Raw genomic sequence first — 50,795 nt, forward strand, 5'->3', positions numbered from 1 at the left:
CCCGCGCCATCCATGCCCATATCCATCGCCGGTCCTTCCTCAACGGCAACAAGACCGTCATCTTCCCCGCATCACCCGGAAGCTATGCCAGCGAAAGAATGGGGTAAGTACCGAAACGCCCACGGGCCAGTCGGCAATTGTCCGCCATTCAGATAAATTGTAAGTTTCCTGGCAGGAAATACAGGAACGCAGAATGGCCAAGAATGTCGAGAAATTGACCCAGAATCCGCATGCTTTGCGCGACACCCCCGAACGCAATCTGGAGGTTGCGATCGGTCGCGTCGTGCGCGATTTGCGCAAACGCCAGCGGATGACCGTCGCGGATCTCTCGGTGCAGACGGGGATTTCGACCGGCATGCTGTCCAAGATCGAAAACGGGGTGATCTCTCCCTCGCTGACCACCCTGCAATCCTTGGCGAACGCGTTGCGCGTCCCGCTGATGCAGCTGTTTTCGGGCTATGCCGAGCCCCGTGGCGCCATGCATGTGAAGGCCGATCAGGGGGTCGAGATCGAGCGGGCCGGAACCCGCGCCGGTCATCAATACCATTTGCTTGGCCATATCGGCTCAAACAACTCCGGCGTCGTGGTTGAACCCTACATGATCACCCTAACCACCGAGAGCGACCGTTTCCCCATGTTCCAGCATGAGGGGATCGAGTTGCTCTATATGCTCGAAGGGGTGGTCGGCTATCGCCATGGCGAGCAGGTCTACCAACTCGAGCCCGGTGACACGCTGCTTTTCGACGCCGATGCACCGCATGGTCCGGTGGATCTGATCGCGCTGCCGGCGCGCTATCTGTCGATCATCACCTATCCGCAAAGCAAATGAAAACTCCGGGCGCGTGACGCCCGGAGCAAAACCCTATCGCCTGTGTCAATGCTGCTTACTGACCGACATGGCGGGTTGCAGCACCGGCTGCGCCTCATGCAGCGGCACCGGTGCGCCGCCATAGACGCCATCGCCCAGACGGTATCCGACCTCGCCATGCTCGCCGGTATCGAGACCTTCGAACTCGGTTTCCTGATCGACGCGCAAGCCGACCAGCAGATCCGCCGCCTTCAGCGCAATGAAGGTCGTGACTGCCGAAACCAGAATACTGAAGCCCATGATCGAGACCTGCGGCACCATTTGCGACAGCATGCTGCGCCCTTCGGCATAGCCAAGACCGCCCAGACCGGGTGACGCGAAGATCACCGTCAGGATGCCGCCGACAAAGGCCGCGACGCCATGCACGCCAAAGACATCGAAGGAATCGTCGTAGCCAAAGCGCCGCTTCACGGATTCAACAAAGAGAACGCAGAAGGGCGTCACCAGGAAGCCAATGGCAATGGCACCGCCCGGTCCGACGAAACCACAGGCCGGGGTAATGGCGACCAGACCAGCGATCGTGCCCGAGAGCAGGCCAAAGGTGCTGGGGCGCTTGCGATGAAACCATTCGACGGCCATCCAGCCAAGCGCACCGCCTGCACCGCCCAGCATGGTGTTCAGCATGACGAGGGTGGCAAATCCGCTCGCCGCCAGCGCACAACCACCGCAGAAGGCCAGCCAGCCGACCCACAGCATCGCACCCCCGGTATAGGTCATGGTCAGGTTGTGGGGGGCCATCATCTGTGTGCCGTAACCCTTGCGCGGCCCCAGAACCAGCGCGCAGACCAGTGCCGCGATGCCTGCGTTCAGGTGGACGACATTCCCACCCGCGAAATCCTGCACGCCGACATTGAAGACCCAACCACCTCCCCAGGCCATATGGGCCATCGGGATATAGTTGATGGTCAGCCAGATCCCCATGAAGATCAGTACCGCCGCGAACTTCATCCGCTCGGCAAAGGCGCCCACGATGATCGGGGGCGTGATGGCCGCAAACATCATCATGAACAGCATGTAGAGGTATTCAGGGATCGTCCCGACCAGACTGTCCGTGGTGATACCGGCCAGGAACAGCTTCGAAGTGCCGCCGATCACGGCATTCAGCGGGCTCTCTCCGTCGAAAGTCAGCGAGTAACCATAGGCCGTCCACAACACGCAGATCAGCGCGATCGAGGCCAATATCTGGGTCAGCACCGACAGCACGTTCTTGCTGCGCGCCATGCCCGCATAGAACAGGCCCAGTCCCGGCAGCATCATCAGCATGACGATCAGCGCGCATGTCGCGACAAAAGCGGTATCCCCGGCGCTAAGCGTGGGGGCAACCTCCTGCGCATTGCCGATCACGGGAAATGCGGCCACAAGCAAGGCCGGAGAGGCTGTCTTCAGGTTCATGGCTTACCCTCATTGTGAGCATCACAGAAACGATGAGGGACAGGTTTCCATCCTCTGGGCAGTTTCCCTTGGGTGAATTGTTTTCTTTATGAAGAAAAATTTTGTCGTGCCGAATTCGACATCAGAATGATGGCTTACCGCGCCAGATCGCAGACAAATGCGCAGAAACTGCGCAGTTTCAGCAGCGATTTGTTACGAGTCGGCAGCCTCTTCTCCATGATGCAAGTCAACTGCATTCCGAGCCCGATGCCCGCCACGCCATTGGTCCGAAAGATCGCACGAACCGGACATGCCGGCCACGTTTGTCTGGCCCCGAGTCTGGCCACCCTCAAGAAGCGATCGCGATCAGTAAAGCGCCGCATCAAGTCCAGGAGCACAACTTCGCAGCCGAAAACCTACATGATGCCCATCCGGAACCCGGTGCTTTCCAGATGACTTGCTGGCACGCACGGCATTCTGAACGGGTCAAGCACTTGTTAGGTCGGATCGACAAGCGAGTAATGCCCGCTCAATAATCATCTTTTTGGTAACTCAATAATACTGTTAATCTTTTCAATTCACCAATTATCAACCAAAATAAGTGTCACTAGGTCGAAAAAATCGCGCGTCGCGCAAGTAATTAATAAGGACGATAACTTCCACAACCTTATGAAAACGGACGGAATTGAAACGATATAGTTGTATAGGTAGATCACATAAACGGATGACCAAGGTCATTTAAAATTAATGCCTCTGTACGTAGCCAAAAATAGGGCTGAGACTATAAAGACAGCGCTTGTTCATTTCAATCATTCATCGAATAACGACCTACCCGGACATGCGGACGCCGAAGTGGAAGCCGAACGATGGCGACATGCTGGTATGAGCGGCAATATTGCGTGCGGTCTCCTTCGGCGACATCGTTCGCGTCAGTTTCGGCAGACCCCTGCCGAAGCCGGTTGATCGCGTGTTGATCTGCGGTTCGACCTATCTGCACAACAACATTGATTACGAAGCGGCCAACAAGACCCTCTTTCTGCCCCGGCCACGCCCAGCCCCGCGCCGAGCAGAAAGAAGCCATCGCGCTGCGTTCGGGCCACTCCTTCAGGAAGTCAGCCTTGTCGTGTCGCACCCACCAAATACGATAAATGCGCGACACGAAACATGGCCTGAGAAGGGCTTCGGTCCGGCCACAAGGCGAAGACACCGCGCTATCGTCAGTACGCACCCGACTGTCCGACAGATCGCCGCAGCAGATAGGTGTCCATGATCCAGCCATGACGCTCACGCGCCTCGGCGCGGCGTGCGATGATGCGAGGGCCTGCCTCGTGCAGCGCGCCAGCCTCAAGGATCTGCTCGGACATGCCAAGGAAGGTGCCCCACCAGATGGTCAGCCCCTCGGGATCAAGCATTTGGAAACTGCATTCGCCGTCCAGCATGACAACGATGGTCTCGGCCCCCTTGGGCCAGCCGTGATCGCGCAATTGGCGGCCCGTCGTCACCGTCACCGCACCATTGACAGTATTGAAGGGAATGGCATGCGCAGCCGTCAGCGCCTGAAGGGCGGTAATGCCCGGAACGACCCGCAGCCGCGGTTTTGGGTCCAGGCGTCCGGCAATCCGCAGCGTGCTGTCATATAGCCCCGGATCGCCCCAGACCAGCAGCGCGACCGGCCCGCTGCGCCCTGCATCCTTGACCGTTTGCGCCCAGATCGTCGCAATCTGGTCGTGCCACCGCTCAACCCGCTGACCATAGGGCAGTGCCGCATCCCGCTGCGGCATGTCGAATTCGACGACCTTGCCCGCCGCGCCGCAATCCCGCAGGATCTGGTGACGCAGATGCGCCAGATCCTCCTTGCCCGCGCCTTTGCGGGGGATCAGGATCAGATCGGCCTCGCGCAGGGCCTGAACCCCCTCCAGCGTTACATGGCTGGGATTGCCCGTGCCAATACCGACAAGCCACAGTTCCTGCATCCGTCACTCCTTGGGAATGGGGCGGACCCGACACGGCCCGCCCCCTGGTTGAAGCCGCGTTCAGGCCGCGTAAAGCCTGCGTGTCACCAGCGCCGTCTGGCCCGAGGGGCGCAGCGCCTTGGCGAGCGCCAGCGCGACAAGATCGGCGACGGGTTCAATCAGCACCACCAGCATGTAGGCGGCACCGAAACTGACGATCGAGGCCATGTTCTCGGCCCCGAACCCGTGGCCGTAGATCGCCCAGAAGGCCACCCAGACCACCACGCCGCCCTGATAGGCCAGCGACAGCTTGAGCACATCGGCATATTTCAGATCGACATAGGCGGTGTCGGCGGGAATGACCCGACGCGCCAGAGTATCGATCACGAAAAGCGGCATCAGCAGCGTCGTCACGTTCACGAAATACATCGGCAGATCGGTCGGGGCAAAGAACATCCCCTGCACCAGCAGGCCCAAGGCCAGACCCAGTGCCGCAGGCGCCGCTCCAAAGATCAGGAACAGCGTCGTGCCAAGGATAAAGTGCACCTCGGAGATGCCGACGGGGAAATGCGGCAGGATCTCGAAAAAGACAAAGGTGGTGGCGGCCCCGATCACGCTGCGCAGCGCGAAGGAGCCGGCGTGGTGATGCTTCAGATCATCCAGCGCCAGTTTGACGGTATAGGCGGCGGCAGCGGCGGCCGTGCCATAGGCCAGGACCATCTTGGCCCCGTCTACGATTCCGGGTTCGATATGCATGTCAGTCATCCTGTATCTGTGCCGCCCCTCCGGCGGCGATTGCGCCGCATCGCGCGGCAAGGATTTTTCATCGTCGGCAGGTCTCCTGACTTGCGGGTCAAGGCGGGGGTCGGTCCTTCCCGGCGTTGGGGCCAGTGGTTGTTCCGCTCCGCTCTCCGCTTACAGTTGCGGGGGCAGTCCGGGTCTTGCACCCGGTTCCCTTTTCAGCCGCCCGAGGGCGGCACCGAAGATGATCGGTGGTCATGTGTTGCCGGTCAGCCTCCTTCCGTTGCGATAAGATGAAAGAATGTGCCGGTGACGTTGCCGCGTCGCGATCCGGTCTCGGCCACGGGCGATCCGTCGGCATCAAAGACCGCCGCAAGGGCGCTGTCAGGCTGTTCAAGGATGGTCGAGTAATGGAATTCGTGCCCGCGCAGAACCGCGCCCGCCAGATGGCCGGGCATGGCCGTGGAAAGGACCGCGCGGCGATAGCCCAGATGCAGCCTGCGCTGCTGATAGGAAGTGACCAGACCCAGCAGCCCCGCCATGGGATGCGTCACCCCTTGGCTGTCCACCAAAGCCTGTCCCAGCACCATGTAGCCCCCGCATTCGCCATGCACCGGCCTTGTCAGGGCATGTTGCCGCAGCCCGTCAAGGAAACGCGTGGCCGCAGCCAGCCGCCCGGCATGCAGTTCCGGATAGCCGCCCGGAAGCCAGACCAGATCGGCCCCGGCATCCGGGGCTTCATCCGCCAAGGGGGAAAACGGCAGGATCTCGGCCCCGGCCTCATGCCAGCCTTCCAGCAGATGCGGATAGGTGAAGGAAAAGGCCGCATCACGGGCAAGGGCGATGCGCTGTGCCGGGGGGCGTGGTCCCCGGCCAGCTTGCGGCGGTTGGCTGCCCCGCGCGGCGGCAATGATCGCGCTTAGGTCGACATGCTGGCGCAGGAAGGCCGCGTATCCGGCGATGGCGGTTTCCAGATCGGGATGCTCGACCGCTTGGATCAGGCCCAGATGACGCTCGGGCAGGGTCAGGTCGCCGCGCCGGGGCAGCGCGCCAAGCACCGGCAGGCCCGCCTGCTCCATTCCCAGCCGGACCAGCCTTTCATGCCGGGGGCTGGCCACCCGGTTCAGGATTACCCCGGCAATGGTCAGGTCGGCGGCATAACGGGCAAAACCCAATGCCGTCGCCGCCGCCGATTGTGCCTGCCCGCTCACGTCAATCACCAGCACCACCGGCCAGCCCATCGCCCGCGCAGTCTCCGCGCTGGAGCCGAAACCGCCAAGCCCTCGGCTGGCCACGCCGTCGAACAGCCCCATCGAGCCTTCGGCCACGCAGATATCGGCCCCTGCCGCCCGCGCGGCAATTGCACCGAACAACCCTTCACCCATCGCCCAATTGTCCAGATTGAACGAGGCGCGGCCACTGGCAGCGCGGTGAAAGGCCGGGTCGATGTAATCCGGCCCCGACTTGAAGGGCTGCACCACCAGACCATCATCAGTCAGCGCCCGCAGCAGCCCCAGCATCACCGTCGTCTTGCCCGTCCCCGAAGCCGGGGCCGAGATCATCAGCCCCGGTGGCCAGCCGCGATCAGTCATCGCCTTCGCTCCAACCGGCCCACGGGCTGGCGACGGATTGCGGGCGATAGCGGCGGTCGTAATCCGGCGCATAAAGGCGGCTTTCCTGAAAATCGCCGGACCCCAGCGCGTGCCCGACAAGGATCAGCGCCGTCCGCTCGATCCCCTGCCCGATCTCGGCCTCGATCGTCGCCAGTGTCGCACGAACAATGCGCTCATCGGGCCAGCTTGCGCGCCAGACCACGGCGACCGGGCAATCCGCGCCGTAATGTGGGATCAACTCGGCTGTCACCCGCGACAGGTTCTGGATCGACAGATGCAGCGCCAGCGTCGCCCCGGTCGCGCCAAAGGCGGCCAGCGTCTCGGAAGGCGGCATGGACGAGGCCCGCCCCGAGGTCCGCGTCAACACCACCGATTGCGCCACCCCCGGCAGGGTCAGTTCTGCGCCAAGCGCTGCCGCCGCCGCTGCAAAGGACGGCACGCCCGGCGTCACCGTATAGGGGATGCACAACGCGTTCAGGCGGCGGATCTGTTCGCCCATCGCCGACCAGACCGACAGATCGCCCGAATGCAGCCGCGCCACATCATGCCCCTTGTCATGGGCGGCGCTGATCTCGGCCATGATCGCATCCAGATCCAGCGGCGCGGTGTTCACGATCCGCGCACCGGGCGGGCAATGGGACAGCACCGCCTCGGGGACCAGCGATCCAGCATATAGGCAGACCGGCGAGGCCGCGATGATATCGCGCCCGCGCAACGTCAACAGGTCGGGAGAGCCGGGACCGGCTCCGATGAAATGCACGGTCATGGGCCTTCTCCTATGGCTATGGCGCAGGTGGCGAGGCGGTCGCCCGAAATGACGCGCGGCCCGATCAGCCGCGCGTTTCGACCGGCAGCGGCCAATGCCGCCGCCTCGGCCAGACTGCCCGTCCCCCGCGCCTGCAGTGAGGCGGGCGAGCGGGTCGGCGCAAGTTGCACGGCGATCAGGTCAGGCGTTATCCCGATTGCCGGAATGCCTGATGCGGCGGCGAAGTTCTGAAAACACCGGGCCGTCGATTTGTCGTCGGCGGTCGCCAGCCGGTCGACCGTACCCCCGCCCAAGGCGCGCGTCAGCGCATCGGACAGGCTGGCCATTGAGGCCGAAGCGCGAAATCCAAATCCCGCGACGATCACAGGGTGACGCTCCACTGAACGACCGGATAGGCCGCGTCCCATGCCCGCTTGCTGCCAAGCGGCACGGCCCTTGCCAGTGCGATCTTCATCAGATCACCGCCCAACCGGGCCTGCCAATCGACCAGCAGCGCCTCGGATTCCAAGGTCACCGCATGGGCAACCAACCGCGTGCCACGGGGCAGATGCGCGAGATGTTCCAGAAGCGCAGCGGACAGACCGCCGCCGACAAAGACCGCCTGCGGCAGGGGCAGCGCCTGCAATGCCTCGGGGGCGGCACCGTGAATGACGCTAAGCCGGTCGACCCCCAGCCGGTCCGCATTGCCCAGCATACGCGCGACCCGGTCGGCGCGCGGCTCGATGCTGATCGCCGAGGTCGCGGGATCGGCCAGCAGCCATTCGATCCCGATCGACCCCGAGCCGCCGCCGATATCCCACAGCAATTCTCCCGGCTTCGGCGCCAGCGCCGACAACGCCAGCGCCCGGACCGGGCGCTTGGTGATCTGGCCGTCGCTTTCGAAAAACTCATCCGCGATCCCCGAGCATCTGGGCAGCGCCTGCCCCGCCCCCGCACATTCCAGCGCCACCGCCACGGGATGCTGGAAATCCTGTCTATCGACCTGATGCGCTGCCAGCCGGGTGACCCTTTCCCGCGGCCCGCCAAGCGCCTCGAGCACCGCTATCTGACTGTCTCCGAAACCCAGATCCGCCAGATAGTGACCCAGTTCCCGGACCGCCGCGCCGTCGCGCAGCAGCACGATAGCCTTGGTCCCAGCCGCCAGATGCGGGCGCATCCGAGTCAGCGGCGCGGCGTGCAGGCCAAGGCAGACCACCTGTTCAAGCGGCCAACCCAGCCGCGACGCCGCCAGCGAAACGGTCGAGGGGCCGGGGATCGCCTGCCATTCGTCGCGCTCCAGTTCGCGCGCAATCACGCTGCCCGCCCCAAACCAGAACGGATCACCCGAGGCCAGAACCACCACACGACGTCCCCGGACCCGCATCAGCACCGGCAAGCCGTCCGCGAAAGGCACGGGCCAGACGATCCTTTCGGCCGCCAGATCGGGAAGCAGGCCCAGATGCCGGGGCGGGCCCATGACGATCTCGGCCGAAGCCAGCGCCGCATGGCTTGCAGGGGACAGGCCTTCCGGTCCATTTTCGCCGACGCCAAGAATGGTCAGCCACGGAGTTCTAGCCATGCGTTTCAATGTCCTGATCCTGGGCGGGACGACCGAGGCGCGCGAACTGGCGCGGCGCATGGCCGATGCGGGCATGATCGGCACCATCTCGCTGGCCGGACGGGTCGAGAGCCCCCGTCCCCAGCCCCTGCCGCATCGCGTGGGCGGCTTTGGCGGAGCCGAGGGGCTGGCCCACCACATTGCCGACGGCGGATACAGCCATGTCGTCGACGCCACCCATCCCTTTGCGGCGCGGATCAGCGCCAATGCGGTCGCGGCCTGCGCCGAAACCGACGTGCCGCTGATCCGGCTGACCCGTCCGCCATGGCAACCGGTTGATGGTGATCGCTGGACCCACGTTCCCGACATTTCGGCGGCCTCTACCGCGCTGGAGGGACCGGCAAGGCGGGTGATGCTGGCGGTGGGGCGGCAGCACCTGTCCGATTTCGCCGGAAATCCCCAGCATTTCTATCTGCTGCGACTGGTCGATCCTCCCGTGGACCCTTTGCCGCTGCCCAATGCGCAGGTCATCGTCGATCGCGGACCTTACCGGGCCGAGGGTGACCGCGCCCTCATGCGGACGCATGGAATCGACATCGTCGTATCCAAGAATTCCGGCGGCGGCGGAGCCTATGCCAAGATCGAGGCCGCGCGGTCGCTGAACCTGCCAGTGTTGATGATCGAGCGTCCGACGCTGCCCCCGGTGACGGAAGTGCATGAGGTCGATGCGGTGCTGCGCTGGTATCATGCTGGCACCGAACGCGGCGTATAGACGATGGGCGCGCCGCCACGCCGGATCACGCGAGTGGCGGAGGACCCGACCAGAACCACGGTGCGCATATCGGCCATCTCGGGGCGTGCGTCAGACAGGCTGACCACCGTCAGTTCCTCATCCGGCGTCGAGACTGCGCGGGCGAAAATCAGCACCCTTCCCGGTTCACAGCATTCGCGCAGGATGCCCAATGTGCGGGCAAAGCCCTCGGGGCGGGCTTTCGAGCGGGGGTTGTAAAGCGCGATGGCGAAATCCGCCTCGACCGCCAGCCGCAATCGGCGCGCGATCAGGTCCCAAGGCTTCAGGTTGTCGCTCAGGTTTATCGCGCAGAAATCATGACCAAGGGGGGCGCCAGCCCGTGCCGCCGCCGCCAGCATTGCAGTCACACCGGGCAGGACGCGGATATCCAGATCGCGCCATGCCTGCGGCCCGGCCTCCAGCGCCTCGAACACGGCCGAGGCCATGGCGAAAACGCCGGGATCGCCCGAACTGACGACGACGACGCGACGGCCACTGTCCGCCATGGCCAGCGCATGCCGGGCGCGGTCAAGTTCGACCCGGTTGTCGCTTTCGTGCAGCACCAGCCCGGCGCGCGGGGCAATGCGTCGCACATAAGGGATGTAGCCGACGATCTCGGTGGCCTCATTCAGTGCCGCCGTGACTTCCGGCGTGATCATGCGCGGATCGCCCGGCCCCAGACCGGCGATGACCAGCCAACCGCTCATGGCCGCCGCCCCTGTCCATGGACAATCACGATCGAGAAATAGGGCACGGTTCGTTCACCCGCCTCGGCCAGGGGGATGGCGCGCTCGGCCTCCATGCTGGCGCATTCGACCAGCCAGGCGCGGTCAAGCTTGCCTGCCAGTTCAAGCGCGCGGCGCACCTTGGGCAGGTTGCGCCCGACCTTCATCACCACGATGGCATCGGCGTCGGACATGCGCCGGGCCAGATCCAATTCAGACATGGTGCCCAGAAGGACGGTCAGCACATCATCGCCCCATGTCACCGGAATGCCGGTGACGGTCCATGCCGCCGACATGCCGGTGATCGCGGGCACGACATGAACCGGAACCCGGCCTTGCAACCGGGCGTGCAAATGCATGAACGAGCCGTAGAAGAAGGGATCGCCTTCGCACAGCACGACCACATCCTCACCCGTCTGGGCCAAGGCGACCAGATGCGCGGTGACTTCCGTATAGAAGCCGGAAAGGGCCTGATTATAGGCGGGATCGTCCAGCGCGATCTCGGTCGTGACCGGATATTCCATCGCGAATTCGATGGCATCGGGGCGCAGCATGCCGTTGACGATGCCGCGCGCCCGACCCGGTCGCCCGGCCTTGCGGAAATAGGCGACGTGGCGCGCGCCTCGCAGCAGCCGGTCGGCGCGCACGCTCATCAACTCGGGGTCGCCGGGGCCAAGGCCGACGCCGTGGATGGTGCCGCAGGTCATTCCGCGCGGCTCGCAATGGCGTTGATGGCGGCGACGGTGATGGCGCTGCCGCCCAAGCGGCCCTTGACGATGACGCAGGGCGCGGGCTGCGCGTCCCACAGCGCCTGTTTGGATTCCGCGGCACCGACAAAGCCGACCGGGCAGCCGATGATCGCCGCGGGGCGCGGGCAGGAGGGGTCCTCGAGCATCTCCAGCAGATGGAACAGCGCCGTCGGCGCATTGCCGATGGCGACCAGCGCGCCGTCCAGATGCGGCCGCCACAGTTCCAGCGCGGCGGCGGAACGGGTCGTGCCAAGCTGAGTGGCCAGACCGGCAACCTCGGGGGCGTGCAAGGTGCAGATCACCTCGTTTCCGGCGGGCAGGCGCGGGCGGGTCACGCCTTCGCTGACCATGCGCGCATCGCAAAGGATCGGCGCGCCGCCCTGCAAAGCCTGCCGCGCGCGGGCCACCATGCCGGGGGAAAAGCGGATCTGCTCCTCCAGCCCGACCAGCCCGGCAGCGTGGATCATGCGAACCGCCACCCTTTCCTCATCGACATCGAAGCGGTCAAGGCGGGCCTCGGCCCGGATCGTCGCGAAGCTTTCGGCATAGATCGCCGCGCCATCGGTTTCATAGCTATATGGCATGTTTCATCCGCCCAGAATTTCGTGGATTTGCGCCAGAGACAGCGCGCGATGCGTGGGTGGGTCCCAAGCCGCACCGTTCCTGATCAGGTCAAACCCGCCCGATCCGCCCAGCAGCGTGAAATCGGCAGGCCCCGGCTGGGCACAACCCTTGGCGCAGCCCGAGACATGCAACCGCGCCCAAGACGGCAGCGATGCGGCAAGCTCCCGCGCCAGATCACGCGTCGCGATATTGGCCTGCGGGCAACCCGGCGCCCCCGTGCAGGCCTGAACCCGCAGGATCGGGTCGGCGGGATCTTGGATCATGCCTTCGGGGACGCTGGTGGCCGCCACCCCCGGCAGAAAGATCATCCGCCACGGGGTAATGCGCAGAACCGGAGCCCCGCTTGCCGCAAGCTGACGCAGGGCTTGGGCCGGAAGCAGCCCGAAAGCCACCCCAAGGCATAGCCCCCCGGCCTGCCGACCCGGCACTGGCGTCGCTGCCGTGGCATGGGGCGAATGCGTGCCGTCCAGATCCGCAGGCAGGATTGCGCCCTGCCCCAGATGCCGGGCCATGCGCCCCCTGCCATCCGAACCCACGCCACCCGAGGCGGTGAACCACCGCGCCAGATCCAGCGCCAGCCGCACCGCCGTTTCCGCATCGGGCACAAGCCGTCCCATCGGGCTGCCATCCGCGCGCAGGATCAACCCGTCGCGACGGGACTCAATGCGGATATCGCCGCTGATCCGGGCCAACTGGCGCTGCGGGCCAGCATCCACGACAAAGCCGAATTTCGACGGAAGGGCCGCGAATTCCGGCAGGGCCAGCCCCTGCATCAGCCCCGCCGCGATGCGGTTCTGCACACCCGGCCCGACAGGCCGAAACGGGTCGAGCACGATATTGCGCCGGGCCTCGACCTGAACATCGGCATCCAGCAAGTCCAACCCGGCCAGCGCCTCGATCAGCAGGGCATGGGCGTCGTCGGACAACCCGCGCAATTGCAGGTTCGCGCGGCTGGTCATCTCGATCAGGCCATTGCCATGCAACTGCGCCAGATCGGCCAAACCCGTCGCCTGAGCCGGGGTCAGTTCGCCCAGCGGTGGCCGGACCCGCAGCACCAGCCCGTCGCCCGCCATCATCGGTCGCCGCGCGCCGGGGCACCAGCCGCGAATAAGGGGCGCGGTCATGGCCGTCCCTCCATCGTGGCAAGGATCGAATTGCGGCGGGTCAGCCACAGCCCTGCCGCGTGCAATTCGGCGAAGCGTTGCTGCATGGCGTCGAAGGCCTGCGGGTTCGCGTCCCGCAGAAAACCCGCGACCGCGCCATCCCCCAGCGTCGCGTCCCAATACAGGTCGAACAGCGCCGAGGGGACCACGCCCGCCAGATGCGCAAAGGCGGCCATGTTTTCCAAGGTCGCCGCGATTTCGGCCGCGCCGCGAAAACCGTGCCGCCGCATGCCCGCGATCCAGCCCGGATGCGCGGCGCGGGCATGGGTGACGCGGGCGATTTCCTCGGGCAGGCTGCGGGCGCGGGGGCGCGTCGGATCGGTCGCGTCCAGATGCAGCAGCGCCGCCTTGCCCCCGGTGACCGACATCGCTGCGGCGACGCCCGCCTCATGCGCGGCATAATCCTCGGCCAGCAGCAGGTCGGTTTCGGGCAGGTCCTGCACATGGACAAAGGCATCCGCGCTGCGGACACGCATTGCGATGCCCTTCGGGTCATGCGTGACCCGGTCGCCATCCACTGCCCAGCTTGAGGCGGCAAGCCATGCCTCGCCCGCCTTGCGGCGACCGGTTTCAGAGTAATCGCCCAGAAATTCACCCATCCCCAGACCGAAACTGCCCGGAGCAGGAGCAAAAACCCGGGCCAGGTCTTGACCGCTATAGGGGTTCCAATCCGGGCTTTCGTCGCGTGCGGCCAGCGCCCGCACCGCCTGCTGGAACAGCGCGGTCAGCGTCGGGAACAGGTCGCGGAACAGCCCCGAGATGCGCAGGGTCACGTCAAGCCGGGGCCGGTCGAGTTCCGCGATCGGCAGGATCTCGATGCCCGAGACCCGCTCGCTGCCCGCGTCCCAGATCGGGCGAACGCCCAGCAGGACCAGCGCCATGGCAAATTCCTCGCCCGCCGTGCGCATCGTGGCCGAGCCCCACAGGTCAAGGATGATGCCGCGCGGCCAGTCGCCATGATCCTGCAGATGCCGCCGCACCAGCTCATCGGCCAGCAGCCCACCTTGCGCATAGGCCGCGCGGCTGGGCAGGCTGCGCGGATCGGTCGTGTACAGATTGCGCCCGGTCGGCAGCACGTCCCGGCGTCCGCGCCAAGGCGAGCCTGCCGGCCCCGGCTCGATCCGCCGTCCGGCCAGCGCGTCAAGCAGGGATTGGCGTTCAGCCTTGGCACAGGTGCGGGTCAGGTCGTCTGACCGGTCGGGCGCGCGCCCCCAGACATGCAACCCGTCGCCGAACTGGCTGTCCTTCACATCGCAGACAAAGCGGTCGATGTCGGGGATCGAGCTGGCGTCGCCCGCGATATCAAGTCCCGCGCGTGCCGCCTCATCAAGGATATCCCCGGTCAGGCGGTCGCGGCGTTTCGGATCAAGGCCGTCGGCATTCGAGAACTCGTCAAGCAGCGCCTCCAGCCGCGCCAGTCGATGCGGCGTGCCCGAAACCTGCTGCGGCGGCGGGACATGACCCAGCGTGACCGCACCGATGCGCCGCTTGGCCTGCGCCGCCTCTCCGGGGTCGTTGACGATGAAGGGATAGATCACCGGCAGGTCGCGGATCAGCGCCTCGGGCCAGCAATCCGGTCCCAAGGCAACGGATTTGCCCGGCAGCCATTCCAGCGTGCCATGCGCGCCGACATGGACCAGCGCATCGGCCTGCTGCCGCAGCCACAGGTAAAAGGCGACATAGCCATGGCGCGGGACGCGGGACAGGTCGTGATATTCGGCGGCACGTTGGCCGGGCTGTCCCCGTTCAGGCTGCAAGGCGATGATGGCCTTGCCGCGCCGGAGCGCTGCAAAGGCAAAGCCTGCGGGCGTGGCATCCGGGTCGTCCTTGGCATCGCCCCAACTGGCGGCAAGGGCGTCGCGCAGCGTTTCGGGCAGGCGTGACAGGGCGGTAAGGTAATCCGCCATCGGCCAGTGAATGCGCGCCTTGGCCAGCGAGGTCAGCTCGCTGTCGGGCGGGATGTCATGGCCCGCCTGCGCAAGGTCCTGCAGGATCGCCTCGGCCGAGGCCAAGGCGTCCAGCCCCACCGCATGGGCCATGTTCCATTCCCGTCCCGGATAGCTGGACAGGACGACGGCCACCCGGCGCTGCGGGGCGCTGGTCGCAGCCAGACGATGCCAGCCCGCCACCCGGTCCGCGATGGCCGCGATGCGCTCGGGATCGGACAGATGCATCACCCGCGCAAACTCCAGATCGGCATCGCGGGCCGCCGCCGATTTGAAGGAGGCGACACCGGCAAAGATGCGCCCGTCCACTTCGGGCATGACCACATGCATGGCCAGATCGGCGGGGGACAGCCCGCGATCCGAAGCGCACCATGCCTGCCGGTCCGAGGTCGCAAGCGCCACCTGAAACGCCGGCACCCCTGCGGAATCCAGCGGCGATGCCCCCATCTCGCCCCGCGCGGAAAAGGCCGTCGCATTGACGATTGCAGCGGGGCGCAGGTACGCCACCTGCCCCGCCACCCATGCCGCCGCCGCATGTTTCAGCGACGGCACGAACATCGTCACGGCGCGAAACCCGCGCGTATGAAAGCTGCGGATCAGGGCCGCGATCGGGTCCAGATCGCCCGCCAGCAGATAGGAGCGGTAGAACAGGATCAGGATCAACGGCTGGCTGTCGTCCGGCTGCGCGTCAGACATGACACCCGCCTCCGGCGTCCAGAAGCCTTGCTCCGGTAGCGGCGGGGCGGCATCGGTGTCTGCGACAGGCAGCCCCGCAGCCTTGGCCAGAACGCCCAAAGCGGTCAGTGCCGCGTCAGCGCCGCCGGAATCGCAAAGCGCAGCCAGCCGTGCCAGCACCGGGGCCGGAAGGGTGGATGCCGCATCCAGCCGCGGATCGGGGCGACCATCGGCGGGCAGGACCGCCAGCGCGATGCCATTGCGGCGGGCCAGCGCCTCGATCTGTTGCAAGCCATAGGGCCAATAGGCGGTGCCGCCGATCAGCCGGACCAGGATCGCCTTGGCACCGGAAAGCGTCGCCTCGACATAGGTATCGACCGAAACCGGATGGGTCAGCGCGGCGATATTCGCCAGCCGCAGCCCCGGCAGCTGACCTGCTGCGCCATGCCATGCCGCCGCGAAAGCGCCAAGGTCGCTGTCCGAGAAGGACAGCACGACCATATCCGCAGGGCTTTGACCAAGGTCACGGGGGACCTCGGTTTCCTCAAGCCCGTGGCTTTCGCGGAAGACGACATGCATGCGGGGCGGTCCCTGTCACGCGTCCAGCGGTTGCGGCAGCAGCAGGGCGCGGATCGCCTGCGCATCGATGTCGTGATGCTCTCCGATGACGACCAACCGGCCTTGGCGCGCCTCATCCGGCCGCCATGCCCGGTCGAACTGATGGCGCACCCGAGCACCCACCGCCTGAACCAGCAACCGCATCGGCTTGCCGGTGACGGCGACATGACCCTTGACCCGCAGGATGTTCTGCTCGCGCGCCAGCGCCTCGATCCGTTCGACCAGCGGCGCGGGGTCCGACAGTTCGGGGATATCAATGACCACGCTGGCAAAGTCGTCATGTTCGTGATCATCGGCCCCGTCGTGATGCGAGGGGCGCGCGGCCAGATCGTCCTCGGCCGCAGCACCTAGGCCAAGGATCACGCGCGGATCGACCGCGCCTTCGGCAACCTCAATGATCGGTAGGGCGCGGGACACCTCGGCAAGGATCACTTCACGCGCGCGGGCCACGCCATCGGGGCCGGCAAGGTCGGGCTTGGTCAGCAGCACGATATCCGCGCAGGACACCTGATCGCCGAACACCTCGGACAGCGGCGTTTCATGGTCGATGCTGTCATCGGCCAGACGCTGACGGTCGACCGCCGCGATATCGGGCGCGAAACGCCCCGCGGCCACCGCCTCGGCATCGGCCAGCGCGATCACGCCGTCCACGGTGATACGCGAGCGGATGGCGGGCCAGTCAAAGGCGCGCAGCAGGGGCTTGGGCAAGGCCAGCCCCGAGGTCTCGATCAGGATGTGATCGGGGCGGGGATCAAGCGCCATCAGCGTCTCGATGGTCGGGATGAAATCATCGGCCACGGTGCAGCAGATGCAACCATTGGCCAGCTCCACGATGTTTTCCGCCGGGCATTCCGGGATGGCGCAGCCTTTCAGGATGTCGCCATCGACACCGAATTCGCCGAATTCGTTGACCACCACGGCCAGCCGTTTGCCGCCGGGATTGCGCATCAGATGCGAGATCAGCGTGGTCTTGCCCGATCCCAGAAAGCCGGTGATGACGGTGACGGGAAGTTTCTCAAGATTGGCCATTCATTCGGTCTCCATGGGGGGAATGCGGGCGATGCAGTTCTTGCGGAAATGCAGAGGGCGGTCGCGCCATGGCACCAGCCCGTCGGGGGCCTGCACATATCTGGCCGCGCCGTCGCGGATCGCCTCCAGATGGGCCGAGGCGTCGATATTGCCGTAGACATAGGTCCAGCGCCCCGCGCCGCGCAGCGCGATGGTGCAGCCGCGCGAGCAGTTGGACAGGCATTGCACGCCGGTGACGGTGATCGTCCCGGCAAGCGCCTCGGACAGGCTGGACAGCACGGCCTCGCCGGTTACCGCCGGGTCAGCCGCGTTCTTGCAGCAGGTGCAGACCAGCAACTCGGCTGGCTTTGGTCGTATCGTCATCATCCTCACCCACCGAAGGACGGACGAGGGGAAAATGGTGACGAAACCGCCCGGAAAGGCTGCCTATCTCCACACCAGAACACCCCCGTCCGGTTACATGCATCATGGCTGGCAGGTCTCCCGGCTTGCGGATCTCGGAGGGTTGCTCCGGCGGTTGCCCTGCCTTCCCGGATGCATGCATCCAGTGGCCATGGGCTCCCTTTCCACTCACGGTCGCGGGGGCGGCTGCGCTCTGGGCCTGACGGCCTTGCGCATTCCCTTTTCACCTGTTTGCACAGGCACCAGCGGGACTGATATGGTCCAGCCCGCCAAGGACTGTCAAGCGCAAGGAACCCGACATGGACGACACCGCCACGCGCCACACCGAAAAGATGAAGCGCATCAAGGCCGCGCGCGACAAGATGATGGCGTCAAAGACCGGGGAAAAGGGCCTGATCATGGTCCATACCGGGCCGGGCAAAGGCAAGTCGTCATCGGGCTTTGGCATGGTCCTGCGCTGCATCGCCCATGGCATGCCCTGCGCTGTCGTGCAGTTCATCAAGGGCGGCCGCGACACCGGCGAACGCGAACTGTTGCGGACGCGTTTTGCGCAGGAATGCCGGTTCTTTGTCTCGGGCGAGGGGTTCACCTGGGAAACCCAGGACCGCGAACGCGACATCGCCGCCGCCCAAAACGGCTGGCGCATCGCGCGCGAGCAGATCCTTGACCCCGAAATCCGCTTCGTCCTGCTGGACGAGATCAACATCGCCCTGCGCTATGACTATCTGGACGTGGCCGAGGTGGTGGATTTCCTTCTGCACGAAAAGCCACCCATGACCCATGTCTGCCTGACCGGGCGCAATGCCAAGGCCGAGCTGATCGAGGCCGCCGATCTGGTGACCGAGATGTCGCTGATCAAGCACCCGTTCCGCGCGGGCATCAAGGCACAGCCGGGGGTCGAGTTCTGATGCAAGCCAACCCGACCGGGCGGCACTGATGGGCCGCGCATTGATGATACAGGGCACCGGCAGCAATGTCGGCAAGTCCCTGCTGGTGGCCGGGCTGTGTCGGGCCGCTCGGTTACGTGGTCTGTCCGTCGCCCCGTTCAAGCCGCAGAACATGTCGAACAACGCCGCCGTGACCCGCGACGGCGGCGAGATCGGCCGGGCGCAAGCCGTGCAGGCGTTGGCCTGCGGCCTGCCCCCGCATTCCGATATGAACCCGATCCTGCTCAAGCCCGAGTCTGAAACCGGGGCTCAGGTCGTGGTTCATGGCCAGCGTCTGACCTCGGTCCGGGCGCGGGATTATGCCGAGGTAAAGCCCCGGCTGCTGGGCTATGTGCTGGAAAGCTATCAGCGCCTGCGCGCCGCCCATGATCTGGTGCTGGTCGAGGGCGCGGGCAGCCCGGCCGAGGTCAATCTGCGCCGCAATGACATTGCCAATATGGGCTTCGCGCGGGCGGCGGATGTGCCGGTGGTGCTGGCGGGCGACATCGACCGTGGCGGCGTCATCGCGCAGATCGTCGGCACACAGGCGGTGATCGACCCGGCGGATGCGGCGCAGATCTCGGGCTTTCTGATCAACCGCTTTCGCGGCGACCCGCGGCTGTTCGATGACGGCTACCGCCTGATCGAGGCGGCGACCGGCTGGCGTGGTTTCGGCGTCTGCCCGTGGTTCCCGGATGCGTGGAAGCTGCCCGCCGAGGATGCGCTGGACATTCGCAGCCCTGCGGCGAACACTAGGGCCGGGCTGCACATCGTCTGCCTGCGCCTGTCGCGCATCGCGAATTTCGACGATCTCGACCCGCTGTCGCAGGAATCAGGTGTGCGTCTGACCATGCTGGAGCCCGGTCAGGCGATTCCGGGGGATGCGGGACTGGTCATCATCCCCGGCACGAAATCGACGCGCGGCGATCTGGCCTTCTTGCGGGCGCAGGGCTGGGACATCGACATCCTTGCCCATCACCGCCGCAGCGGCCGGGTGCTGGGAATTTGCGGCGGCTACCAGATGCTAGGGCGCTTTGTCGCCGATCCTGACGGGATCGAGGGGGCCGCGGGGACCGATCCGGGGCTGGGCCTGCTGGACGTGACCACCGTCATGACCCCCGACAAGCGCCTGACCGAGGTTGAGGCCACTCATCTGGCCACCGGACAGACCTGCAGGGGCTATGAAATCCATCTCGGGCGCAGCGATGGCCCCGATTGCGCCCGGCCCTTCGCCATGATCGGGGACAAGCCCGAAGGGGCCATCAGCGCGGATGGACGGGTCGCGGGCAGCTATCTGCACGGCTTGTTCCGCGACGATGGTTTCCGCGCCGCCTATCTGCAGGGCTTCGGCACGTCGTCCGGGTTGGGTTATGATGCGACGGTCGAGGCCACGCTGGACGCGCTGGCCAACCATCTTGAACAACATCTGGATGTCGAAGGGCTATTCGCCCTTGCCCGCTAGCGCCGTTTCCAGACGCTGCCACCCGGCCTCATCCCCCGGCAGGCCCAACCGGACCCAACCCGGCGCATAGGGGAATATCCGCGTCCAGATCCGGCGGCGGGCCAGCCGCTTCTGGGCGGCCCGCGCATCGCCGACCTCATAGGTGCGAAACAGCGGCGTGCCACCCACAAGCTGCCAGCCGGCGTTGGCCGCCGCCCGATCAAGGCGCAGGGCGTCAAGGTCCAGCCGCTGCCTTGTGCACGCCTGCCAGTCGCGATCGCCAAGCGCCGCTTTCCCGATGGCGATGGCGGGACCGCTGACCGCCCAAGGACCGGCCAACGCCGCTATTTTTGCCGCCAGCCAGGCCTCGGCCAGCGCAAAGCCCAGCCGCAGACCGGCAAGGCCGTAAAACTTGCCAAATGAGCGCAGCACCAGCAGGTTCGGTGTCCCCTCTCCCAACAGCGGGGCCAACGAAAGCTGCGTCTCGGGATCGGCGAAGCTTTCGTCGACGACCAGCAGCCCGACGCGCGCAGCCAGTCGCAGCAATTGCGCCGGATCGTGGCGCTGCCCGTCGGGATTGTTCGGATTGACCAGCACGGCCAGATCGGCCCCGGCCAGTTCCTGAAGCGTGGCGACCTCGGTCACCTCCCAGCCCTGCGCATGAAGCGCCGCGCCATGTTCGTTATAGGTGGGTGCCAGAACGCGGGCTTTGCCCGGCGCGCGCAGCCGCGGCACGATCTGGATCGCCGCCTGCGCCCCGGCCAGCGCCACGACCGCAGCGCTGGTGGCATAAGCCGCACGGGCTGCGGCCAGCAGCGCGGCCATGTCCTCGGCCACCGGCAGGGCGGTCCAGGCCGAGGCGGGGAGGGCCGGAACCGGATAGGGAACCGGATTGATGCCGGTCGACAGGTCCAGCCAGTCGCCCGCGCCGTATACCCGCTTGGCCCGGTCAAGATCGCCGCCATGATCGCGCTTAGCCAAGGTCACAGACACGCCAGAAGCCCCAGAAATCCGGCGCCAAGAAACAGGGACCGGCGGTAAAGCGCAAGCCCTCGGGTCAGGTCCGCCGGTCCCGGATCGGGCGCGTCTGCGTTCAGCCAAGGCTCGTCCGCAATGCGATCGCCGTAGCTGCGCGGACCCGACAGGCGGATGCCAAGCGCCCCGGCCATCGCCGCCTCGGGCCAGCCTGCATTGGGTGAGCGATGGTGGCGCGCATCGCGCCGCATCACTTGCAGCGCCGCCTTAGGCCTTGCCGATGCCAGCGCGAACAGCAGCCCGGTCAGCCGCGCCGGTATCAGGTTCACCAGATCGTCCAGACGCGCCGCCACCTTGCCGAAGTTCTCATGCCGGGGCGTACGGTGCCCGATCATGGAATCCATGGTGTTCACCGCCTTATAGGCCGCGATCCCCGGCAGTCCCGCGACCATGCCCCAGAACAGGGGCGCGATCACCCCGTCGGAGCTGTTCTCGGCCAGACTTTCAAGCGCTGCGCGCGAGACGCCCGCAGCGTCCAGCCGTGCCGGATCGCGCCCGACGATCATCGCGACGGCCCGGCGCGCGCCTGACAGATCGCCCTGCCCCAGCGGCTGGGCCACCGCCGCGACATGGCTGTGCAGAGAGCGCGCAGCAATCAAAGGCCATGCCAGCACGCCGCCGATCAGCACGCCCAGCCAGCCCTGTGGCAGGATGAATTGCAGCATCAGCGCCGGTAAGATTGCTGCCCCGATCACCAGCACAACCGTGACGGCGCCCATCGCAATATCTGCGACCGCCGGCCCCTGACGGTTCAGCCGGTGGTCGCAAATGCCGATCAGGCGACCCAGCCACGTGACCGGATGCCCGATCCGGCGGTAAAGCCAGTCGGGCCAGCCAAGGCAGGCATCGATTGCCAGCGCCACCAGCATCATCGCGGCAAAACTCATGCCCACCCTCCGCTGCGAAAACTCAATATCTGCTGAAATCCTGCGGCCCGCAGTGCAGCCGCCGCCCGTGACGGCACCTCGCCCGGCGGAAAGATCAGCCCGCGGGCCGAGCCGGTATGCGCCCGGACATGGCCCAAGGCACCGAACTCGCGGGCCAGATCGGGGGTCGGATCACCCTCGGGGCCGCGCAGGGCACTGCATCGCATGGCCGATTGCGAGGCGAGAGCCGCCGCTTGCGCAAGATCCGGCTGCCCGCGCCATTCGGCAACAAGGTCGGAAATATCGGGAAAATTCAGGTCCAACGGGTCCGTGCGCTGCGCGGCACCCCAGAAACCGCCCAGAATTTCGGCCTCGGGGGGCGGTGGCATATCCTCGACCACGGCCCCGTGGCGCGAGGCCCACAGCACCGCATCCGGCCTTGGCAGCATCAGCGGATCACAGGCCCCCTCGATCCCGTGACACATGCGGGCCAGCGCCTTGGGATCAGGAGGGGCATCTCCGCTTGCGATACGGGCCAGCGCCAGCAGCGCCGCAGTCGAGGCCCCCGCGCCCCCGCCCGGCGGCATCCCCGCAATAAGACGATAGGCGCCCTCATCACATCCCAGCCAGTCGAAGACCTGCGCGGCATGGCTTTCCGGGATGATCTGCGGCTGCTGTTCGACCAGACGTTCCCCCGACCCCAACCGTTCAGCCACAACCGCCAGTGCCGGACAGGCCATGGTTACCAGCACGACCGGCCCTTGCGGGCCAAGCCGCCCTTGAAGCCATTCGCCGAAATGCCCTTCGACCCGGATCATGGCCTGCCTGCGCCCATGATCATGGGTAAAGTGGCCACGGCAAGGGCGGGGAAGCGGTGGATCAGCACCAACTCGTCTGGTCCGGAAGGCATCGTGGGGCTCGTTTCACTTGATCGCGGCCTGACTTGCATATCGACCGGGCAAAGTCGATGCACTTGCCCGCCCTACCCCTGACTGACCGAGACATTCGAGATGTCATCGGCATCCGCATCCAGAAGCAGCGCCACGACCTTGCCGCAGCACGACCTGCACGTGGTCACCGTCCTGCACCAAGGTCAACTCACCCTCGCTCTCGCAACCCGAGGACACCACGATGCTGACCTGATCATCGCTGTCATAGGTGATCTGGGTCACGCCCTTGGGCAGCGCTGCTCAGGGTGACGCCATCCTCACCGTCACCGCCATCGATGGTGTCTGTGCCTTCGTCCGGACCCGTATTTTCGGCACCGTAAAGGTCATCGCCATAGCCAAGGTAGATTTCGTCATCGCCGGCATCTGCGGCCACGGTGTCATCGTCGTCAGAGCCTCCGGTCAGGTCGCGGCCGCCGTAAGGGTCGTCATAGCGTGCCTCAGCGGAGTCATCGTCACGCTCGGGGATAAGCGCGGCGGAATCCATGTCTTTCCTCGGGTTCAGTTTCGGGAGGCGGCACGTAGGGCCGCGACCGTTCGCAGAGGGATGGGTCTAGAACTCGTAGACCAGCGGCACGCCCAGCGTTTTGTCGGTGCGGGTGGCGCGCTCGGACACATATTCGGTGAGATAGGAAATCCGGGACGACAGCGCATCGGTCATGCGGAAGTTCAGGCCAAGCTCATTGCTGGCCGTGTCATTCGCATCCGAGGTCGGGTAATCGGTGCCGTTGGTGACAAAGCCGTTGTCACTACGCGATGAAAGAAGCGCGAGGACAGGATGTAGCCCGCTTCGGCATTCGACTCGAACCCGGCGGTGCCGGTCGTATCCACCTGAACGACTTGGTGTAGCGCAGCCCGAGGCCCGCCTGCAGACGTCACGTGGTCTGGTCGCTGGCCAGAACCCGGAAGCTAGGCCCGCAGCCCAGAAAGGCGTCGCGCTTCAGCCGCCCAGCCTGATCGGCAACGTCATCCCCGGCCAGCCCGTCCACGGTCAAGCGGCCAAGTGCATAGGCATGGAAACTGTCGTCGAAGTAATATTGCCCGTCATAGATGGCATAGACCTCCTTGGTGTCGGGGCCGCCGGTCGCATCTTCGCCATATTCCATCACCCACCCGGACCAGCAGCTTGCGGCACCGGCTGGCGCCGAACGCGGGCGTGAGCAGCTTTAACTCGCAAAAGACCTGCATCCTGAAATACAAGCCATGGATGCAACTCTCGGCCGGGCTGCACGATATCGGGGACGCGAAAATCGCCGAGACGCCAGCGGTGCTGTGCCATTTCAAATACCATGCCAGCTTCCACAAGAAGGTCATGGACGAAATCGGTCGCAACCAGCATTTCGACGATTCCGCCGAATGCCGCGCCTATGCCGAAGCGCTCGGGGGCGGGTTCAACTGCTTCTACAGCAAGGAAGGCTCGGTCCGCTGGGATCGGGCCGAGATCATTAAGCGCACCCTGTCGGGCGATTCTTCCTGCATTCGTCCTGATGCACCCACCGCCCCTTGCCGCAGATGCGGCGGGGGTCATCGCCCGGCGCCGCGATACCGTTCCCGAACCGCCGCCAGTCCCCCCAAGGCATAGGCGTGCAATTGCCCGACCAGATCCTCTGTCGCGGCGTGATGGATGCGTTCGCCCAGCTCCGTTCCGCTGCGGCCCAGCAGGGCGATCATCGCGCAGGGCGCGGCGATGCAGGGCAGGCAGCGCAACAGCACCGGGTCATCGACGGGAATCAGGGTAATCTCGCTGAGCATCGGCAGGATCGCCTGCAGCTTGGGCAGGATTTCTTGCTGTTGCAGCACCTGCAAATGGCTTGAGGGCGACAGGATCTCGCGCCCCAGCACGATCACCGGCCATGACACCTGCCCGCCAACGCCGCCCAGCAGGAACCGGATCAATTCACGCAGCTTCTCCGGCGCAGGCAACGCGCTGGCCATCAGGCGCTCAATGTCATGCAGATCGGCGATGCGGCGATGCGCCTCGGCCAGAACCGCCTGATACAGCCCGGCGCGGTCCCCGAAATGGTAGTTGATCGAGGCCAGATCGACCTCGGCCAGCGCCGCGATTTCCTTGCTGGCGGTCTGGGCAAATCCGGCATCGGCAAAGCGTTGCCCGGCAATCTCAAGGATGCGGGCGCGGGTCGCCTCGCCATCGATGCGCTTTCTTGCGGTTCTGGCCTTGCTCATTCCGATGCGCCCTTTTCGAAGTGGCTCGACTTTAAAGTCGATTTAGATTAAATTCAATTTAGTTTAAGCTCCGCTCATAGGGCTGACCATGAAACGCATCCTGCCAATCCTGCTGATTGCCGCGCTGGCCTTGGGCGGTTGGTTCTGGTGGCAGCAGCGCGATGCGAGCAGCTCGGGCGACATCACCCTTTACGGCAATGTCGACATCCGGCAGGTCGCGCTGGCCTTTGACGGCAGCGGCAGGATCGCGGAATTGCGCGTGCAGGAGGGCGATCGGGTCAAGGCGGACGCGGTCATCGCGCGGCTCGATACCCACACGCTGGAATTGCAGGCCAAGGCGCAGGAAGCCGTGGTCGAGGCCGAACGGCAGACCCTGCTGGAACTGCGCGCAGGCGCGCGCCCCGAGGAAATCGCCCAGGCCCAGGCCCGTGTCGCTTCGGCCAAGGCTTCGGCCGAGCTTGCCAACCTGCAACGCGACCGCGCCGCGCGGCTGCTGACCTCGCGCGCGGTCAGCCAGCAGGATCTGGACCGCGCCTCGACCGAGGCGAAGGCCGCGAATGCCGCGGTCGATCAGGATATTGCGGTGCTGGACCTGCTGCTGGCCGGCGCCCGCCCCGAGGAAATCGCCGCCGCCGCCGCCCGATTGCAGGCGGCCGAAGCCCAGCTGGAACTGCTGCGCTATCAGGTGACCTTGGGCGAATTGCGCGCCCCTGCCGATGCCGTCATCCGCTCGCGCCTGCGCGAACCCGGCGACATGGCCACGCCGCAATCGCCGGTCTATGCGCTGGCCCTGACCGATCCGAAATGGGTCCGCGTCTATGTCCGCGAAGCCGATCTGGGCCGGATCAGGCCGGGCATGGCAGCGCAGGTGCTGACCGACAGTCATCCCGAACCGGTCGCGGGTCAGGTCGGCTACATCTCCTCGGTGGCCGAGTTCACCCCGAAATCCGTCCAGACCGAGGAATTGCGCACCAGCCTCGTCTATGAGGTCCATGTCACGGTCGACGACCCGACCGACAGCCTGCGCCTTGGCCAGCCGGTCACTGTCAAGCTGACCGACGGGCACGCGCCATGACCGCGCTGACGGTCAGCGCCGAGGGGCTGTCCAAGTCCTTTGCCGGTCTTGCCGCCATCGACAATCTGACGCTTACCGTCCGACAAGGGGAACTGACCGCGCTGGTCGGCCCGGATGGCGCGGGCAAGACCACGTTGATGCGCCTGTTCGCCGGGCTGTTGCGGCCCGATGCCGGGTCGCTGCATGTGCTGGGCGTCGATGTCGCGCGCGATCCCCAGCAGGTGCAGGACCGCATCAGCTACATGCCGCAGCGCTTTGGCCTGTACGAAGATCTCAGCGTACAAGAAAACCTTGATCTTTATGCGGATCTGCATGGCGTGCCGATGGCGCAGCGCCGGGACCGCTTCGCCCGCATGCTGGCGATGACCGATCTGGCGCGCTTCACCGACCGGCCAGCGGGCAAGCTGTCGGGCGGCATGAAGCAGAAGCTGGGACTGGCCTGCACGCTGGTCCGTTCGCCCGATCTGCTGCTGCTGGACGAACCCAGCGTCGGCGTCGACCCGCTGTCGCGCCGCGACCTGTGGCAGATCGTGCTGCAACTGGTCAAGGATGACGGGCTGAGCGTCATCGTCAGCACCGCCTATATGGACGAGGCCGAGCGCTGCGCGCAGGTCCATGTCCTGCATCGCGGCCGGATTCTGGCCTCGGGTCCGCCCGATACCCTGCGCGACCGGGCGCGCGGCCTGACCTTTGTCGCCACGCCGCTGCCGCCCATGCCCGCCCGCGCCTTGCAGGCAAGGCTGATCGACGCGCCCGATTGCATCATCGACGCGGTGCCGCAGGGCGGCAATGTCCGCTTCATCCGCAGGCCGGATGCCGATGCGGCGCGGCTGGCCGATCTTATCGCCTCCGCCACCCCCCGCCCGGCCGAGCTGGAGGACACCTTCATGATGCTCCTGCGCCAGCAGGACGACACGCCCCCCGCCACCATCGCGACCCAGACGCCAGCGCTGGCCAGCGACGGCCAGCCGGTCATCGTGGTCCGCGATCTGGTCCGCCGCTTCGGGGATTTCACCGCCGTCGCCAGCACGTCGTTTCAGGTGGCGCGGGGCGAGATCTTTGGCCTGCTCGGTCCCAATGGCGCGGGCAAGACCACGACCTTCCGCATGCTTTGCGGGCTGCTGCCCGCGACCAGCGGGCATCTTGAAGTCGCGGGCCGCAACCTGCGGACCGCACGGGCGCAGGCCCGCCAACGCATCGGCTATGTCGCGCAGAAATTCGCGCTCTATGGCAATCTGACGGTGCGCGAGAATCTGGCATTCTTTGGCGGGGCCTATGGGCTGTCGGGCAAGCTGCTGCGGACGCGGATCACTGATGCCATTGCCGAGTTCGACCTTGATCCCACGGCGGTCAGCGGGTTGCTGCCCGCGGGTTACAAGCAGCGGCTGGCCATGGCCGTCGGGCTGCTGCACCACCCCGAGATCCTGTTTCTGGACGAACCGACCAGCGGCATCGACCCGCTGGCGCGCCGCGCCTTCTGGCGCCGGATCACCGCATTGGCCCAAGGTGGCACCACCGTCATCGTCACCACCCATTTCATGGAAGAGGCCGAATATTGCGACCGCATCGCCATTCAGGATGCGGGCCGGATGCTGGCCATCGGCACACCCCGCGAGGTGCGCGACCTGTCGGGCGCGGATGACATGAACAGCGCCTTCATCGCCATTGTCGAGACGGCCCGCGCGGGCCGCGACGCGGCATGAACGCCCGCGCGCGCCTGATCGCCCTGACCCGCAAGGAAACGCGGCAGATGCTGCGCGACCGCAGCAACCTGATCGTCGGGCTGGTCCTGCCGGTGGTGCTGATCCTGCTGTTCGGCTTTGGCCTGTCCTTCGACGTCACCGACGTCCGCATCGCCGTGGTAATCGAGGACAGCTCTGCCGCCACCATGACGGCCGTCGCGGGTATCGCCGGGTCCGACTACTTCAGCCCGATCTGGACCCATTCGATGCCCGAGGCCGAGGCCCTGATCCGCGCCGGTCGCGCCGATGCCATCCTGCGCGTGCCCGCCGAATTCACCCGCGATCTGCTGCAGGGCGAAGGACAGCTGCAACTGATCCTGAACGGCGTCGATTCAAACACCGCTCAGGCCATCGAGACCTATGCCAGCGGCGCGATCTCGACCGCGCTGCAGCATATCTCCGACCGGCAGGGCGATCCCGCCGCGACCTCGGCCAGCGTCACGCTGGTCAGCCGCATCTGGTTCAACGAGGCCAATGACAGCACATGGTTTCTGGTGCCGGGCCTGATCGTGCTGGTGATGACGCTGATCGGGGCTTTCCTGACCTCGCTGCTGATCGCGCGGGAATGGGAACGCGGCACGCTTGAATCGCTGTTCGTCACCCCGGCCCGCCCGATCGAGATGGTGCTGTCCAAGCTGGCCCCCTATCTGGTGATCGGGGCCATCGACCTTGCCTTCTGCCTGCTGGCGGCGAAATTCGTCTTTGACGTGCCGATCCGAGGCTCGCTCTGGATCATCATCCTGTCCTCGCTGCTTTACCTGCTAGTGTCGCTGGCGCTTGGGCTCGTGATCTCGGGGGTGACGCGCAATCAGTTCGCGGCCAGCCAGATGGCGCTGCTGACCAGCTTCATGCCGGCCCTGATGCTGTCGGGCTTTGTCTTTGACCTGCGCAATGTGCCGGTGGTGGTGCAGGTGATCAGCAACCTGCTGCCCGCCACGCATTTCATGGGTCTGATCAAGACCCTGTTCATGGCCGGGGACGACCGGCCGCAGATCCTGCGCGCCAATGCGACGCTGGCCGCCTATGCGCTGGCGCTGATCGCCATCGCCCGGCGCACGCTGACCAAGACGCTGGACTAGACCATGCAGGGCTTGCTGCTTTACCTCACCCAGACCCTCGCCCTGATCCGCAAGGAAATGCTGGCGCTTCTGAAAGACCCGTCCAGCCGTGCGCTGCTGTTTGCACCCGCGCTGATGCAGTCGCTGCTGTTCGGCTATGGCGCGACCTATGACCTGACCCATGCCCCCTATGCGGTTCTGGACCAAAGCCGGGGCGCGGCCTCGACCCAGATCCTCGCGCGGCTGGACGGGACCGGGGTTTTCCAGCGCATTGCCACGCTGGACAGCCCGGCCCGCATCGCCGCCCAGATCGACAGTGGCAAGGCGCTGCTGGTCGTGACCTTCCCGCCTGATTTCGAATCCCGGCTTGCCGCCGGGACCACGGCCCCGATGCAGGTGATCCTTGACGGGCGCAATTCCGCCACGGCGGGCGCGGCGGCGGCACAGGTCGCGGCCATCGTCGCGGATTTCAACCGGACGCTGGGGGCAGCACCCCCGGTGACCATCATCCGCCGGGCATGGTTCAACCCGAATTTCGAATCCCGCTGGAATCTGATGCCCGCTATGATCGCCTCGCTCAGCATGCTGCAAACCCTGATGCTGGCGGCGCTGTCGGTGGCGCGCGAACGCGAACAGGGCACCTTCGACCAGCTTCTGGTGACGCCGCTGACGCCCACGCAAATCCTGATCGGCAAGGCCCTGCCCGCGATCTTCGTGGGGCTGGTGCAATCGACGATCATTCTGCTGATCATCCTGTTCTGGTTCCAGATCCCGATGGCCGGATCGCTGTGGTTGCTTTACGGCGGGCTGCTGGCCTTTACCACGGCATCGGTGGGCATCGGCCTGTCGATCTCGGCGGTGTCGCTGACCATGCAGCAGGCGATGCTTTACACCTTCATGCTGGTGATGCCGCTGATGCTGCTGTCGGGGCTGCTGACCCCGGTCCGGAACATGCCGCAGGCGCTGCAGATCCTGACCTATGCCAACCCGCTGCGTTTCGGCATCGACACCGTGCGCCGCGTCTATCTTGAGGGCGCGACTTTCCCCGATATCGCCGCGAATTTCCTGCCGCTTCTGGTGCTTGCCGGGATCACCCTGCCCTTGGCGGCATGGCTGTTCCGCCACCGGCTGGGCTGAGTTGCGCACAAGCGATATCCGGCCATTTGGCAGGGTCGCGGCGGATTGATCCCATCAGGTCTTGACGCGCCCCCCAACTAGCGAAAGAAACCGGCCACAGATCCCAAAACCGCGACAGTGCAGAACAGGAGGACGCGCCATGACATGCTGTGTCTTTCTGGACGGCTGCTCATCCGTCAGGAGAGCTTCATGAAGTTCCGCTTCCCCATCGTCATCATCGACGAAGACTTCCGTTCCGAGAACTCGTCGGGGCTTGGCATCCGCGCCATGGCCGAAGCCATCGAGAAAGAGGGCTTCGAAGTGCTGGGCGTGACCAGCTATGGCGACCTGTCGCAATTTGCCCAGCAGCAGTCGCGCGCCAGCGCCTTCGTCCTGTCCATCGACGACGAGGAATTCAGCGCCGGCCCCGATGACGATCCGGTCATCGTGAACCTGCGCACCTTCATCGAGGAAGTCCGCTGGAAAAACCCGGACGTGCCGATCTATGTCTATGGCGAGACCAAGACCAGCCGCCACCTGCCCAACGACATCCTGCGCGAGCTGCACGGCTTCATCCACATGTTCGAGGATACGCCGGAATTCGTCGCCCGCCACATCATCCGCGAGGCCAAGACCTACCTTGAGGGTATCCAGCCGCCCTTCTTCAAGGCGCTTCTGGATTACGCCGAGGACGGGTCCTATTCATGGCATTGCCCCGGTCATTCCGGCGGCGTGGCCTTTCTGAAAAGCCCGATCGGCCAGATGTATCACCAGTTCTACGGTGAAAACATGCTGCGCGCCGATGTCTGCAACGCAGTCGAGGAACTGGGCCAGCTTCTGGACCATAACGGCGCCATCGGCGCATCCGAACGCAATGCGGCGCGGATCTTCAATGCCGATCACTGCTTCTTCGTCACCAACGGCACCTCGACCAGCAACAAGATGGTCTGGCACCATACCGTCGCGCCGGGCGATGTGGTCGTCGTGGACCGCAACTGCCACAAGTCGATCTTGCATTCGATCATCATGACCGGCGCGATCCCCGTCTTCCTGCGCCCGACCCGCAACCATTTCGGCATCATCGGCCCGATCCCGCATAGCGAATTCGAGATCGAGACCATTCAGGCCAAGATCCGCGCCAACCCGCTGCTGGACGGCGTCGATGCCGATGCGGTCAAGCCGCGCATCATGACCCTGACCCAGTCGACCTATGACGGCGTTCTCTACAATACCGAGACGATCAAGAGCATGCTCGACGGCTATGTCGAGAACCTGCATTTCGACGAAGCATGGCTGCCCCACGCCGCCTTCCACCCCTTCTATGGTCATTTCCACGCCATGGGCCGCAAGCGCCCGCGCACGCAGCACTCGGTGACCTATGCCACTCAGTCGATCCACAAGCTGCTGGCCGGGATCAGTCAGGCCAGCCACGTGCTGGTGCAGGATTCGCAAGACACCAAGCTGGACCGGCACCTGTTCAACGAAGCTTACCTCATGCACACCTCGACCAGCCCGCAATATTCGATCATCGCCAGCTGTGATGTCGCGGCGGCGATGATGGAGCCGCCGGGCGGGACCGCGCTGGTCGAGGAAAGCATTGCCGAGGCGATGGATTTCCGCCGTGCCATGAGCAAGGTCGATGCCGAATTCGGCGATGATGACTGGTGGTTCCAGGTCTGGGGCCCGGACGCGCCCGAAGGCGAGGGCATCGGCCGCGCCAAGGACTGGATCCTGCGCCGCACCGATGCCGAGGGCGTCCAGCGCGACGGCGAGGATTCGTGGCACGGCTTTGGCGACATGGCGCCGGGCTTCAACATGCTCGACCCGATCAAGACGACGATCATCACCCCCGGCCTGAATATCGACGGCCGCTTCGAGGAAACCGGCATCCCGGCCTCGATCGTCACCAAATATCTGGCCGAACATGGCATCGTGGTCGAAAAGACCGGGCTTTACAGCTTCTTCATCCTGTTCACCATCGGCATCACCAAGGGTCGCTGGAACACGCTGCTGGCCGCGCTCCAGCAGTTCAAGGACGATTACGACCGCAACCAGCCGATGTGGCGCACCATGCCGGAATTCTGCGCCAAGTTCCCGCGCTACGAAAAGATGGGCCTGCGCGACCTTTGCCAGCACGTCCATACGCTTTACGCCAAATACGACGTGGCGGTGCTGTCGACGGAAATGTATCTGAGCGAGCTGACCCCGGCGATGAAGCCCAGCGACGCCTTTGCCCATATCGCGCATCGCACCACCCAGCGCGTCCCGATCGACGACCTGGAAGGCCGCGTCACCACCAGCCTTGTCACCCCCTATCCGCCGGGCATCCCCCTGCTGATCCCGGGCGAGGTCTTCAACCGCAAGATCGTCGAATACCTGAAGTTCAACCGCGAGTTCGCCCGGAAATGCCCCGGCTTCGAAACCGACATCCACGGCCTTGTGCAAGAGCAGGACGAGGACGGCCAGACCCATTACTTCGCCGATTGCGTGGCTAACTGACGCAATCCGCCAAGACATCGCCCCCGGCCCTCACAGGTCCGGGGGCTTCTCTTTCAGGGCTCGTTCAGGCAGGCCCTCACCGACTATTTGGCCTCTCCGTTTGAGAGGCCATTTTGATTCGTCACTGTTGATGGTTTTGAGCCTATCAAAGACATTCACCCACATCGCAGTGAGCGTCCGCGCCAAGGTCAGGGCAATTCCGCACGACGGTACCAGTGCGTGGTTGGCCGAGGAGGCTAATCGAGTCTGCTGATCCGAATAGCTCCGAGTTTCTTTGTCGCGGCTTCGGTAGAGTCTGCACCTGATCCGCTCGCGCTTGCGCAGGTTGAAGAGGCTTCGGCGACCGTGTTCTGCTCCGCTGGCGCAGACCGGTTGAATTCGTGGCAACTCCCTCGGCGGCTCATCGAACGCTCAAGATTATAGGGCGTAGGAAGACGGCCCAGTCTATGCCGGTAAACTGGCTGCCAAATCCAAATGAACCAGCACAGCGCCCTTCAGATTGCGGCACCAGACTGCCATGAGCAAAGCCTGCAGGAAGACGCCTGCCGTTTGCCCGCCTTGCAAGGACCACCCGATCACGGGCCGGGAAAAAGACCGATGACCACTGCGAGACAGGCTAACCCCTCCTGCGTTCGGATAGAGGTGATGCCACTTGACCAATGTCCTCGGACCAAAGGCGGACATGGTCCCGTCCCACACGTTTACCAACGAAGACGTGGATTTAGCTGCAGGCGGTTTGAGGGAGCGCCGCCGTGCTGCATAGGTCAGCATTGGTCGACCTTACGACAGCCACGCTCGTCATGTGCTGCTTGACCGACCGCAATGGGTCTTACAATTGCTCGTCAATCAGTATCGGCACATTCCGCGATCAGCCATTTGATGAAGATCTTGGTCGCGGGATGCTGCACCTGATCGCCTCGCGCAATCAGCCAATGTGAAGCCTGATCGGTAATTACGCCCCGCTCAAAGCAGGGCTGAATGCGGCCCGAGGCGATCTGGCCGCTGACCAATCGTTTGCGCGCCATGCCTATGCCCAGACCCGACGCAATGGCCTCAAGTACCACATTGTAATCCCTGAGTTGCATGAACTGGCCCTTGGACGGGTCCAGACCGTTGGCTTCTAGCCAGATGCGCCAGTCATGGCTGCCCTGGCTGTCAAGAAGGGGATAGGCCAGCACATCGCCCGGCGCGCGAATGGACATCCGTGCTGGATAGTCTGCCGACACGGCCGGACAAAGCTCCTCGGCAAACAGCTTGCGGCAATGCGGGACCAAAGGGCGGGACCCGTAGCGGATCGCAAGGTCCGCTTCGCCATTGGCAAGGTCGGCCAAGGCAAGTGTGGGATCAAGCTGCACCTCGATGTCGCTGTGCCTTGTGCGAAACCCGTCGATGCGCGGCAACAGCCAGTTCGTCGCGAAAGATGGCAGCAGACTGATCCGCAATGGCGCCGTTTCGTCACTCTGGCGAAGCCGGGCCGCAGCCTCGGCGATCAGATCGAAGCCTGCCTGGGTTGCCTCAAGCATCTCTTGTCCGGCATCGGTCAGCGAGATGGACTTGGAGTGACGCCGAAACAGCGGCCGGCCAAGCATGTCTTCGAGCTTGCGGATATGATGGCTGACAGCGCTTTGCGAGATCAGCAATGCGTCACCGGCCTTTCGGAACCCAGACTGACGCGCCACTTCGTGAAAGACGCGCAGGGATTCGAGAGGAGGCAAGGTCTTGGACCGGCGCATGCTGGATCACTTTGGACAGGTTCGGCGGATAATGACATTAGCCAGATAGATTGCAAGCGTCGGAGTTTGAATTGGAACCATCCGAAGCGACTCGCCTATGCCTGTTCCCGACATGAAAGGATTGCGCAGATGTCGATTACTGCAAGGCTCAAGGCACTGGGTCATGACCTGCCGGCGGCCCCTACCCCGGCGGCGAATTATGCGCCGTGGACACGGGCGGGAAACCTGCTGACGATTTCGGGTCAGGTAAGCCGAACACCTCAGGGCGAAATGCTGAGCGGGACCGTCGGCGGAGCCGTCAGCCCCGAGGACGGCAAGAAGGCTGCCGAAGTCGCAGCCCTGAACCTTATCGCCCAGATCGCCGCGGCGACCGAAGGCGAAATCGGTGGGATCGGGCGCATCCTGCGGCTTGGCGTCTTCGTGGCCTCGACGCCTGAATTTACCGGACAATCGCAGGTGGCCAATGGCGCCTCGGACCTCATAGCGGCGGTTTTCGGAGAGGCCGGGCGACATGCACGCAGCGCCGTGGGCGTCGCTGCCCTGCCCGGCGGCGCAAGCGTGGAGGTCGAGGCGACGGTTGAACTGGTACTGCCATGAGCACGCAACTGGATGTCGCACAGCTTCGGGCGGGCACGCCGGGCTGCAACCATGTGATCCATTTCAATCAGGCTGGCGCGGGCCTTCCGCCCGCCGAAGTCGTAGATGCCATGCGCTCCAGGATCGAGTTGGAGGCCCTGCATGGACCGATGGAGACCGCATCTTCGGGCGAAGAAATCAAGGCGCAGGCCCGCGAACTGGCCGCCGGGCTGATCGGCTGCAAGCCGGCCGAGCTTGCCTTCATGTCGAGCACGGGAACTGCTTGGGGAATGCCGGTCGCAAGCCTGCCCGAGTTTCGTGCAGGGGACCGGATTTTGGTGTCGCAGCAGGAATGGGGCGGCAACCTTGCCACGCTGCGATACAAGGCGGCGCGCGCGGGCGCTACTGTAGAGCCGATGCCGACAAGGCAAGACGGCGTCACCGATCTGGACGCGCTACGGACGATGATCGACAAGCATGTCCGGCTGATCTGCCTGACTTGGCTGCCCTGCAATGGCGGGTTGATCGATGACGCCGAAGGCATCGGCCAGATCGCACAAGAGCATGACATTCCCTATATCGTGGACGCGGCGCAGGCCGTCGGGCAGATCCCCGTCGATGTGCGGCAGATCGGCTGCGATGTGCTGGTCTCCACGGCGCGCAAGCACCTGAGGGGGCCCAGAGGAACAGCGCTTCTGTACGTCCGCGAAGCTTTCCTCGACCGGCTTTCACCGCCATGGGGCGATCACGTCTCGATGCCCTATCTGGACGAGATGCCCCAACCGCGGCCTGACGCGCGGCGCTTTGAAAGCAGCGAAATGTCGGCGGTTCTGATGGCGGGACTGCAAGCCGCCCTGACATTGGCGACACGGATTGGCATCGATGAGATCCAAGCCCATGTATCCGATATGTCAGCGTTTCTGCGACAGCGCCTGCAGGAAATGCCCGGCGTGACGGTCCTGGACCGTGGGACTCGTCTGTCCGGCCTTGTGGCGTTCAATCTCGACAACATGGTGGCGGGGGCGGTGCAATCGCGGCTGAGGGAAAGAGGGATCGCGATCGGGTCCAATGGGATGGCCTATACACCGCTGGACATGAACCTGCGCGGACTGGATCAGGTGGCGCGGGCGACCGTATCGTACCTGACCACAGAGGCCGAGATCGATGCACTCTGCGCCGCAATTCGGGACTGCGCCATCTCGTAATACCAAGCGTGCCATTAACCATTCACAGCGAGCTACCATACCGCGAAACGAAATGCGGAGAGTTGCGATGGCCCAAGCAATAAACTTGGCGGTAAAGCTTGCGACCTTCGATGAGAAGTGGTGCCCACGCACGGTCGCACCATGCAACTGTCACGACAAATTGGGGTTGAGGTGGAAGGGGGTTGGCACTCTCATGCCGCCACAGATGCCTTCTTCCTTGCTCCTTCGGGTGAAATCGAAATTCTGCTCAGGAATGGCGCAGGGACTTGAAAAGCTAGAAATATTTTCCACTAAGGCATTGCCCATTTGCCCGGAAGACGCAGACTTTTGCTCGTTGAGCCGACCGGCGCTCCCGACACCGCGAGTGCAGAGACCGCCGCAGAGCGTAGCTCCATCTGAGCTATGCAAATAAAACTGGGGCAAACGACGGCTCTTTTTCGACGGAATTTGCCCCAGCCGCATTCTCTGCGAGCTGTCTGACCGTCCGCGAGGCTTGAAACGGTTGCACTCAACCCGCTCGGTGATTGGTCACCGAGCGGGCGAGTCATTTTATCTGAGACGGCACATACCACCAGTCGATGAGGTCAGATGCGACGAGGTGACATCCCCGAATTGGTCGTTTGATGCAGTGCGAAGTATGTCGCCCTGCGAGTGTCTGGGGCGTGCCTTGACTGAACCTCCCCGCCATTCAACCGCTTGTTCAATAGCGTTATGAGGTCACTCTTGCGCGAAATGGAAAGTCCCTGATTTTCGGCTTCGTGGGGCCTTGCTGAACGAAAGCGGACCGCCCCACACATGCCGGACAGCTCTTCTAACGAACATGCCGCCCGACATTGACGAGTGCCAATTCTGGGTCACCGACCCGCCTGATCGAGGATCTTCGTGATCAGTGTCAGGGTCGCGGCCGCGCGCACCGGATTAGGATAGTTGCGGTTCGCAAGCACCACCACGCCAATCTTTTCAGATGGAACCATGGCAACATAAGAGCCGAAGCCGTTCGTCGCGCCGGTCTTGTTCAGGAAGACAGCCCCCTCAAGAGCCCTCTCCTCATGATGGGTCATGGGCTGCGGCTTCATCGCCATATCGGCAGAGTTGCCCGCCTCAAGCTGCGCGGCTTCCACCGGCCAGGGGTACCCCTCCCAGATCATGGCCTGGGCGAAATGGGCAGTGTCGAATTCCGACACCCGTGTCCTGGCAAGGGCCGCTGTCATATCTTCGTTCAGGGGAATATTTCCCAGATGAGCATCAAGCAGACGCGTCATGTCGGTGACGCTGGACTTTATGCCATAGGCTTCGCTGTCGAGCATGCCGGGACTGACCCGGATCGGGCGGTTGTCGGTGCGCGAGTAACCGAAAGCGTAATGCCCCATCTCTGCAACCGGGACGGTCACATAGGTGTTCGTCAGCCCCAGACCGGGCAGAAGCTCGCTTTGGAGGGCTTCCTCATAGGAGCCGCCGAACTTGTCGCCGACGATGAGCCCGAGCAGACCGATGCTGACATTCGAATATGAGCGCAGGGATTTCGTATCGCCCTCTGGTCGCCACTTCGCCAGATAGGCCATCAGCGACTGATTGTCGGTGATATCGTCCGGAACCTGCAGCGGCAGCCCCCCGGTTGCGTGTGCCGCAAGATCATAGAGCGTGATCTGGTCGAAAGCGCTGTCCGAAAGTTCCGGCAATTGCTTTGATACCGGATCGTGCAGCGACAGAAGGTCCTTCTGTTCTGCCAGCGCGGCAAGAGTGACATTGAACAGCTTGCTGTTCGAACCCAGCTCGAAAATCGTTTCTTTGTCGACCGGTACAGAGGCGTCGCGATCGGCCATCCCATCTGTGAAGTAATACTGTTGGCCGTTCAGCGTGACGCCGATGGCAATGCCTGGAATGTCGAACTCTTCGATGACCGGGCGGAAGACCTCTTCGCTGATTGCTTGGAATTGCTGGTCGCTGAGCGATCCCGCATATGCCGGGGTTGCAAGCACGGCGGTCGCGAATCCAAGAAGACGGAAGCTGATCATGAGGTTCCTTGCCTGTTAGTGGCCCGGCGAGTTGTTTGCCATTCTGCCGAACCATGAGGGAATATTCTGGAAAAGTGATCTAGAGCGGCGGATCAGGGTTATCAAAACACCAATTCTTGACGGGTCGATTGGCAAAAATAATAAGTAAGGCATGGATCGCCCCAGTATCCCGTTCCATGCCCTCCGTGCCTTCGAGGCGGCAAGGCAGCCCGTCACCTGAACTTGTCGAAGGCGACGTCGGAGCCCTGCTCTACACAGCGCGGCGCTCAGCCATCAGATACGCAATCTTGAAAAGAGGTTGGGGTGCTCGCTGTTCCGGCGCGTGCCGCGCGCTCTGGTGCTGGCCGAGGGATGCAGCCGTCACCGAATACCTAAGGGACGTGCGACCCCACTTTTGCGCTACAAAGTACCGGCAGGCGGTGATGCGCTGTCATATCGACGCCTAACCCATAGATGGGCGCCGCAGGAGCTACTCTACGATCGGATGAAGAATGCGGTGATCAACGAAAGCGCCGAATGCGTGATTATCCCCTCGCTCGAAACTGATTTGCGCGTCTGGAGAAAGGAAAACCGCGCCACGCTCGAAAAGACCAAGTTCATCATCGGCTGCAGCTACGACAGTGCTCAACTGGCCGAGAGTCGCCACCCGACACGGGCCGAACTGGATGAGATCGACGGAGTATCCGATTCTACTGACCCATCGATCATGACAGTATGAAGACCATCGCCCGCACCGGAACCGAGATATAGCTAAACGACCGCACAAGAAGGGCGGCCCATGCCGAGCGACCAGATATATCTGCAGAAATAGGCAAAGAGGGCAGCGTCAAATGTCACGGCACATGTCTCGCAAGAACCGCTTCCGTGTGGCAGGCGCCAAGCGTTATTGATCGCTCACCTCAGGCTTGCACCGCGTCGCACGACCGTCCCTATTACGATCCGCTCAGGATTACCCGGCAGGCTACAAGGTTACTCCGCCGTGTCGCAGGAGAAGGTCGATAGTGCCGTTAACGGGTCATTCGTGAATGACATCCAGCTTATTGTGCATGCCAATGGCGAAGGCGCGTCGGACAGGCTGATAGCAGCCGTCGATGCAGCGACCAAGAAGACAGTGCCGATAGCAACCGTTGTACGTCCCTGATCCCTGTCGACGCCGCGCGGCGCACCGTTGTGACCGCGTATCCGCGATACCTGCACGGCACCATAACCGCCCTTGCAACCGCGCGCGCAGTTCCTCGAATATCCGAATCAGTGTTAGCCGCTTCCGCGATGGTTTGGTGAGGTTCGAGGGCAGAAATTGCTCGAGTTGGCCTTGCTAAGGGACAACCAGCGGCAAGGGTTGGCAGGTTCGCTTGTAGCTGAGCACCGTCTCATCAGAGCGAAGGATATTCCGCACTGTGTTCCGTGAGACATACAGCTTTCGCGCGATCTACTTGATCAACCACCGCTGGACATAGAAGGCCCGCTGGACCTGCGCGATCGTAACCTCCTCTTTCATCCCTTTTCTCCATCTGCTGATCCGAAGCAGACGGAGAAGGGGACAAAACAAAACACCTGGGAATCAAAATTGCACGCCTAACCACAATGGACCGCAACACGCCCTAGGTGACAGCAGGGCCTTTTCGACCGAGCGACAGGTCCAGACCTGCGTAGCTAGAGGGCCCGCAACGCTACTCCTTCTGGAACGTCAGAACTTTTCTCCAATCGGGAAAAACACCCTGCCAATAGCTCGCCGCCACGGGCTTCGCATATTGCGCGCGAACAGGATCGGATCGCGATCGAATTTTTTCTGCATTTCGGGCCGACCCGTAACGCCGATCAGACCTCGCGCGACCGGAACCGCCAGACGGAAGATCCCGAACGGACCCATCGAATTGCCACCGGGATAGACAAGACGGGCGACGAGAGGCCGCCGGCGCGCCCAATGCCTGCGCGAGAACTCGAATGGCTCTGACTTGAACTCATCAAGCCGCTCTGGAGTCGCAAAGCGCGCATAGACAGCCCCGAGGATCGGCGTCAGCAACCATAGCCGCCAGCCCAGAACCCCATAATTGACGATCCTCGGCGCCGGACGCTCAATCGCGACGGGAACCTCCTTGGGCGGTGGTGCCACGGGTTCGACGATTACCTTGGGTTTCCTGCGATAGCGCCGATAGATTTTCCTGACCAGATCTTCCTCTTCCTCAAAGATCGGAACAGCTTCCGGAATCGCGGCGCGCGGACCGAACAGGTCGCGATCACGGCCCAGATACTCCTTGGCGATGGCGGCGTTCGCCAATTCGACGTGCTGCATCAGCGCATCAGCCTGCTGTTCGGTCAGGACCCATGGCTTGGGCAGCGGGAGCCCGCGTTCCTTACGCCATTCGGTAAGACGTGAGCCGGCTTCCTCGATGAAATTGAAATAGGAGTCACGGCTTTGGAATCGACGTCCGTTGAACCGGCGCAACAACTCGACATGGCCGGCAGACAGACGGGCATCGTTCTGCTGAAGCTCGACCGGACGCGGCATGTCCAGCAACTGGGGCAATCCGGTCGCTTGGGCAAAATCGGCCAGCAGATCTCCGTCGACGAATTCGCCACGATCATAGACCCGGACATGGACGTTCTCTTGGCCGATCTTTTCGCTCCAGGCGGTCAGAGGCACGCGGTAGTCCAGCCATTGCTCGGTCTTTGGCAGGGTCAGCCATTCATCGATCGGCACCTTGACCCGTCCGACGGCGCCGCCAGCGACGAATTCGCAGTACTGAGAGTTCGCCCATTCATCCTGACGGCGCAGATAGACCACCATTTCGACGGGATGTCCGGCAAAATAATCCGCCAGAAGCGGCGAGTTTTCATTCAGGAAGAACGCCTCGCTGGACAGCACGATCGTATGGATGCGCCCATCCATCAACTCCAGCCCGCGCCGGATGTGATCTCGCAGCTTGGGATCGTCCTTGAGCGCGGCGCGGTTGAACTGGGAATGTCCGGCCTGCTTGTGCGGTCGACTGGGCTGCCAGAACAATCCTACTTCCGGGAACCAGATCCCCTGCCGCAGCAATTCCGGGCGGTTCTTCTCGAGGAAGTGCTGCAGAAAGGTGCTGCCGGTCTTGGTCGAACCAATATGGATGACGATACGGGGCTTGGGATGGTCGGAAGCCGGCTGCGGCTCGGTTACAGGCTGGGCCCGGTGGTTTCGGGCATAGATCGACAGCGATGTCTGCAGCCCACTTGTCGCCACATCGGTCGGCTCGGCCAGCAGGATCTGGTAAAGCTTATCCTGAGGGATGGGGGCCAGATCGACGGAAAGACGCAGAATATCCCAGCGCCCGGTGACGACGGCCGCCACCATCAGCGGATAGGCCGAGGCAGCCAGACGCATGGCGCTCAGCTTGTGCATGTCCGTCACGAAATCGTCGGGCTGGAAATCGAAGCGCAGGAACTGTTCGCGCAGCCGACTTAGAAAAGCCAGTTCGGCTTCCTCACCCTGCTCACGATAATAGCTGTAGGGTCCCGCCACCAGCATATGCTGGAGAAATTGCGACAGCTGGAAATTCAGATGATGCCGCAGCGGATTGCCACGTTCCGCCGCACCCTCCTCGGCGAGGCTGCCGAAGGTGCTGTCGAAATTCTTCAGCATCATTTCGAAATCGGTCGAGTCGCGTTCACGACGCGCCGTTGAATCCGTGCGGATCCGGTAGGCTGGCCCGTTCATCGCGGACAGGCCGATTGCCTTTGCCTTGACCAGTGCCCGCAGCAGGAAGGCGCGCTCCTCCCATTGCGGGGTGATGAAGCGGATGTCGTTCTGGGTCAGAAAATCTCGGCGATAAAGCCAGGTCCAGCAATGGCGATTGTGCAGCAGATGTGGAGCTTCAGCGAAGCTGGTCTTGCGGACGGCTTCGGTAAAGTATTTCTCGCTGCCGTCCTGCCGTTCCTGCAGCAGCACGTCATTCTCGTCGAACACCGCCTCAAAGGCCTTGCGGGCCCGCACCATGTCCAGCCCGTCGGCTTCGGCAAGCTCAAAGAGTTCGCGCAGCATGTCGGTATTCGACAGCCAGTCATCGCCGTCCAGCAGCCAGACATACTTCCCGCGTGCGGCCTCGAACCCCTTGTTCCGGGCCATGCCCTGCTTGACGTTTTGCTCCAGAACGATCGGGCGGATGCGCGGGTCTTCGACCGCCAGCCGATCGATCACGGCCTGCGCGTTGTCAGGGCTGACATCGTTGACGGGGATGATCTCGACTTCCTTCAAAGTCTGGATCTGGATCGAGTTGATGCATTCCTCGATGTATTTCTCGACGCCATGCACGGGAATGATCACCGAGACTTTTGGCGGTGCCGCGATCTCTGCCGCGGTCGGCGGGCGCTGATAGGGTCGCTTGGTCTCGATATAGGACAAGACGTCCTCGATCTCGGCCACGCCTTTTTTGCCCGGCAGATGATAGATCGTGTACCAGATGTAGAAATAGTGAAAGATCTCGGCCAGGCTGCGGCTGCGATGCCGATGCGGGATCTTCTGGCGGTCGTCGGTCAGGCCCCATCCCGCATAGAACGGCGCGCCAAAGGTCACCACCTTCTTGCCCGCGAACAACGCCTCCAGCCCCATCTGGCTGGTGCCGACATAGACGGTGTCGACCAGATCGAACAGGACATAGGGGTTGATCGGATCGCGCAGCATCCGAACCCGGCCGGTCGACTGAAGATGGGTGTAATAGCCGGTCCGCTTGTCCTTTTCCCAAACCGTATCCGGATGCGTCTTGACCAGAATTTCGGCGTCGGGGTTTTCGGCGATTGCCGCCAGCAACATCTTTTCGAACTCGGCGTCGCCCACCTTGCCGTAGACGGTGGAGGCATCTGCATAGGCCTGATCGCAGACCAGCACCCGGCGCGTGTAGCCCTCGGTCATGGCGGGGGCCTGCATCGGCTGGGCGTTATACTTGCTGACCCGCTGCATGACGATACGCTGCAGCAGCGTTTCCGCCCGGTTCAACTCTTCGGGCGAGGGGTCGGCGTGGCTGTTCAGCTTTCTGACCAGCCGGTTCGGGTAATCCGCCATGAAGTAGTGGGCAAGATCATCATAGACATAGCCCAGACAGGCATAGGCGGGGTTATGCTCCTTGAAGCTGTGGGACCAGCTATGGGTGGTGGCAAGAAAACCGGCTTCTCCGAACAGGACCTCAGCCGTGGGCGAGGCCGCGTTGAACAGCTTCACCCCGCCTTTGTGCGAGTGATCCGGCTGCTGGAAAATCGTCCCGAAGGCGACGTAAAAATCGGCGGAATCGATCCCTGCCTCGTCGACGGCAATGGCATTGGGGAACAGGTTGGGCAGGTTCGCACCGAAACTGGTCTTCAGGCCATGCGACGCATAGCCAAACCCAGCTTTCTGGTTTTTCAGCGACAGGACATGCTCCCGGATATCCAGATCGGGATCATGCGACAATTGCCGCGTTTCCAGAAGTTCCCTGAACCGAAGGAAAGCCTGTTGATTGCTCATCGTTCGTCCTTTTCCGCGCTTTCAGATCGCGTTATTCTTGGTAATCGGGCCCCAGACCTGCTCCCACAGCCGAACAGCCATGAGCGTGGCGTGGTCTGGCGCCTTGCGGACATGCCGCATGTGCCGTGCCTCGTCGAAAAGCTCTTCCCAGGCACTGTGGATGACGTCATTGCTGAAACGGTCCAGGAAGGTCTGGCGCGCGGCCAACCCCATGCGCGCGCGCGCGTCCTGATCCGACATCAGCTGACGCAAAGCGGCTTCCAGCGTCGCGACGTCGTCATTTTCGCAAAGAATGCCGTTTTCCCCGTCCCTGATCTGCTCACGGACACCGCTGCAAAGCGCGAGCCCTACGGATGGCAGCCCATGCGCCATGGCTTCGCAAAGTGTCAGCGGAAAGCCTTCGAACAATGACGGGATGACGAACAGGTCCGCCGCGGCATAGAACGGGTAGACATCGTCATGCTCACCCGCGAACTGGACCTGATCCTGGATTTCGAGGGTTGTCACCAAGGTCTCAAGCCGCGATCTCAACTGGCCGTCGCCGACGATCTGCAACTGCCAGTCAGGAAAATCCTTGGCCAACCGCGCAAAGGCTTCGACGGTGACCGCCTGGTTCTTGCGCGGCACCAGACGAGAGACAGCCAGCAATGTCCGCCGCTCCTTGACGGCGCCGTGATCCGCAAGCGTCGCGGGTTCGGGAACGGTGTTCTGGATGACGCGGGCCTTGCCGCGTATCGACGGGTCCAGCGTGTCGACGAAGTCATCCAGCAGAAGATGGATCAACGTCGCACCGGCCATCGCGACCTCACGCTCATCCGGCGAAAAGGTGCCCATCCAACTGGGGAAACGCGGGTCGATATGCTCGGACAGGATCAGCGGCAGACCCACTTTATGCGCACAGCGCACATACCGCAGCATGGTGCGGTTCATGTGCAGCCCGACCAATAGGTCCAGATTGCGGCTGGCGACCTCGATCGCCATGCGCTGATCGGCCGGAACATCGGTCGCTTCTGGCAGATGAACCAGCGCGATCCTGTCATCCAACGGCCAGCGCGACGGCGCGCTTTTGTCGTCAAAGGTGAATATCGTCACCTCATGGCCACGGGCGACCATGGCATTTGCCATCATCTGACCGACGTTTTCGGTGCCGCCCTTGCCCATGGTGATCCAGGGCACAAAAAAACCTATCTTCATCGGTGCGATCTCTGGTGGATGGGCCAGTTCCTTGCGGGGCGCGGGAACCTGTTGCGGCGCGCGATTCCAACGCCAGTTGACCGCGTGCTTGCGCCCCCAAAAGCCCTGACCGGGGTTGAAGCCCTTGGGGAAACGCCCCGCCTCGGCAAGCGCTTCGATATCGCCATTCGCCCGGCGCAATGCGCCATCGGGCAGCTTTCCGGGACCACGCTGGGCCATACCAAAGATGTTATAGCCGTAGTGGATGAAGCGCCCTTCAGCCAATGCGAACCCGGCATCGGCCAGAACATAGATCAGCGACCCCAGATTCCAGCCGCTGTTCACGTGACCGCCGACAACCTGTTCCTTATAGGGTGGCACCGCAACGAACAGCCAACCGTTGGGCTTGAGCAACCGCCGCAATTCCTCCAGTGCCAGTCCCGTATTCGAGACATGTTCCAGCACATGGGCGCACCAGATCGCGTCGAACTCGCCATCCTCGAATTGATGGGCGTCGCAGACATCGACATCCGGAATGACGCGCATGCCCTCGGGCAGCGAGGAATGATCCAGATAGGCCTCCATGTTGAAGCCCGTGGCCGTCACCTCCCAGCCCGCTTCATGGAACCGTCGCGCCGCCTCGCCCGAACCCGTGCCGATATCAAGGATGCGACCCTTCTGCGGAAAAGAGGCAATGACCTCTTCGATCAGATCGATCTGTCCGGATATCATGGTGGTGACGGGTGGTGATTGCGTCATTGGGATATGCTCTGCTATGTCCTGCCGCCGCCCGGCAAAGCCAATAAAGTCCGGCGGGTAGCTGTCACTTTCCTACCGACGGCAAGGCGAAATGGCCAGAGTCCGTGATCGCGTTTTGTACCATCCGGAACCACGAGCCTGCCCACATTATTAGCTGATGGTGCAGGACATCGCCACCTGTCTGCAACCTGAAATGACAAAGGCGGGAGGCCGAACCTCGCGGCGGCCAGACGCATGGGCGGGCGGGATGATCGAGCCTATGCCGATATCCGGCCGATGGCGCTTCGCCGCCTAAGGAGCTGCGCCAAGACCAGCAAACCGGTACGTTTCGAGAATACCGAAACGACCCGCCAATCGCTCGAACGCTGGATTTCCGACCCGGGGATGCTGGGTTTGGAATTCTTATGGCCAAGTCGCGTTCATCATGGCGAGCACCTGTCGACACGGCAGCATGCCCGGATCCTGCGTGAATGGGTGATGTCGATTGGTTTGAAGCCAAACGCCTATGGCACGCATTGGATACGTCGGTCGAAGGCCCGCACCTGCCCATAAAGAACCACCCGGATAGGTCGAGGCGATCAGCTTGAGCTGCAGCAGATCGGTTGAACTCGGCATCCTCATGGATGCGGTCGAGATGCGGCTTATGTCAGGTGTGGGCACGGCTACGAGCCTCGGGTTTTCGTGGCGACGCAGCAGCCGAGCAGGCGCTTCAAATCAGCCTGCCATTTTACGCATTGGGGGAAGTTGGCGACCAGCACGTCACCCTGCGGTGCGCCGAAAAACCACCACGTAGGAATTGGTCGCAGGGCGGATGCCTTTGGTCGGAAACCGGCTCTGTGTCATTGAAAGGCCCAGTTCGTGACGGCAGAGGGTCATCAGATCGAGGAAACCTCGTGGCAGGCCCCCGGCTACCTCTTGCTTACGTGGTTCGGACCTGTCTGGTAACTTCCGACGCCTTGCGTCAGGATAATTCCGCGCGCCGTCTCCCCATGCGGTTCGGGGTGCGAGGACAATCCGACTTCCGGCACAGGGAAGTTGCCCTAATTCAATCTGGCAGGGAACGGACATGAAACCGACGATGATGAAACACGCTTTTCTGACTGCATTTGCCTTGGCGGCCTCGACCGCGGCCGGGCATGCGGACGATGCCGCCTGCAAGTCGCTTCGGCTTTCCGATCCCAGCTGGACGGATATCAACGCGACCAATGGCGCAGCCAGCGTCGTGCTGGAGGCTCTGGGCTATGCTCCAGATGTCAAGTTGCTGTCGGTGCCGATCGGCTATCAGTCGATGAAGAGTGGCGAGATCGACGTCTTTCTGGGCAATTGGATGCCCGCGCAAACCGCCTTCATAGACGACCTGAACGCCGCGAATGCCATCGAGGTGCTGAACAAGAACCTGACCGGTGCCAAATTCACCCTGGCCGTGCCCAAGGCGGTCGCCGAGAAGGGCATCAAGGATTTCGCCGACCTCGCCAGCCATGCCGATGAGTTCGGCAAGAAGATCTACGGGATCGAGCCGGGCGCGCCCGCCAATGCCAATATCCAGAAGATGATTGAGGCCAATGATTTTGGCCTTGGCGAATGGGAACTGGTCGAATCCGGCGAACAGGCCATGCTGGCGCAGGTCGCGCGAAACGAAGGTGCGGGCAAGGGCATCGTCTTTCTGGCCTGGGCACCGCATCCGATGAACGAGCAGTTCGACATCGCCTATCTCTCGGGCGGGGACGCCTATTTCGGGCCGGATTTCGGCGGGGCCGAGGTCTTTACCCTGGCGCGCAAGGGCTGGTCTGAAACCTGCCCGAACGCCGCCAAGCTGTTTTCGCAGATGACCTTCAACATCGAGATGGAAAATCAGCTGATGGGCAAGATCCTTGACGGGGCCGACCCCAAGGATGCGGCGACCGAATGGTTCAAGGCCAATCCCGCCGCGCTGACCCCGTGGCTTGCGGGCGTGACCACGCTGGACGGACAGCCGGGAGAGCCCGCAGTCAAGGCGGCGCTGGGACTTTAAGACCACGATGAACAAGATGACACGTCCGAATATCCTGATCCTGATGGTGGACCAGCTGAACGGGACATTCTTCCCCGACGGCCCGGCGGATTTCCTGCATGCCCCCAACCTCAAGGCATTGGCCGCGCGCTCGGTGCGCTTTGCCAATGCCTATACTGCCAGCCCGCTTTGCGCGCCGGCGCGGGCCAGCTTCATGTCGGGGCAATTGCCCCGGCGCACCCGCGTCTATGACAATGCGGCCGAGTTTGCCTCGGACATTCCGACCTATGCCCACCACCTGCGCCGCGCCGGCTACCGCACGGCGCTGTCGGGCAAGATGCATTTCGTCGGACCCGATCAGATGCATGGCTTCGAGGAAAGGCTGACCACCGACATCTATCCAGCCGATTTCGGCTGGACGCCCGATTACACCAAGCCGGGTGAGCGGATCGACTGGTGGTATCACAATCTCGGCTCGGTCACCGGGGCGGGCGTGGCCGAGATCACCAATCAGATGGAATATGACGACGAGGTCGCCTTTCACGCGACGCAGAAGCTTTACGACCTGTCGCGCCGTCAGGACGATCGCCCGTGGTGCCTGACCGTCAGCTTTACCCATCCCCATGATCCCTATGTCGCACGCCGCCGCTTCTGGGACCTGTATGAGGATTGCCCGGCGCTGGACCCCGAGGTTCCTGCGTTCCCCTTCGAGCAGCAGGACAGCCATTCGCAGCGGTTGCTGGAGGCCTGCGATCACAGGAATTTCCCGATCACCGATGAGGACACAAGACGCGCCCGACAGGGCTATTTCGCCAATATCAGCTATGTCGATGAAAAGATCGGCGAGATTCTGGATGTGCTGCAGCGCGGCCGTATGGGCGATAATACCATCATCCTGTTCGTCTCGGATCATGGCGACATGCTGGGCGAGCGCGGATTGTGGTTCAAGATGAACTTCTTTGAGGGGTCGGCCCGGGTGCCGCTGATGATTGCCGTCCCCGGTTGGGTACCCGCGCAGGTCCAGAATCCGGTCTCGACGCTGGATGTGACGCCGACATTGGCCGCACTGGCTGGTCTGGACATCAGTGCGCTGGCACGCTGGACCGATGGCGAGGACCTGACCCCGCTGGCCCAAGGTCAAGGCGGGCGCGGGCCGGTGCCGATGGAATATGCGGCCGAAGGCTCGGTCGCGCCGATGGTCGGTCTGCGCGACGGAAACCACAAGCTGACGCTGTGCCAAGCAGACACACCCATGCTGTTCGATCTGGCCGCCGACCCGTATGAGCTGACGAACCTGGCACAGATCCCCGAACATGCCGCGACCCTCGCGCAGCTGACCGCTCAGGCTCAGGCGCGCTGGAACCTTGATGCTTATGACGCCGAGGTCCGCGAAAGCCAGGCTCGCCGTTGGGTCGTCTATGAAGCCCTGCGCAACGGCGCTTATTTCCCGTGGGACTATCAGCCGTTGCAACGCGCTTCCGAACGCTACATGCGCAATCACATGGACCTGAACGTGCTGGAGGAGAGCAAGCGCTATCCGCGCGGCGAGTAGCGGTCCGGATGCTTCTGTCCCTCGGTCATCGGGCGGAATGGCAACGCCCTCGGCTCCGCTCAGGGCGTTGTGTTCCGAACGAGCACCGGGTTCAGAATGCGCCGCCGACCAGAAAACCCATCCCGCCGGTCGCGATCAACCTGCAAGGCCTCGCAGCGGCTGCGCTGGGATCACCTGCGCGCCGTGTCGCAACTGATCGTCCGCGCACATCGGCCAGCTTCCTCCTTGCGGTATTGCAAAGAGGAAGCTGCTGGAATGCTGATCATCTCACGCCTATCAACCGCTTGTGTTCACCATGAGCGACAGTTTCCCAGTTGCCCGGCCTCGCTTTCACTGGCGGGAATAGTAAATCTAACGACTGCTTGATGAACATTCTCCTTTGCGGCGAATGGCAGGGCTGAACTACCTCAGATCCTCAGGCGAAATCTTGAGCTACCCCTTCCGATCCTTGGACAGTTTCCGGGGGTGATTGAAGCTGCTGCCTGCGCCTGTTCCAATAGCCCCCGGCCGGCGGCTGCCCGCCATGGGCGGCGTGGGGCCGCTGGTGATTCTAGAGTGAGGCTGCGAACGCTATCAGTTCGAGCCCGGCGCATGCGCCGTAGCGGCAGAGAGGTGAAGTCCGCGCACCAGACTTGGCCGGGGCGATCCACCCGCAGCCCGCCCAAGCCGGAGGGACATGTCTTGCGCCTTTCTCGGCTTGCTGGTGTTGGGCTTCTGGTAGATCGGCCGTGAGGAGGTTCAGAAAACAGTCCGAGGGGCTGTTTTCCCAACGAACGCACATGAGCCCCATCAGCCGCCGGATGCACTTCTGGTTCACGCCATGTCTGCAGGTGGACGCGACCCCACTGAGGCCACGGTCCCTCAAATCCCTGCAGACGGTCATTTGCCGGACCCCGGGGGCGTCTCCAGGATTTACCGATCGACCAGCCGCATCAGCCCGAGGTTCTGCTCCGTTTCGCCCGCCGGCTGGTGGTCGAACCACGAGCGCGAGATCGACGAACCGGGCGACACTGCGCCCCCGATCGACAGCGCCTGATGGTCCCGCTCAATCATCCCGTTCGGCATTGTCTCTCGGACCAATGGCGGATTATGGCTCGCTCCACTGGTGGATCATCGCCGGCTCCGACACCGTACGCCTTCACGGCTTCCAGCGCCACGCGTGCCGTGAAGCCCGCGTCATGGTTCCGGGGTTTACACATTCCTGATCTCCTCGTCCTTGGAGACCAGAAAACGTCAGATCGTAGCTTCCGTTACCGTCCGGACTCCGGGGAGCTGCCCGGATTCTATAGAGCTGGCCCAAGTTGCGCGTGAGATCGGTGCCGATGCGATTATTCTGGGCACACTGCCCTACTCTGTCCCGACCGAGTACTAAATTGCGTTGGACGCGCTGGCCATCGACCGCACCGCCGACTTGCCGATCATCCTTTCCAATTATCCGGGCCGCAGGTCAGTCGAAATGGGCCGCGCGTTCCTTGACCGCGTTGGTCGTTCCAAGAACGCCATCGCCACAAGGAAAGCTCGGGTGATATCAACGGCGTCCAGCTGCTGGCACGCGGTTACCCGCATATCCAACTGTCCTGCGGCATGGACGATCAGGCGCTGGAATTCATTGCCTGGGGGGTGCGCAGCTGGATCTTCGCGGTCTCAAATTTCCTGACGGAGGAACATGTTTACTGGAGTTACCCCCTCGGGCTGGACCACGGGACTTCATCGAACTAAGCCGCCTTCTGGGCAATTAGCGTTTCGAATTCCTCGGGTGGGCGGTAGCCGAGGGCTGAATGCAGTCTTCGGATATTGTAGACCTGCTCGATGAAGACCGGCAACCGGCGGGCGACATCGGCGAAAGTTTCGTATCCGGCGA

The 50,795-nt window shown here is 63.5% G+C and carries 42 protein-coding genes, 4 pseudogenes and 2 riboswitches; of the genes and pseudogenes, 19 read left to right on the forward strand and 27 right to left on the reverse strand.

Going from position 1 to position 50,795, the window contains the following annotated elements; all coding sequences use genetic code 11:
- Nucleotides 1–107, forward strand: a pseudogene (gene purU / locus IB235_RS21315) (formyltetrahydrofolate deformylase); the annotation flags it as partial.
- Between the two features lie 86 nt (nucleotides 108–193).
- Entirely contained in the window at nucleotides 194–829 is a 636-nt protein-coding gene (locus tag IB235_RS21320) for an XRE family transcriptional regulator (RefSeq protein WP_155042158.1), read from the forward strand.
- Nucleotides 830–874: 45 nt separating this feature from the next.
- Here IB235_RS21320 and IB235_RS21325 read toward each other — a convergent pair whose 3' ends face one another.
- From IB235_RS21325 to cbiE, 8 genes are all read right to left on the reverse strand, one after another.
- Nucleotides 875–2,260, reverse strand: a complete 1,386-nt coding sequence (locus IB235_RS21325) for an ammonium transporter (protein ID WP_192338435.1) — start codon at nucleotides 2,258–2,260, stop codon at nucleotides 875–877.
- A 784-nt stretch (nucleotides 2,261–3,044) separates the two neighbouring features.
- A complete protein-coding gene (locus IB235_RS21330) occupies nucleotides 3,045–3,398 on the reverse strand; it encodes a hypothetical protein (RefSeq protein ID WP_192338436.1) in 354 nt (117 codons plus the stop codon).
- 58 nt (nucleotides 3,399–3,456) lie between these two features.
- Nucleotides 3,457–4,212 (reverse strand): precorrin-6A synthase (deacetylating), encoded by a 756-nt coding sequence (cobF, locus tag IB235_RS21335; RefSeq protein ID WP_192338437.1) that lies wholly within the window; start codon nucleotides 4,210–4,212, stop codon nucleotides 3,457–3,459.
- A 60-nt stretch (nucleotides 4,213–4,272) separates the two neighbouring features.
- Nucleotides 4,273–4,947 carry an energy-coupling factor ABC transporter permease gene (locus IB235_RS21340; protein WP_192338438.1) on the reverse strand — a complete coding sequence of 225 codons (675 nt, stop codon included), beginning with the start codon at nucleotides 4,945–4,947 and terminating at the stop codon, nucleotides 4,273–4,275.
- Nucleotides 4,948–5,004: 57 nt separating this feature from the next.
- Nucleotides 5,005–5,190: riboswitch (cobalamin riboswitch) on the reverse strand.
- An 11-nt stretch (nucleotides 5,191–5,201) separates the two neighbouring features.
- Complete coding sequence (locus IB235_RS21345; protein ID WP_192338439.1) at nucleotides 5,202–6,524, reverse strand: cobyrinate a,c-diamide synthase; 1,323 nt, start codon at nucleotides 6,522–6,524, stop codon at nucleotides 5,202–5,204.
- Entirely contained in the window at nucleotides 6,517–7,311 is a 795-nt protein-coding gene (cobM, locus tag IB235_RS21350; protein WP_192338440.1) for a precorrin-4 C(11)-methyltransferase, read from the reverse strand. Before cobM ends, IB235_RS21345 begins: the two co-directional genes overlap by 8 nt.
- On the reverse strand, nucleotides 7,308–7,676 hold the full coding sequence (locus IB235_RS21355; protein ID WP_192338441.1) for a cobalamin biosynthesis protein: 369 nt from the start codon (nucleotides 7,674–7,676) through the stop codon (nucleotides 7,308–7,310). The genes cobM and IB235_RS21355 overlap by 4 nt, the downstream gene beginning before the upstream one ends.
- The gene (gene cbiE / locus IB235_RS21360; protein WP_192338442.1) at nucleotides 7,673–8,869 is read right to left on the reverse strand and encodes a precorrin-6y C5,15-methyltransferase (decarboxylating) subunit CbiE; all 1,197 of its coding nucleotides are present in this window, start codon (nucleotides 8,867–8,869) and stop codon (nucleotides 7,673–7,675) included. Before cbiE ends, IB235_RS21355 begins: the two co-directional genes overlap by 4 nt.
- Here cbiE and IB235_RS21365 point away from each other — a divergent pair.
- Entirely contained in the window at nucleotides 8,868–9,620 is a 753-nt protein-coding gene (locus tag IB235_RS21365; RefSeq protein WP_192338443.1) for a cobalt-precorrin-6A reductase, read from the forward strand. The genes cbiE and IB235_RS21365 overlap by 2 nt on opposite strands.
- Here the strand turns inward: IB235_RS21365 and cobJ are convergent.
- Genes cobJ through IB235_RS21400 form a run of 7 tightly spaced genes read right to left on the reverse strand, consistent with a single transcriptional unit; the run spans nucleotide 9,593 to nucleotide 17,530 of the window.
- A complete protein-coding gene (gene cobJ / locus IB235_RS21370) occupies nucleotides 9,593–10,345 on the reverse strand; it encodes a precorrin-3B C(17)-methyltransferase (protein ID WP_192338444.1) in 753 nt (250 codons plus the stop codon). The genes IB235_RS21365 and cobJ overlap by 28 nt on opposite strands.
- A complete protein-coding gene (locus tag IB235_RS21375; RefSeq protein ID WP_192338445.1) occupies nucleotides 10,342–11,070 on the reverse strand; it encodes a precorrin-2 C(20)-methyltransferase in 729 nt (242 codons plus the stop codon). The genes cobJ and IB235_RS21375 overlap by 4 nt, the downstream gene beginning before the upstream one ends.
- Nucleotides 11,067–11,696, reverse strand: coding sequence for a precorrin-8X methylmutase (locus tag IB235_RS21380; protein ID WP_192338446.1), 630 nt, complete (start codon nucleotides 11,694–11,696; stop codon nucleotides 11,067–11,069). Before IB235_RS21380 ends, IB235_RS21375 begins: the two co-directional genes overlap by 4 nt.
- 3 nt (nucleotides 11,697–11,699) lie before the next feature.
- Nucleotides 11,700–12,860 (reverse strand): precorrin-3B synthase, encoded by a 1,161-nt coding sequence (gene cobG / locus IB235_RS21385; protein WP_192338447.1) that lies wholly within the window; start codon nucleotides 12,858–12,860, stop codon nucleotides 11,700–11,702.
- Nucleotides 12,857–16,099 (reverse strand): cobaltochelatase subunit CobN, encoded by a 3,243-nt coding sequence (gene cobN, locus IB235_RS21390; RefSeq protein ID WP_192338448.1) that lies wholly within the window; start codon nucleotides 16,097–16,099, stop codon nucleotides 12,857–12,859. Before cobN ends, cobG begins: the two co-directional genes overlap by 4 nt.
- A gap of 15 nt (nucleotides 16,100–16,114) precedes the next feature.
- Complete coding sequence (gene cobW, locus IB235_RS21395) at nucleotides 16,115–17,167, reverse strand: cobalamin biosynthesis protein CobW (RefSeq protein WP_192338449.1); 1,053 nt, start codon at nucleotides 17,165–17,167, stop codon at nucleotides 16,115–16,117.
- Entirely contained in the window at nucleotides 17,168–17,530 is a 363-nt protein-coding gene (locus IB235_RS21400; RefSeq protein ID WP_192338450.1) for a DUF1636 domain-containing protein, read from the reverse strand.
- A gap of 92 nt (nucleotides 17,531–17,622) precedes the next feature.
- A riboswitch (cobalamin riboswitch) is annotated at nucleotides 17,623–17,831 on the reverse strand.
- 37 nt (nucleotides 17,832–17,868) lie between these two features.
- On the opposite strand from IB235_RS21400, the gene cobO reads away from it, so the two are divergent.
- Nucleotides 17,869–18,477 (forward strand): cob(I)yrinic acid a,c-diamide adenosyltransferase, encoded by a 609-nt coding sequence (gene cobO / locus IB235_RS21405; RefSeq protein WP_192338451.1) that lies wholly within the window; start codon nucleotides 17,869–17,871, stop codon nucleotides 18,475–18,477.
- A 28-nt stretch (nucleotides 18,478–18,505) separates the two neighbouring features.
- Entirely contained in the window at nucleotides 18,506–19,957 is a 1,452-nt protein-coding gene (locus IB235_RS21410; protein ID WP_192338452.1) for a cobyric acid synthase, read from the forward strand.
- Here the strand turns inward: IB235_RS21410 and cobD are convergent.
- The 6 genes and pseudogenes from cobD to IB235_RS25630 form a co-directional block, all read right to left on the reverse strand.
- A complete protein-coding gene (gene cobD / locus IB235_RS21415; protein ID WP_370576963.1) occupies nucleotides 19,937–20,929 on the reverse strand; it encodes a threonine-phosphate decarboxylase CobD in 993 nt (330 codons plus the stop codon). The genes IB235_RS21410 and cobD overlap by 21 nt on opposite strands.
- Nucleotides 20,920–21,858 (reverse strand): adenosylcobinamide-phosphate synthase CbiB, encoded by a 939-nt coding sequence (cbiB, locus tag IB235_RS21420; RefSeq protein ID WP_192338453.1) that lies wholly within the window; start codon nucleotides 21,856–21,858, stop codon nucleotides 20,920–20,922. The genes cobD and cbiB overlap by 10 nt, the downstream gene beginning before the upstream one ends.
- The gene (locus IB235_RS21425; protein ID WP_192338454.1) at nucleotides 21,855–22,655 is read right to left on the reverse strand and encodes a propanediol utilization protein; all 801 of its coding nucleotides are present in this window, start codon (nucleotides 22,653–22,655) and stop codon (nucleotides 21,855–21,857) included. Before IB235_RS21425 ends, cbiB begins: the two co-directional genes overlap by 4 nt.
- Before the next feature lie 334 nt (nucleotides 22,656–22,989).
- Complete coding sequence (locus tag IB235_RS21430) at nucleotides 22,990–23,271, reverse strand: hypothetical protein (RefSeq protein ID WP_192338455.1); 282 nt, start codon at nucleotides 23,269–23,271, stop codon at nucleotides 22,990–22,992.
- 66 nt (nucleotides 23,272–23,337) lie between these two features.
- A pseudogene (locus tag IB235_RS25625) lies at nucleotides 23,338–23,460 on the reverse strand (DUF481 domain-containing protein); the annotation flags it as partial.
- A gap of 199 nt (nucleotides 23,461–23,659) precedes the next feature.
- On the reverse strand, nucleotides 23,660–23,890 hold the full coding sequence (locus IB235_RS25630; protein ID WP_192338456.1) for a DUF481 domain-containing protein: 231 nt from the start codon (nucleotides 23,888–23,890) through the stop codon (nucleotides 23,660–23,662).
- Nucleotides 23,891–23,940: 50 nt separating this feature from the next.
- Between IB235_RS25630 and IB235_RS21445 the strand changes: the two genes are divergently transcribed.
- Complete coding sequence (locus IB235_RS21445; protein WP_192338457.1) at nucleotides 23,941–24,366, forward strand: hypothetical protein; 426 nt, start codon at nucleotides 23,941–23,943, stop codon at nucleotides 24,364–24,366.
- Here IB235_RS21445 and IB235_RS21450 read toward each other — a convergent pair.
- Nucleotides 24,309–24,968, reverse strand: a complete 660-nt coding sequence (locus IB235_RS21450; protein WP_192338458.1) for a TetR/AcrR family transcriptional regulator — start codon at nucleotides 24,966–24,968, stop codon at nucleotides 24,309–24,311. The genes IB235_RS21445 and IB235_RS21450 overlap by 58 nt on opposite strands.
- Before the next feature lie 88 nt (nucleotides 24,969–25,056).
- Here IB235_RS21450 and IB235_RS21455 point away from each other — a divergent pair, with 88 nt between their 5' ends.
- The 5 genes from IB235_RS21455 to IB235_RS21475 all read left to right on the forward strand — a co-directional run bounded on the left by IB235_RS21455 (nucleotide 25,057) and on the right by IB235_RS21475 (nucleotide 32,458).
- Nucleotides 25,057–26,043 (forward strand): HlyD family efflux transporter periplasmic adaptor subunit, encoded by a 987-nt coding sequence (locus tag IB235_RS21455; RefSeq protein ID WP_192338459.1) that lies wholly within the window; start codon nucleotides 25,057–25,059, stop codon nucleotides 26,041–26,043.
- Nucleotides 26,040–27,746, forward strand: a complete 1,707-nt coding sequence (locus IB235_RS21460; RefSeq protein WP_192338460.1) for an ATP-binding cassette domain-containing protein — start codon at nucleotides 26,040–26,042, stop codon at nucleotides 27,744–27,746. Before IB235_RS21455 ends, IB235_RS21460 begins: the two co-directional genes overlap by 4 nt.
- Nucleotides 27,743–28,864, forward strand: coding sequence for an ABC transporter permease (locus tag IB235_RS21465; RefSeq protein WP_192338461.1), 1,122 nt, complete (start codon nucleotides 27,743–27,745; stop codon nucleotides 28,862–28,864). The genes IB235_RS21460 and IB235_RS21465 overlap by 4 nt, the downstream gene beginning before the upstream one ends.
- Before the next feature lie 3 nt (nucleotides 28,865–28,867).
- Nucleotides 28,868–29,980 (forward strand): ABC transporter permease, encoded by a 1,113-nt coding sequence (locus IB235_RS21470; RefSeq protein ID WP_192338462.1) that lies wholly within the window; start codon nucleotides 28,868–28,870, stop codon nucleotides 29,978–29,980.
- 189 nt (nucleotides 29,981–30,169) lie between these two features.
- Nucleotides 30,170–32,458 carry an arginine/lysine/ornithine decarboxylase gene (locus IB235_RS21475; RefSeq protein WP_155042018.1) on the forward strand — a complete coding sequence of 763 codons (2,289 nt, stop codon included), beginning with the start codon at nucleotides 30,170–30,172 and terminating at the stop codon, nucleotides 32,456–32,458.
- 842 nt (nucleotides 32,459–33,300) lie between these two features.
- Here the strand turns inward: IB235_RS21475 and IB235_RS21480 are convergent.
- Nucleotides 33,301–34,191 carry a LysR substrate-binding domain-containing protein gene (locus IB235_RS21480; protein ID WP_192338463.1) on the reverse strand — a complete coding sequence of 297 codons (891 nt, stop codon included), beginning with the start codon at nucleotides 34,189–34,191 and terminating at the stop codon, nucleotides 33,301–33,303.
- 129 nt (nucleotides 34,192–34,320) lie between these two features.
- On the opposite strand from IB235_RS21480, the gene IB235_RS21485 reads away from it, so the two are divergent.
- Nucleotides 34,321–34,788, forward strand: coding sequence for a RidA family protein (locus IB235_RS21485; RefSeq protein WP_192338464.1), 468 nt, complete (start codon nucleotides 34,321–34,323; stop codon nucleotides 34,786–34,788).
- Nucleotides 34,785–35,972: an aminotransferase class V-fold PLP-dependent enzyme gene (locus IB235_RS21490; protein ID WP_192338465.1), complete on the forward strand. Its 1,188-nt coding sequence runs from the start codon at nucleotides 34,785–34,787 to the stop codon at nucleotides 35,970–35,972. The genes IB235_RS21485 and IB235_RS21490 overlap by 4 nt, the downstream gene beginning before the upstream one ends.
- 854 nt (nucleotides 35,973–36,826) lie before the next feature.
- Here IB235_RS21490 and ampC read toward each other — a convergent pair.
- On the reverse strand, nucleotides 36,827–37,987 hold the full coding sequence (gene ampC / locus IB235_RS21495) for a class C beta-lactamase (protein ID WP_192338466.1): 1,161 nt from the start codon (nucleotides 37,985–37,987) through the stop codon (nucleotides 36,827–36,829).
- A 268-nt stretch (nucleotides 37,988–38,255) separates the two neighbouring features.
- On the opposite strand from ampC, the pseudogene IB235_RS25945 reads away from it, so the two are divergent.
- Together IB235_RS25945 and IB235_RS21500 are read left to right on the forward strand one after the other, a co-directional pair.
- A pseudogene (locus tag IB235_RS25945) lies at nucleotides 38,256–38,318 on the forward strand (hypothetical protein); the annotation flags it as partial.
- Nucleotides 38,319–38,471: 153 nt separating this feature from the next.
- On the forward strand, nucleotides 38,472–38,705 hold the full coding sequence (locus IB235_RS21500; protein WP_192338467.1) for a hypothetical protein: 234 nt from the start codon (nucleotides 38,472–38,474) through the stop codon (nucleotides 38,703–38,705).
- A 969-nt stretch (nucleotides 38,706–39,674) separates the two neighbouring features.
- Here the strand turns inward: IB235_RS21500 and IB235_RS21505 are convergent.
- A complete protein-coding gene (locus tag IB235_RS21505) occupies nucleotides 39,675–43,460 on the reverse strand; it encodes a glycosyltransferase (protein ID WP_192338468.1) in 3,786 nt (1,261 codons plus the stop codon).
- A 21-nt stretch (nucleotides 43,461–43,481) separates the two neighbouring features.
- Nucleotides 43,482–45,392, reverse strand: a complete 1,911-nt coding sequence (locus IB235_RS21510; protein WP_192338469.1) for a glycosyltransferase — start codon at nucleotides 45,390–45,392, stop codon at nucleotides 43,482–43,484.
- Nucleotides 45,393–45,626: 234 nt separating this feature from the next.
- On the opposite strand from IB235_RS21510, the gene IB235_RS21515 reads away from it, so the two are divergent.
- From IB235_RS21515 to betC, 3 genes are all read left to right on the forward strand, one after another.
- Nucleotides 45,627–45,944 (forward strand): hypothetical protein, encoded by a 318-nt coding sequence (locus tag IB235_RS21515; RefSeq protein WP_192338470.1) that lies wholly within the window; start codon nucleotides 45,627–45,629, stop codon nucleotides 45,942–45,944.
- 514 nt (nucleotides 45,945–46,458) lie between these two features.
- Nucleotides 46,459–47,403, forward strand: coding sequence for a choline ABC transporter substrate-binding protein (choX, locus tag IB235_RS21520; protein WP_225612519.1), 945 nt, complete (start codon nucleotides 46,459–46,461; stop codon nucleotides 47,401–47,403).
- A 16-nt stretch (nucleotides 47,404–47,419) separates the two neighbouring features.
- A complete protein-coding gene (gene betC, locus IB235_RS21525; RefSeq protein ID WP_192338471.1) occupies nucleotides 47,420–48,934 on the forward strand; it encodes a choline-sulfatase in 1,515 nt (504 codons plus the stop codon).
- Between the two features lie 912 nt (nucleotides 48,935–49,846).
- Here betC and IB235_RS21530 read toward each other — a convergent pair.
- Nucleotides 49,847–49,999 (reverse strand): hypothetical protein, encoded by a 153-nt coding sequence (locus IB235_RS21530; protein ID WP_192338472.1) that lies wholly within the window; start codon nucleotides 49,997–49,999, stop codon nucleotides 49,847–49,849.
- Between the two features lie 211 nt (nucleotides 50,000–50,210).
- Here IB235_RS21530 and IB235_RS25320 point away from each other — a divergent pair.
- Nucleotides 50,211–50,605: pseudogene (locus IB235_RS25320) on the forward strand (dihydrodipicolinate synthase family protein); the annotation flags it as partial.
- Nucleotides 50,606–50,795: the final 190 nt, after the last annotated feature.

It is taken from the genome of Paracoccus sp. PAR01 (assembly GCF_014851995.1).
Classification (GTDB): domain Bacteria; phylum Pseudomonadota; class Alphaproteobacteria; order Rhodobacterales; family Rhodobacteraceae; genus Paracoccus; species Paracoccus litorisediminis.

Excerpts from the sequence above, each read along its gene's own strand:
- IB235_RS21365 (WP_192338443.1), top strand. The coding sequence starts at position 8,868 with ATGCGTTTCAATGTCCTGATCCTGGGCGGGACGACCGAGGCGCGCGAA.
- IB235_RS21475 (WP_155042018.1), top strand. The coding sequence starts at position 30,170 with ATGAAGTTCCGCTTCCCCATCGTCATCATCGACGAAGACTTCCGTTCC.
- cobM (WP_192338440.1), bottom strand. The coding sequence starts at position 7,311 with ATGACCGTGCATTTCATCGGAGCCGGTCCCGGCTCTCCCGACCTGTTG.
- IB235_RS21455 (WP_192338459.1), top strand. The coding sequence starts at position 25,057 with ATGAAACGCATCCTGCCAATCCTGCTGATTGCCGCGCTGGCCTTGGGC.
- IB235_RS21430 (WP_192338455.1), bottom strand. The coding sequence starts at position 23,271 with ATGGATTCCGCCGCGCTTATCCCCGAGCGTGACGATGACTCCGCTGAG.
- cbiB (WP_192338453.1), bottom strand. The coding sequence starts at position 21,858 with ATGAGTTTTGCCGCGATGATGCTGGTGGCGCTGGCAATCGATGCCTGC.
- IB235_RS21510 (WP_192338469.1), bottom strand. The coding sequence starts at position 45,392 with ATGACGCAATCACCACCCGTCACCACCATGATATCCGGACAGATCGAT.
- cobJ (WP_192338444.1), bottom strand. The coding sequence starts at position 10,345 with ATGAGCGGTTGGCTGGTCATCGCCGGTCTGGGGCCGGGCGATCCGCGC.
- IB235_RS21515 (WP_192338470.1), top strand. The coding sequence starts at position 45,627 with ATGGGCGGGCGGGATGATCGAGCCTATGCCGATATCCGGCCGATGGCG.
- IB235_RS21345 (WP_192338439.1), bottom strand. The coding sequence starts at position 6,524 with ATGACTGATCGCGGCTGGCCACCGGGGCTGATGATCTCGGCCCCGGCT.
- cobN (WP_192338448.1), bottom strand. The coding sequence starts at position 16,099 with ATGCATGTCGTCTTCCGCGAAAGCCACGGGCTTGAGGAAACCGAGGTC.
- IB235_RS21380 (WP_192338446.1), bottom strand. The coding sequence starts at position 11,696 with ATGCCATATAGCTATGAAACCGATGGCGCGGCGATCTATGCCGAAAGC.
- IB235_RS21450 (WP_192338458.1), bottom strand. The coding sequence starts at position 24,968 with ATGAGCAAGGCCAGAACCGCAAGAAAGCGCATCGATGGCGAGGCGACC.
- cobW (WP_192338449.1), bottom strand. The coding sequence starts at position 17,167 with ATGGCCAATCTTGAGAAACTTCCCGTCACCGTCATCACCGGCTTTCTG.
- IB235_RS21465 (WP_192338461.1), top strand. The coding sequence starts at position 27,743 with ATGAACGCCCGCGCGCGCCTGATCGCCCTGACCCGCAAGGAAACGCGG.
- IB235_RS21500 (WP_192338467.1), top strand. The coding sequence starts at position 38,472 with ATGAAGAATGCGGTGATCAACGAAAGCGCCGAATGCGTGATTATCCCC.
- cobO (WP_192338451.1), top strand. The coding sequence starts at position 17,869 with ATGGACGACACCGCCACGCGCCACACCGAAAAGATGAAGCGCATCAAG.
- IB235_RS21470 (WP_192338462.1), top strand. The coding sequence starts at position 28,868 with ATGCAGGGCTTGCTGCTTTACCTCACCCAGACCCTCGCCCTGATCCGC.
- IB235_RS21505 (WP_192338468.1), bottom strand. The coding sequence starts at position 43,460 with ATGAGCAATCAACAGGCTTTCCTTCGGTTCAGGGAACTTCTGGAAACG.
- IB235_RS21400 (WP_192338450.1), bottom strand. The coding sequence starts at position 17,530 with ATGACGATACGACCAAAGCCAGCCGAGTTGCTGGTCTGCACCTGCTGC.
- IB235_RS21425 (WP_192338454.1), bottom strand. The coding sequence starts at position 22,655 with ATGATCCGGGTCGAAGGGCATTTCGGCGAATGGCTTCAAGGGCGGCTT.
- cbiE (WP_192338442.1), bottom strand. The coding sequence starts at position 8,869 with ATGGCTAGAACTCCGTGGCTGACCATTCTTGGCGTCGGCGAAAATGGA.
- IB235_RS21530 (WP_192338472.1), bottom strand. The coding sequence starts at position 49,999 with ATGCCGAACGGGATGATTGAGCGGGACCATCAGGCGCTGTCGATCGGG.
- IB235_RS21325 (WP_192338435.1), bottom strand. The coding sequence starts at position 2,260 with ATGAACCTGAAGACAGCCTCTCCGGCCTTGCTTGTGGCCGCATTTCCC.
- IB235_RS21485 (WP_192338464.1), top strand. The coding sequence starts at position 34,321 with ATGTCGATTACTGCAAGGCTCAAGGCACTGGGTCATGACCTGCCGGCG.
- IB235_RS21460 (WP_192338460.1), top strand. The coding sequence starts at position 26,040 with ATGACCGCGCTGACGGTCAGCGCCGAGGGGCTGTCCAAGTCCTTTGCC.
- IB235_RS25630 (WP_192338456.1), bottom strand. The coding sequence starts at position 23,890 with ATGGAATATGGCGAAGATGCGACCGGCGGCCCCGACACCAAGGAGGTC.
- IB235_RS21410 (WP_192338452.1), top strand. The coding sequence starts at position 18,506 with ATGGGCCGCGCATTGATGATACAGGGCACCGGCAGCAATGTCGGCAAG.
- choX (WP_225612519.1), top strand. The coding sequence starts at position 46,459 with ATGAAACCGACGATGATGAAACACGCTTTTCTGACTGCATTTGCCTTG.
- IB235_RS21480 (WP_192338463.1), bottom strand. The coding sequence starts at position 34,191 with ATGCGCCGGTCCAAGACCTTGCCTCCTCTCGAATCCCTGCGCGTCTTT.
- IB235_RS21375 (WP_192338445.1), bottom strand. The coding sequence starts at position 11,070 with ATGACCTGCGGCACCATCCACGGCGTCGGCCTTGGCCCCGGCGACCCC.
- cobG (WP_192338447.1), bottom strand. The coding sequence starts at position 12,860 with ATGACCGCGCCCCTTATTCGCGGCTGGTGCCCCGGCGCGCGGCGACCG.
- ampC (WP_192338466.1), bottom strand. The coding sequence starts at position 37,987 with ATGATCAGCTTCCGTCTTCTTGGATTCGCGACCGCCGTGCTTGCAACC.
- IB235_RS21490 (WP_192338465.1), top strand. The coding sequence starts at position 34,785 with ATGAGCACGCAACTGGATGTCGCACAGCTTCGGGCGGGCACGCCGGGC.
- IB235_RS21320 (WP_155042158.1), top strand. The coding sequence starts at position 194 with ATGGCCAAGAATGTCGAGAAATTGACCCAGAATCCGCATGCTTTGCGC.
- IB235_RS21340 (WP_192338438.1), bottom strand. The coding sequence starts at position 4,947 with ATGCATATCGAACCCGGAATCGTAGACGGGGCCAAGATGGTCCTGGCC.
- betC (WP_192338471.1), top strand. The coding sequence starts at position 47,420 with ATGACACGTCCGAATATCCTGATCCTGATGGTGGACCAGCTGAACGGG.
- cobF (WP_192338437.1), bottom strand. The coding sequence starts at position 4,212 with ATGCAGGAACTGTGGCTTGTCGGTATTGGCACGGGCAATCCCAGCCAT.